Here is a 57,509-nt window from a genome sequence, read left to right as displayed (position 1 = left end):
TTGGAGGCGTTTCTGTTACACTAGGGGAGAGCAATTAAACAAACTCAATAGATTCAACGCATTAAATATATTGAGTGGTTGTTTGTTTATGATGCTTTCAACAGGCATGTTTTACTGATTTTGCAGAGCCAATTTCTCGACAATGTCTTCAGCCTTAAGGTGCGTATATCGGAATAGCATTCTCGGATCGCGGTGTCCGCTAATAAGCGCTACTTCGGGAACGGACAATCCCATCTCAAAGAAACGGGATACTGCCTCGTGTCGGAGATCGTGGAAGCGTAGGTCTTTTATTTCGGGGTAGGTCTTAGCCACCCGGCGCTTACAGCGCTCCCAGGACAACCTGAAGGCATTTGCGCTCGCTGGAAAGACCACGTCAGTCTGCTCAAACTCATCATCCCAACGATCTTGAAGTATCGCCACGGCTTCTGGTGTGAGAGGGATGCATCTTGAATGGCCTGTCTTTGTAACCGGGATGGTTAGTGTTGAAGCGTCCAGGTTTACGTCCTGCCATTTCACATTCAGGATTTCACCGCGTCTCATCCCTGTTTCAATGGCGATTAGGATACAGGGACGTAACCAATCCCTCCGGGTGTCTTCACAAGCCAAGAGTAGGCGTTCAAGTTCACCTTCCTGTAGTCGCCTGTCCCGAGCTTCCGGTTGTTTAGGTTTGCGGACCTTAACCAACGGGTTTTCAGGGATTGGGATATTCCATTCATTGATTGCCGTAGCGAAGATTGATCGCAGGATGCCCAGTTCCCGCACCACTGTAGCAGGGCGCACTTGCTTGAGGCGCTCATCGCGGTAACTGGCGAAAGTTTGAGGGGTGGTCTGCTTGAGGGATTTGTCGGCCCACTCATAGCGCAGGAAGACTTCCAGTCGCTTCTTCTCCGACGCCACACCCCGTTTATTAATGGTGACGTTATCCCTGTATCGCTTAATCAAGTCTGCGACGGTCAGTTGGTCTAGTGCTCGGATATCAGTTGGTAGGACAGCCTTGTCCATTTCGGCTTCAATTTGCCGCGCCCATATCTGTGCATCTGCTTTGGATATAAAGCTTTTGGTTTGGGAGGGGTGTCCGGTACGCCGAACCTGGACGTGCCACCTGTTGCTGCGTTTACGATAAGTCGCCATAGCCTGAAATCTCCTTCAAGTGTGCCGTATGTGTGCCAGCTTGACGTTTTGGAGATTTCATCAAATTTGCGCCTATGTAACCCATTGAAAACAATAGGAAAAATGGCGCACCCGGCGAGATTCGAACTCACGACCTCTGCCTTCGGAGGGCAGCGCTCTATCCAGCTGAGCTACGGGTGCTTGCGCCGTGCACATTACCCTCACCCCCCGCCCCGCGCAAGACGCGAATACGCAATTCAGAGGCTTGCCCCCCGCCAAAAAACGGTTAATGATATGAGGGGATTAGGCGTTTAGATGTGCTCAGGACCTCAACGCGGGGTTTTGCAGGGAAAAAAGGGCAAAAAAACATGCTCAAAGGCTTGTTGGATAAATTCCGCAAAGGCAATACGCTGGATTATGAAGAAGCCAAGGAATTGGCCTCCAGCAAGGATGTGAAGGTGCGCCAAGAAGTCGCCGAGCATCCTAAGGCACAGCCCGAAATCCTCTATTTCCTGGCGACCGACAAGGTCTCTACCGTACGCGCGGCCATCGCGCAAAACGATGCGACCCCACGCCAAGCGGACTTGCTGCTGACCAAGGACGACGATGACGATGTGCGCTCCGGGCTGGCGTCGAAAATCTCAAAACTTGCGCCGGGCCTGAGCGCCAACGAAGTCGACACCATCCGCCGATCCACCTATGAGGCGCTGGAAAACCTGGCACGTGACCAAGCCACGAAAGTGCGCCAAATCGTTGCCGATACCCTCAAAGACATGGGCGATGCACCGCCCGAAGTTATTCGCCATTTGGCCGAAGACAGCGAGCTGGTGGTGTGTGCCCCGGTGTTGGAAAACTCTCCGGTTCTGACGGAACGCGATCTCCGCCAGATTATTGATCTCAACCCCGCCGACGGTGCGATCAGCGCCATTTCCAAGCGGGCAAATCTCACCGACGAGGTCATGGAAGACATCTTTGCGTCCGGCGATACGGCGGCCGTGGCTGAATTGCTGGGCAACGGTACGGCGGCGATCAAAGAAGACCTGCTGGAGCGTATTTGCGATAAATCCAAATCCGTTCAGTCCTTGCAAGAACCGTTGGTACACCGCCCGACCTTGCCCAAAGGCGTGGCCTTGCGTTTGGCCGATTTTGTTGCCGATCATTTGATCAAGGCCCTGTTGAGCCGCAAAGATCTTGACGCTGAAACCGCCAAGGCCGTGCGTGAAGAAGTCTCTTGGCGGTTGGATCTTGCCGCCGAAGACGATGCCGCCAAAGCCGCAGAACCACCCTACGCCAAGGCCAAGCGTCTGTTCAAAGAAGGCAAACTGGAGCCCGCCATGGTCGAAAGTGCCCTTAAGGCGGGGCAGAAAGAATACGCCATTTCCGCGTTGGCCGTGTTGAGCGATCGCTCCCCCGGGGCCATCGAAAAAATCGCTACGTCCGAAAATGCCAAGGCCTTGGTTTCGCTGACGTGGAAAGCCGGGATGCAGCCCGATGACATCATCATCATGCAAAAACGTTTGGGCGGCTTAAAACCTGTGGGCACCCTCAAACCCCAAGGCGGGAAATTTCCGCTGACGGAAGATGAGATGGAATGGCTGCTGGAATTTTTCGGCGAGTAATCCGCTCATTTTTGTCGGCTCGGACTAGAAAATCCCAAAAGAGCTCTCTATATTAGTCCTATCTCATATAAAGTGGCCGGCGCAAAGCCTGCCCTCACAAGACGACGATAGGACAGAGAGGAAACATTATGGCATACGCTGATTTGGACCAAACCGAAAAAGGCTTTCTGGTCAATTTGGAAGACTGGAGCGAAGACGTGGCGAAGGAAATTGCCGTCACTGAAAACATTGCCGAGTTGAGCGATAAGCACTGGGATTTGATCAAATTCTTGCGTGATGAGTACATCAACAACAACGCCAGCCAACCCAACGAACGCAACATGGTCAAGGCCATGGCGAAAATCTGGGGTGCGAAGCCGTCGACGAAAGATCTATACGAGTTGTTCCCAATGCAACCGTCCAAACAAGCCACAAAAATTGCTGGATTGCCGGAAACCAAACGCAAAGGCGGCTACTGAGGCCCCTTTGTGCAATGACTTAAAAAACCCCCTCCGCCTGAACGGCGGAGGGTTTTTTGTCCATGCATATGTACGCCCGTTGGGCGTAGGGCGAACAACGGCATCAGCGCTGCTCTTCCAAATCGCGGATGACTTGGTCGATGTGCAGACGCAGATTGTAGACTTCGTCGGTATAGGACAAAGGCACGGCCAGTTCGCGCACTTCATTGCGCATGGTGTCGAGCTGTTCCATCATCTGGGTTTTTTCGATGATGCTTTCGGCGGCCAAGACTTCGCGTTCGATGCGGATCAGGTCTTTGTACCAGCGATAGATGCGCGAACGGATGCGCCAGCGATAGGCTGGCGGCAAGATTTTGCCCAGCGGGATCATCAGCGTGATCAAGGGGATGATCATGACCTTTAAACGGTCCACCAAAACGGCCGCCCAAAACGGCAAGTAACGTTCTAAAAACGACGGTCCGTTTTCGATATAGCGTTTGGCATCACTGCTTAAGGGAAAATCCAAGAAGTTGGTCGAGGGGAACGCGCCTGGTTCTTCAAAGATGCCACCATCGGTATGAATGGACGATGCCGTTTTGACCAATAAGGTCTGAAGTGCTGGATGTAGGTCTTTGTGCGCAGCCAAGGTCGCCGCCGGGGCCAGAAGCGTGACGTTTTGCGCGGGCACATTTTTAGCCAAATCAATCACACCTTCATAAAGGGTGAGCGCAGATAAATATCGGTGTTGGTGCACATAGGCGCTCGCGCGGGAAAAATCAATCAGGCGGAAGTTTTTGCGTTTGATCAGGTCTTGAATGACGCCGGACGTCGGTGAGGTGACAAAAAACGCCGCATCCACTTTGCCATCCTTCAGTGCGCCGACGGCTTCTTTCGAGCTTAAGTGGCGGATGCGTTTGTCTTCTGTATTAATGTTGTTGATCTCCAACAACTGGCGCACCACGGCCCAGGTGCCGCTGCCTTCAGCCCCGGCGGCAACGCGCAAATTTTTGAGATCGCTGAGGCGTTTAACCTTGTGCTTCTTGTTCACAAACAGCCACAGCGGCTCATAATACAGCGCGCCCAAAGACACCAAGTTGGGCGACGCTTCGGCGTCTCCCGTTCCGCCTTGCACAAACGCCACATCGGCTTTGCCGGAATTGAGCAGCTCAATATTTTCGATGGAGCCTGCGGTTTCCAAAACATTGAGTGTAATGCCCTGCGCAGCCAAGCTTTCGGCGTAGCGGTTGGCAAAAGCGTTGTAAGCCCCTGTTGGCCCACCGGACGCAATGGTGATGGTTTTCGGCGGTGCGGGCTCGACAAATTGATAAGCGAAAACAAAACCGGCCAACAAAATGACCAGAGATAAAAACCCGATGCGCAAACTGTCTTTGTTCATGTGCTGGCGTTCCCGGCGATTAAGAAGATGGCGGCGCGAATACTCTTTTACCTGTTAACCAACGTTCTGTGCACCCCTCAAGATCGCCATGTGCAACCAACAGTGCAGATGGCAGGTCAACCAGTTCATTATCGAGACCGATGTTGTCGCACCCCAAAGCCAGCCCAGTCATGGCGGCTTGATAGATCAAACCTTGGGGGGCATAACCGACGATTTTAGCCTCAAGGCCATCCACCTTTTTCGACTTGCACGCGGTGTGATCATAAGCGTTAAAGCCACGGCATGGGGATGGGCGTACGCTGTAGGCACTGCACGCGCTGTCTTGCAACAAAGGGCAAATGCGTCCTTCGGACGTGAGGTCGACAAATGTGTTTGAGCGGTGGTGGTCAAACAGATCGGTGAGCGCACGGGGGGTGTGGCCTTGTGTTAAAGTATAAGCCACGGCCAAGACTTCAACGGGCAGGGCTAAGACTTGTGGGGAGGTGCAGCAATACCAACAGCCCGCCTGGCAATCGATGGGTTTCGGCGGAGGGTCTTGGGCGATGATGGCGCCTAATATATCCGCGGCAAATCCGTAAATACCTTCACAGATCTGAGCAAGCTCTGCGGCGCTGCCGACGTCCTTTAGGGCCGTCTCAGAGACCTGAGCGACGTCCTTGATGAGCTTGCCCACATAGGGCGGATGATCGGCGGAAGGGGACATTTTGCAGCTGAACGGTTATGTGAAAACCGAAGTATATCATGCCCTGAGCCTAGGCGCGATCTTGGTCCGGTTGGCTGGTCAGCTGCACAAAGATGTCTTCCAGCTCCGGCTCTTTGGTGGTGAGCTCGGCGAACGTTAAGCCTGCGTCTTGAACGGCGGAGATGATGTCGGAGGTCTGGGTATGGCTGGGTTGATAGGTGAACTGCAATTCGCGCGGGCCGATCAGCTGTGCACCCAATGCGGCCAAGGGGTCGGGTATGTCGTCTAAATCGTCGGTCAGCATGACGTTGACGCACTTGCTGTCGAGCTTGCCCATCAAGTTTTTGGTCTCGTCACACGCAATCACTTGGCCGTGATTGATAATGGCGATGCGGTCGCACAGTTCTTCGGCTTCTTCCAAATAGTGGGTGGTGAGCAGCACCGTGGTGCCGTCTTCGTTCAAGCGGCGCACGTAGTCCCACAATTGACGGCGCAGCTCTACATCGACCCCGGCGGTGGGCTCGTCCAAGACCAGTACGGGCGGCGTGTGGACCAGGGCTTTGGCGACCAACAGGCGGCGGCGCATGCCCCCCGACAGGCGACGGGCATAGGCATCGGCCTTGTCCATGAGGCCCACGGCCTCTAAAATTTCTTCGGTGCGGCGTTGGGATTTGGGCACGCCGTAAAGGCCGGCCTGGACTTCCAACGCTTCGCGGGGTGAAAAGTAGGGATCGATGTTAAGCTCTTGGGGCACAATGCCGATGGAGCGTTTGGCCCGGCGTGGGGCATCGGTGATGTCATAGTCCCAGATTCGCACCGTTCCGGACGATTTGAGGACCAATCCGGCCAAGATATTGATCAGCGTCGACTTGCCCGCCCCGTTGGGGCCCAACAGGCCAAAGAACGAACCGCGCGGGATATCCAAGTCCAAGCCCTTTAAGGCGTGCATTTCAGTTTGCTTGCCGGAGGCTGCATAAGTCTTTGATAAACCGCGAATTTCAACGGCGTTGTCGGGCATATCGGTCACGCTGGCGGGCTCCTGGTGGCCGGACTTGAAAGGATTGAAGGAACGCAGTCGCGGCGCAAAATGAATTTTCTGAATGATCGAGAATGTAAGCTCTTTCAGCACACGCGCAAGCCACTTATATATTGTTGTACAGATTGGTTCATTTAAAGAGGACATCACCCATGACTGACGCGGCACCAACCATTGTGACCACCTCCACCGTTGCCTGCGACGGCGACAACGCTGTTGGCGGCCACCCGCGTGTGTATGTGAAAATCGATTCCGTCACCCACAAGGCGGAATGCCCCTACTGTTCCAAACAGTTCGAGCTGGATCCCAACGCCAAAGTCGAAGCCCACTAGGGCGAGACGGCGGGGATATGAAACACGTCTATTTGATCGACGGCTCGGGGTTCATTTTCCGCGCCTACTTTGCCATTAAGCACCACTTATCGCGCCCCGACGGGACGCCGACCAATGCGGTTTATGGCTTTACCACCATGTTGATGAAGTTGTTGGACGACAGCGACGCGGATCATATTGCCGTGGTGTTCGACCGCGCGCGCAAGACGTTTCGTTCAGACATTTACCCCGACTACAAAGCCCATCGCCCGCCACCGCCGGATGATTTGATTCCGCAGTTTGATCTGGTGCGTGACGCGACACGAGCACTGGGGCTAAAGCCCGTAGATATGGAAGGCTATGAGGCCGACGATCTGATCGCCACCTATGCCCGCCAAGCCCGTGAAGCTGGGGCCAAAGTCACCATTGTGTCCAGCGATAAGGATTTGATGCAGCTGGTGGGCGACGGCGTGCAAATGTTCGACGCCATGAAAAACCGCACCATCGGGCCTGACGAAGTGATGGAAAAGTTCGGCGTCGGGCCGGACCGGGTGATTGACGTGCAAGCGCTTGCTGGGGACAGTGCGGACAACGTGCCGGGCGTGGAAGGCATCGGACCCAAAACCGCTGCGCAGCTGGTCAACGAATACGGCGATTTGGAACGCGTGTTGGAAAACGCGCCCAACATCAAACAGACCAAACGGCGCGAACGCCTGATTGAACAGGCCGACAATGCGCGCGTCTCCAAACAACTGGTGACGTTGGAACGCAACGTTCCGGTGGAACTCGCCCTGTCTGAATTTGAAGTGCAAGAACCCGACGTCAAAACGTTGGTGACGTTCTTGAACGAACAAAACTTCACGTCCTTGGTGAAAAAAATCGACGCCCAAGGTGTGTCCATCGGCGACAACGGCAACGGTGCGGCGGAAAAAGCGGGTGCAGCCGAAGTCCCCCAAGTGGCTGAAACCGAATACACCTTGGTGCAAACCGAAGACGATCTGAAACCCTGGATCGCCCAAGCTCAAGATGCGGGCTTTGTCGCAGTCGATACGGAAACCACGTCCCTGGACGCTATGGCCGCCGAGCTGGTGGGTGTGTCGTTGTGCGTGACACCCGGCAAAGCTTGCTATATCCCGCTGTCCCACAAAGGGGCCCCGGCCCAAGGCGATCTTTTGGGCGGTGGCGGCGACGCAGACGTTCCCGAACAAATCCCTATGGCGCGTGCGTTGGAGCTTTTGAAGCCCATGCTGGAAGACCCAGGGGTGCTAAAGGTCGGGCAGAACCTCAAATACGACATGGTGATTTTGGCCAACTGCGGCATCGAGCTTAGCCCCGTGGACGACACCATGGTGATTTCGTACGTGCTGGAAGGCGGTCTGCACGGTCATGGCATGGACGAGCTGGCGCGCCTGCATTTGGGTGTTGAGACCATCAAGTTTAAAGACGTCGCAGGCACTGGAAAATCCCAAGTGACCTTCGATCATGTGGAGCTGGACAAAGCACGGGACTACGCGGCGGAAGACGCCGACATCACGTGCCGTTTGTACAAGATGCTCAAACCCCGCGTGGCGGGCGAGCAGATGGCGACAGTCTACGAGACCTTGGAACGCCCCCTGATCCCGGTGTTGGCCCAAATGGAAAGCTTTGGCATCAAGGCCGACGCGCAAGAGCTCAAACGACTGTCCGACGATTTCGACAAACGTCTGGGCGATTTGGAAATCGAAATCCACAAAATCGCGGATCAAGACTTCAACATCGGCTCACCCAAACAGTTGGGTGAAATCCTGTTTGATAAAATGGGGCTCGAAGGCGGCAAGAAGGGCAAGACCGGGGCTTATGCCACCGGCGCGGACGTGTTGGAAGGTTTGGCCGCCGAGGGCCACGAACTGCCTGCACGTGTTTTGGATTGGCGCCAACTCGCCAAACTCAAAAGCACCTACACCGATGCTTTGATCAAACAGATCAATCCCAAGACCGGGCGGGTGCACACGTCGTTCTCTATGGCCGCCACATCCACGGGACGGTTGGCGTCGTCGGACCCCAACTTGCAAAACATTCCCATCCGCACCGAAGAGGGCCGCAAAATCCGCAAAGCTTTTGTGGCGGAGCCGGGGCACAAATTGATCAGCGCCGACTATTCCCAAATCGAGCTACGCCTGTTGGCACACGTGGCCGACATCGGTGCGCTGAAAGACGCGTTTCACGCCGACCAAGACATTCACGCCATGACCGCGGCGGAAGTTTTCGGGGTGCCCATCGAAGGCATGGACCCCATGGTTCGGCGCAACGCCAAAGCCATCAACTTCGGCATCATCTATGGCATTTCTGCGTTCGGTCTGGCGCGTCAGTTGGACATCGGGCGCGGGGAAGCCAGCGACTACATCAAAGCGTATTTCACCAAGTTCCCCGGCATACGAACGTATATGGACGAAACCATCCAGTTCGCCAAAGACAACAACTTTGTCACCACGCTGTTTGGGCGCAAATGCCATGTGAACGGCATAAATGATAAAGGCATGCGGCGCGGCTTTGCGGAGCGCGCCGCCATCAACGCCCCCATCCAAGGCGGTGCAGCCGACATTATCAAACGCGCCATGGTGCGCGTGCCCGACGCCTTAAAGGCTGCGGATTTGAGCGCCAAAATGCTGTTGCAGGTGCACGACGAACTGATCTTCGAAGTGCCCGACGCAGAGGTCGACGCCACCCAAGCCTTGGTCAAAGAGGTCATGGAAAGTGCGGCAAGCCTGGACGTTCCGTTGGTGGTCGATGCGGGCGTGGGCGAGAACTGGGATGAGGCCCATTAAACCGGCAATTCATCCCATACTTTGAGATAGATGGCGCCGCTTGTGTATATGGCCTAATATACCGGATCGAATTGGGGAGGGGTTCCCAAAGGGAGAAATGGCGCTATGCCGCTAGACGTGCGCAAATTGATTTTTTCACAGCAAGAGCTCAAGTTGGCGTTTCATACGTACGCCAAAGAGCAAAATCTCAATGTGTCTGCTTCCCAAGTTGATAGCTTCAACATTCTTGATCCCGAAAATATGGCGGGCACCACGGATTCTTCGACCGGTTTTAAGGCTGTGTTGAACTATCAGTCAAAAGCCCCCAGCAACGTCTATCGCCTGAACCTCAACGAACAACAAATTTTAGAGGCCATGATCAACATGTGCCGCGGGCTCAACATTCCACTGCCGCGCAAAGGTCAAAAGTATTTGCAGCAACACAAAGGCTCTTTGGCGCTGACCATTGGTCTGAATGAAAAAGACATTCGCGAATATATGGCTGTGACCAATGACACGGCCCCTGCGGCTGCCCCTGCCCCCGCGCCTGAGTTGGCACAAGACGCCAAACCCGCTGCGAAGGTTGCGCGTCGGGACTGATCGCCGTCCACATTCACAAAACCGAATTCAGTGCGTCTCTTTCATGGATGCAGGAATGATCTTTGCGTCCATTCATCCAATGGAGAGGGCGCGTGAGCAGTTTAACCGACCAGTACCAAGTTTATGTCGATCAGTATCGCAGCCAAGCGAGCTTGATTTTGAAAGGCGTTCCCCCGTTTCGCGACACCCAGGCTGTTGATCAAGCACTTGCGAAACTCAAAGACGTTTTTCAAGAGATCGATGCTGAGATCGCAAAAATTAATGCGGCGAAAAAAGAGCTTTCGCAAAGCGAGCAAGCCGCAGTGAAATTGTTGGGTAAAAAACTCAACGCAACCATACAAGCGACGTCCGCCATTTTCCCCACGGTGGAACAACAAGACATCACCTATATCCAAAGCGCTAAAGTCGCCACGCTCGATCAGCCAAAGCTGAAAGCCTTGGCGGCGAAGCTCGCTGTGGTGGACCAAACGTTTTGCGGCAACATCGAAGGTTTGATGGCGGATGATGAACCGTCAGAGGATCAGCCGACGTGGGATATCCAACGTATGGATGCAGACGGCGAAAATGCGCCGAACGTTCCCGAAGACGATGACGATTCGATAGAATAGGAAAGAACCATGGCTCGTGCACCCCGTACGTCGGCAGCATCTTTTGCTTTGTTTAAGACGTGTGCTTGGAATCAACTGTCCAATCCGGCAAATGCTGGAGGGACTTTCCGGCATAAGGCCAAGACATTGTTATACGACAATTGTTACACGCCTTCGCTGGACCCGGCGTTGCCGCCAAAGGTCGCGTTGCAAAACAGGGCGCTGTATTTGCAAATGCAGGGGATATTCACTGCCGTTGGTGCGGGGCGTCAAATTCGGCGCCAGCGCAACGGTGCATGGCCTGTGTTGAACGCCGCGAACTTAGCGACAGAATACCAAGCCTGGGCCGATTGGGAATGGTGGGAGACCATCACTTGGCTCACATGTGGTCTGGTCGCCAATCCGCAACCGGCTGCGTTGTCGCACAATGCCCAACGGGCAATGGGTGCTTATCTGCATGTCTATGCAACGGGCGGGCGCGTTGAAAACAATAACTGGCGCATCGCCTTCAACATCTTGCCGCAAAACATTGCTGCCGCAGTCGCAGCCATGTGTCCGGTTCTGGACGGAAATGCTGACATCGGCCATTTCAAAGTGTCTGCCCCGGGCACGGTCGGCAAGCCAGATTCATTGATTGTTTATATGCGCAACAACCCGGCCACCTATGCAGGCATACGCGCCGCAATATTGGGCGCTGTTGGTGGTTTGGGAATGCAGGCGACCTTTGCACCCATGTGGGAAGAGTTCGCCTTGGGTCAAGGCGAAGGCGGTGAGCCGCCCCGCGTTGCTTGGAATGGAGGGGCCAATCGGTCCAGCATTAGTTTTGGCACATATCGTTGTATCTTAGCCGTGATGGCATTTGACACGGCATTGGCAAACGCTGGAGGTTTGGGCGGCCTGACCCAAGTCGCTTTTGATGGCCAAGTGGATCAGGTGTTCCAGAACTATGGCCTGGCGCCAGCGAACCCGCACGATCAACAGGCGCTGAACTTTGCCGCAGGGCAGGCGCTGAACGATGCGTTCATGACAGCGTATGCAGGTTATCGTGGGGTTGCGGGGAACACCTACACCAACGTTGGCGGGTTTTTGCAAGATCGTTAGCGTGTAGCTTGGTGATAAACGCGAACAGTCAACAGCACACCCAAAACACCTAAATGGATCAACGGCTCACGCAAGTCGGCCTTGACCATCCAGACGTAATGCAAGCATCCCAACACCGCGGCTGCGTAGACCAGCTTGTGGAGCTTTTTCCATGACCTTGCCCCCATGCGGCGGATGGCCCCGTTCCAAGACGTTGCGGCTAATGCCGTCAAGATCACGAACGCCACCATGCCGACCGTGATGAACTTGCGCTTCAAAATATCTTGCCAAATGTCACCCCAGGCAAAGAACTGATCAATGGCGACGTAGTTGGTGATGTGCAAAAACACGTACACAAATGACCACAGTCCCAACATGCGGCGCAGGCGCACGGGCCAGACCCAACCGAACAGAATTTTGAGCGGGGTTGCGGCCAAAACAACCAGCAACATACGCAATGCCCAGTCGCCCAAAAAGCGGTTGATGGCTTCAATGGGGTTGGCGCCAAGCCCGCCTGTGAACGCTTGCACAATCAGCCATACCAGCGGTGTCGCCATCAAAGCGAACACCAGCCACCAGGTGGTTCGGTAGGGGATGCGAAAAGCGGTTCGGGGCATGGTTGGGGTGTGGGTGCTCATCAGTAAAATTTCGCCAAGTCCATGCCAGTATAAAGGCTTGCCACCTCTTCGCCATAGCCGTTGAATTTGGCGGTGGGTTGCTTGAAGAAACTGCCGATGCGCCGTTCCTTGGCCTGGGACCAGCGTGGGTGTGAGACGTCCGGGTTCACGTTGGCATAAAAGCCGTATTCGTGCGGCGCAGACCGGTTCCACGACGTCGGCGGTTCGTCTTCGGTGAAGGTGATTTTCACGATGGATTTGATGCCCTTGAAGCCATACTTCCACGGCACGATCAGGCGAATCGGCGCGCCGTTTTGCGGCGGCATGATCTCGTCATACACCCCCGTCGCCATGAAGGTCAGCGGGTTCATGGCTTCGTCCAGGCGCAGGCCTTCCACATAGGGCCACTGCAACACGCGGCGATTTTGGCCGGGCATGCGTTTGGGGTCATACAGCGTTTCGAACGCCACATACTTGGCTCGCGAAGTGGGCTCTAAGCGCTTGATGATGTCGGCCAAGGGAACGCCCAGCCACGGCACCACCATGGACCAGGTTTCCACACAGCGGTGGCGATAGACGCGCTGTTCTGTCTTGTGCGGTTTGAGCAAGTCTTCCACATCATAGGTGCCGGGATTGGCGACTTCTCCGGCAATTTCAATGGTCCAGGGCTTGGTCTGGAAGTCCTTGGCGTTTTCCACCGGATCGCCCTTGCCGGTGCCGAATTCGTAGAAGTTGTTGTATTGAATAACGTCGTCAAACTTGGTCAGCTGTTCTTGGTCCAGCAGATACTTTTCATTGACCATATGGGGGAGCTTCTCACCGCGCACCCAGGCGGCGAAGGCTTCGGGGCCGATGAGAGACCCGGCGATGCCGCCCGTGATGGCGGCGGCGGTGCCCTTCATAAATTTGCGACGCTCTTTGTAAATACTTTGGGGCGTGGCGTCGGATTCTTTGAGGCTCCAGGACTTCGGGATTTTAATCAGCATGGGGCGGGCTCCGCAAAATTTTGAATAATTGTAATGTGGGCAGACTTTAAGGCGGTTTCATGGTCTTATTCGCCCTGAACGCAAGAAGGTTACACCCGCAGTATTGCGTATATGAACGTTAACGATTGGTGGTGTATAAGGATTTTATGCAAAGGCTCTATCACAATTGGCTGGACCCGCAGTGCCGCAAAGTGCGTGTGGTTTTGGGGGAGAAAAAGCAGGAATTCGACATGGAGGTCGAAAAAACCTGGGAACGCCGGGAAGCCTTTTTGCGTCTCAATCCCGCAGGCGAGGTGCCTGTTTTGGTGGAAACCAACGGCACGACCTTTTCCGGCGGCCAAGTGATCGCCGAATACCTCAACGAAGTTCATTCCGAACCGCCCCTGTTGGGCCTGAACCCCTTAGAGCGTGCCGAGATCCGGCGTCTGTGTGCCTGGTTCGACATCAAGTTTGAGCGCGAAGTGGGGCGAAATCTGGTCGGTGAAAAGGTGATGAAACGCTTTTTGGGCCTTGGCTCACCCGACAGCACGGCCATTCGTGCGGGCAAAATGAACATACAGCACCACTTGGCCTACGTCTCCTATCTGGTGGAACGCCGCACGTGGCTGGCGGGCGACATGTTTAGCTTAGCCGACATCACGGCGGGGGCGCATCTGTCGTGCGTCGATTATCTGGGCGATGTGCCGTGGGCGGATTTTCCGCTGGCCAAGGACTGGTACGCACGGATCAAATCACGCCCGAGTTTTCGCACGCTGTTACACGACCACATCCCGGGCGTGCCACCGCCCAAACATTACAGCGATTTGGATTTCTGAGCAAAGGCCCACCCGGATTCATATGTGGGGTAAGCCCCACACCCCGGGCGTGCCGCCGCCAAAGCATTACAGTGATTTGGATTTTTAAAACTGGGCTGCAAACCGCTCTAACAAGTCGCCAAAATCAACAACCTCATCGCCAATCTTCGCCTTCGCATCCCAATCGGGGTGGATGGCTTTGATTTTGCGCTCTTGGCGGATGCACACCAAGCCCGTGGTGGGATCGACGAAGCCGAACATTTTTTGCGTTTTCGGATCGTCCAGGACTTTGATGTAAAAGCCCTTATGGTTTTCGAACGCATGCCCCGCTTCTGGGATGGTTTGTCCCGGCTTCTGCTCGCCATAGGAAATGTCCAGGGTCGCAAAGCAATCGAACAGCATGTCTTCGGGATCGATGTAGATCAGCTCTAAGTTCTCACTGGGTCGCGGTGAGAGCGGGATCAGGTAGTGATGCACATACTCTTTGCCGATACGGTCCAGCTTCAGGCACACCATTTGGCCGTCTGGCGTGGTGCGAATCACCACAGCACCGCAGCCGATCTCATGGGCCTGACGCAGACCGGGCCCGTCGTCTCCCTCGGTTGGGTTCAAGGGGAAGTCCGGCGTTTCCAGGTGAGAATTCATGGTGAAGGCATCCTGCTTACTTGATTTTTTTCTAATATAAGGGTGCCGGGGTTGGATTTCCAGTTATTCGGCAGGTTTGTTGGGATCGATGCCGGAATTAAGCTTGTGCAGGTTGGTTTCCGCCGATTTTGCGGCGGGGCTTTTGGGGGCGAGATCCATGAGTTTTTGCCAATCCGTGCGTGCGGGGTCATGGCGGCCCAGCAGCCAATAGACGATGCCGCGTTCCAACAAGCCTTCGATTAAGTTGGGAGACAGCTCTAACGCTCGGTTCAAATCGGTCAAGGCGAGGTCGAGCTTGCCCATCTGCCGATACGCCGAGCCGCGCAGCACCAACGCATCGGGCTGGCCCGGTGCGGTGTTTAAAACGAAGGTCAAATCGGCCACGGCTTTGGTGTAGTTGCCTTGCAAGCCCAAGGCTTGCGCGCGCATGAAGTACGCCCCGGCCATTTTGGGGCTGAGACCGATGGCCGCATCAGCCGCGGATTCGGCGCGGGCGAAGTTTTGTGCACCAATCCAGGCCCGCGAACTTTGCACCAACAGCATGGCTTTAAAACTGCCGTCCGCGTTGACTTGGTCTGCGAGCTTTTCCAAACCCTGGGCCGCTTCGACAAAATGCCCAATGGCGATGAGCGCGGCCAAGGCGCAGTGGCGCGCCGGATGGCCGCCGCCCAAACCTTCCCAATGGGTGGCGGCGTCGAACGCGGCTTCGGGGTTTTGGGCGATTTGTTCCATGCACGTTTGGTAGCGTGTTTTGGCTTCCATTTTGGCGTCTTGGGCATGCGCGGCGGTGCTCAGCAAACCAAGGGCAAAAACAAACGGCAGGATCGGGGCTTGTGTGAAGCTTCTCATGACGGCTAAAGTCGTCCCACCACACAAAAAATGCAAGGCCGACTTTCGTATGAGCGCTGAAAATCCACATCTGTTTTGTTTTGGCTTGGGCTACAGCGCAAGCTGGCTGGCGCACGATTTGTTGCGTCAAGGCTGGCGCGTCAGCGGCACCCACCGAAATGGTGACAAAGCGCCCATGGATGGCGTGACCGCCTACACCTTTGACCGGGACCACCCCTTAGACGATTTCGACGCCGCGTTCGAAGGTGTGACGCATGTGTTGCTGTCCATCCCGCCCGATGGTGCGGGTGATGCGGTGGTGGATGTGCATGGCGACGATTTGCTGCGCCACGCCCAAACGCTGCAATGGGTGGGGTATCTGTCCACGGTCGGCGTTTACGGCGATACAGGGGGCAAGCCCGTGAACGAAACCTCGCGCCTGTTGCCCAGCCAAGAACGCTCCCGCTTTCGCGGTCTGGCGGAAACCCGCTGGCAGAACTGGGCCGTGCGCGCCAACATTCCGCTGCACGTGTTTCGCTTGGCAGGCATTTATGGTCCGGGCCGCAGTCCGCTGGACAAAGTGCGTGCGGGCAAAGCGCAACGCATCCGCCAGCCCGGCCACATGTTTTCGCGCATCCACGTGGCCGACATCGCCAAGGTGTTGAAGGCGTCCATCGCCCAGCCCAATCCGGGCGGGGTTTACAATGTCTGTGACGACGATCCGGCAGAGCCCAGCGACGTGATCAAGTACGCCTGCGAACTGTTGGGTGCAGACGTGCCGAAAGAGGTTCCCTACAAAAAGGCGGTTGAGACCATGTCGCCCATGGCCCAGACCTTTTGGGCAGACAATCGCTTGGTGCTGAATGATCGCATCAAAGATGAATTGGGTGTGAAGCTCGACTACCCCGATTACAAATCCGGCCTGCAAGCGGTGTTGGCGGTGGAGGGGGCTTAAGCTTCCGTGATGCCGAACTGTTCGTTCAAGCCCGGCACGGCTTCGCCTTTGATTTTGCTCGATTGGCCGCGAAAAAGCGCCACGGTCTGGCCTTTTTGATTGGTGACTTCCACGTCATAGACACCGCTGCGCCCGGCCTGATTGATCACGGTGCAGGTGGCCGTCAGTTCGTCCCCCAGATGTGCGGGGCGGGTGTAGTTGATGGAACACTGTTGCGCCACCGCCGCGCGGTTGTCACCATTGATGGCATAAGCCAGGATCGAGCCCGCAAACGCAAACATAAATCCGCCGTGACACGTGCCGTGAAAGTTCAACATGTCGTCACGAACGTTCATACGCGCCACCGCGTGTCCGGCTTTGGCCTCAACGATTTTAATCCCCATGGCCTGGGCGGCCTTGTCGCGGGGGTACATGCCGTCTGCGACAGCAGCGGCTAAGGCGTCCATATCAACGGCGTCAGTCATGACGGGGAGGCTCCAAAGTGGTGATTAATGCATGGTTGCTTGAGCATAAACGGCAAATGTATTTTTGCCAGCCCGCTTTGCATCATACATGGCCACATCCGCATTGCTGAGCATGGTTTCGGTGTCGGACCCGTGTTGAGGGAACAAGCTGATGCCAATGCTGACGCCCAATTTTTGTTCACCGACCGATAAGTCGAAGGGCTCGGACAAAATCGAGATCACTTTTTCGGCGACGAGGTGGGCGTCGTTTGGTGAGGTGAGTTCGGTCAGCATGATGATAAACTCGTCACCGCCCAATCGGGCGAGTTTATCGGATTCGCGCAAAACCCGGCGAATGCGTTTGGCCGTTTCGATCAAGACCACGTCCCCCATGTCATGGCCGAAGGTGTCGTTGATGGCTTTGAATTCGTCCAAGTCCAAGAACATGACCGCTAAGGGGGCCTGGCGACGCTTGGCGTCTTTGAGACATTCTTCCAAATGTTCGCTGAACCAGCGGCGGTTGGGCAAGCCTGTCAAGGCATCGTGGCGGGCCATGTAGTCCAGTTGGTCGTTGGCGTCTTGCAATTCGCGGGTGCGTTCATCCACCCGCAACTCCATCATATCGTACGCATCTTTGAGCTGTGCGGTGCGTTTTAATACTTGGCGGCGCAACACGACGTTGGCAAAAAGAACTAAACCAGCCCCCAAGACGGTGACAGCCAGGGCCCACCATACCCAACCCGGCACCATGTCCGGCGCACCCGTTCCATACCAACGGTTCAAGGAGCGGAAATAAAGCGAATTGTTGTCTGTTTTTAATGTCGCCATCTGGCGGTCCAGACCAGCGAGGATATGGTGGTTTTGGCCTTCCAAGGTGGCGTAGCGGATTTCTTTGGCACAGCACACGATGGGGCTGCGATGGACTGTATAGCCGCTTTCCAAGCGGTTCCCGCTGGAGCGCGACGTGATGCCCGCATCCACCCGCCCTTCGGAAACATAGCGCAAGACTTCTTCGTAAGAAGAGACCTCAACCATGTCGATGCGCACATCGAAGCTGTTGAGCAACTCTTGGAAGGACAGGGTGTAGATATCGTCTTTGAGGCCCGCGACCCGCTTGCCTTGCAGCCCAAGCACGGAATCGATTTTGTTTTTGCCGACGTAGACCTGACCCCAGTTGGCAAAAACATTTTCGCGGGTGAAATCGTATTTCAGATCGCGCGGCGCATTATAAGCGATGCCCGCAATGAGATCGAGCTCTCCCGCTTCCAGCTGGCCCAAAAGCTCCGACCATGTTCCCGGAACATATTGGAGGGTCCAGCCTTCCTCTTTGGCGGTGTGTTCCAGAACGTCTATGTAAAAGCCGCGCACCACGCCGTCGGTGTCGAGAAAGATACCGGGACGGTTTTGATAGACGGCAACGCGTACGGTATCTTGGGCGCTGGCAGCTGTGGCCTGAAGCAGGCCGCAGACCACCGCAAACAAAAAAGCAAAACGCTGAAGTGCTGAAATTGGGGGGCTCATAACCATAAGTCACACATTATCAGCAACCAGTATCGTGATCAAAGGGTCTGTGCGCTACTGTCCATAAGGATTATAGTGTGCCATATCACGCGCATAAAAAGGATCTCCCATGTCACAAATGACGTCTCATTATCTGACCTGTCAGGGCTATGATATTCACTTTACCGAGTGGGGAGAGGTGGGCGCAGCCCCCATCGTCATGTGGCATGGACTGGCGCGCAACGGGCGGGATTTCGACCCATGCGCCGAACACTTCGCCGATCGTTTTCGCGTGATCTGCCCCGACACCTTGGGCCGGGGGTGGAGCCAATGGGCCAACGATGATTTGGACTATGGCTTGGACAAGTACGCCGCCATTGCCGTTGAGCTGGTGGATCAGTTGGGTCTCGACAAACTGCGCTGGGTCGGCACCTCCATGGGCGGCGCGTTGGGCATCAAGTTGGCGGCCGGCGCGCTTAAGGGGCGCATCACACACTTGGTTCTCAACGACTTCGGCCCGGAACCGGCGGCGGCCTCGGTGGATCGCATCGTCGAATACGTCGGCAATCCGGCGTCGTTTGACACCCTTGAAGAATATGAGAAATACCTACGCACCATCTATGCACCTTACGGTTTTCAAACGGACGCTGAGTGGCGACGCATGGCGGAGACCTCAGCCCGGCGCAAGGACGACGGCAAGATCACGGTGCACTACGATCCGCGCATGATCCAACAGCTGATCAACTACCCCACCGACTATTTGATGTGGGAAGACTATGACCAAGTGGACGTGCCAACAGTGTTGTTGCGCGGTGCCAACTCGGACCTGATTACACCTGAATTGGCCCAAGCCATGACCACACGCGGTCCCAAAGCCGAAATCCACGAAATCCCCGGCTGCGGTCACGCACCTGCGCTGAACGTTCCCGAACAGCTAGACATCATCGACGAATTCCTAAGCCGCGCTTGAGTCTGGAAGGATTTTATCCAGGACAAAATCGCGCAACCAAGCCAGCTCATCTTCCTTCATACCTTTGGCAATCGAAATGGTTTTTGTTCGACCAACAAGATTGAGATGATTCGTAAAGCTAGAGTCTCTATTGATGAAATCAAGTTCCATGAGGTCATCAAAGTGAATGGAGCGTTTATGATATGGCCCCAAAATGGGGAGGTATTTGTAGAATTTTAGTTCTCTTTCTCCGGGGCATATTTGTAAGTAACTGAAAGAAAAATCGAAGAACATTAATGCGAGACTTATAAAGTAGAGGGTCTGAATTATTGTGCCATTCGTTTCAGATGATAACTCAAGAACTGCTGCTACGATGATCGTAGCTAATGATATAAACATGAACATGTACAACGAAGCTAAAAACATATGGATAAATATGACATGAAGTGGGCGCCTCATTCTTATCCGTGTACCATGACTATCGTTCTTGATTGAGATAATAAAGGGTTTCGGTGCGTTGATGCGTGGTAGCTTGAGACGGACACGATCAAAACGGTGCCGAAGAGGTTTCTCAAATTCAGTTGTTCTGAGTTCCTCATCTCCATAACTTGAAATACGTAAGGCAGGGCGGCTCAGTTGAAGAGAATACCGTTGCCAAGTGCTTCGGGGTACATGTTCTTGTTTGGAGGTAAACAACCGTATTGATAGGTCTTTGTCCTCGTCCCACAGTACAATATCGTATTCTGTCGTTTGGTTCCCCTCATGATTTGGAACTGTGACCAGAGCCACATGGCCAAAGTCGACTAGAGACAGATTGTAGTTATATGTGGGTGAAAAAGGTCGAGTGTAGGTGATTCTGACCTCTCCGGCAGTAGGGTCAATTATTACTTTTGCCTTTGGTCCCGTGGATATTTTATGATTGAGCAAAGCGTAAAATATCCATATCCCAACACAGCCTACAAGAATGGGAAGAATGAAGTCTGAAAATACTACGGCAATAATCACGATTAGACTCGGGATCAATACGATGAGATATTTAAGGTCTACCGAATTTTTGTAATAAAGCGAATAGGGGTACTGCTCCATGTTGGCCTTTACTAAACGGCCATTTCTCAGGATTTCCGACACATCTTTGTTTATCGCTTCGTGCATGCCCGGAGCTTAGCACGCGGCAATCATCGATTGCATGGAAAAATGGGCACTCCTATGTGCATGCCAAAGGCCTCAAGCCGCGCTTGAGGCCTTTTCGTCTGTGTCGTCTTCGTTGGAATTCGCCAACACTTCGACCATGTCTTGTTTGCAGATGGTGCCTTGGTATTCGCCGTCTTCGTCCAAGACCGGAACCGGATAGTCGGATTCCAGGGCGGCGGGTAGGGCGTCTTGCAAGGCCGTGTCGGGTTGAAGCGTCGGGCCTTCTTCGCAGACTTCGTGAAGGGGCGGGTTGGGCTCCGGCGTTTCACAGACTTCTTCCAACGTGTCTTGCGTAACCACGCCCTGGTATTCGTCGTCGTGGAAGACATAGCCGTAGTCTTCGTCCCAGCCGCGCATCTTTTTCAGGGCCTCGTCTATGTTGGCTGTGGTCAAACGGCATTGCGGCGGCTTCATCAAGACGTCCACCGACAACACCCGCGCCCGGTTCACGTCGCGCACGAACGCTTCGACATAGTCGTCGGCCGGGTTGAGCAAGATTTCTTCCGGACGGCCCACTTGGCTCAGTACACCGTCTTTCAAAATGGCAATGCGATCGCCCAAACGCAGGGCCTCGTCCAAATCGTGGGTGATGAAGACAATGGTTTTGCGCAGCTTGTCTTGCAGTTCCATCAGTTGGTCTTGCATGCCGGAGCGAATGAGTGGGTCCAGCGCAGAAAACGCTTCGTCCATCAGCAGGACTTCCGGATCGGTGCACAATGCGCGGGCCAAGCCGACGCGCTGTTGTTGACCGCCGGAGAGTTGCGAAGGGTATTGGTCTTCGTAACCTTCAAGGCCAACGGTGTTGAGCCACTCGCGCGCTTTGGCGTTGCGTTCGTCTTTGGGGATATTTTGCACTTGCAGGCCGAACGCGACGTTGTCGATGACGGAGCGGTGCGGCAGCAAACCAAAACGTTGGAACACCATGGACATCTTGTGACGGCGGAAGTTTTCCAGCTCGGTCTGGCCTAGGTCCATCACGTCAATGCCGTCCACCAAGATCGCGCCCTGGGTGGGGTCGATCAGGCGGTTGAAGTGGCGGATCAGGGTCGATTTGCCAGAGCCCGACAGACCCATGATGACAAAGATCTCACCCTTTTTGATGTCGAGGTTGATGTCTTTGAGACCCAAGGTGTGCCCGGTTTCGGCCAACAGTTCGTCTTTGCCCATGCCGTCCAAGACTTTGGGCATGACGGCCTGGGGGTCGGAGCCAAAAACTTTGTAGAGATTTTCGACTTTAATGAGGGTGTCTTCGTTACTCACTGTGCATACCCTCCAGGTGTTTTTGGCTGCGTTTGGCGTAAGCTTGGGACACGCGGTCGAACATGATGGCGATGGCAACGATGGCCAAGCCGTTCAGCAGTCCCAGCGTGAAGTATTGGTTGGTGATGGATTTCAGCACCGGTTGGCCCAAACCTTTGACACCGATCATGGACGCGATGACGACCATGGCCAACGCCATCATGATGGTTTGGTTGATGCCCGCCATGATGTTGGGCATGGCCAGCGGCAACTGAACGTTCCACAAACGCTGGGTCTTGTTTGCGCCGAACGCGGTGGCGGCTTCCAAGACTTCGCGGTCCACCAAACGAATGCCCAAGTTGGTTAGACGAATGACAGGCGGAATGGCGTAAATCACAACGGCGATGATGCCCGGAACCTTACCGATGCCCAAAAGCATTACGACCGGGATTAAGTACACAAACGCGGGCATGGTCTGCATGATGTCGAGAACCGGGGTCACAACACTTTGCACCCGATCCGATCGGGCCATGGCGATCCCCACCGGGATGCCGATGGCGATGGACAGCATGGTTGCCACGGTGATGATGGACAATGTGCGCATGGTGTCGGCCCACATGCCGAAATAACCGATCAACAGGAATGAAACCAACACAATGGTCGTGAGTTTCCAAGACCGGCTGGCCGCATACGTCAGGCCCACCAATACGGCGATGACCACGATCCAAGGCGCGCCCAGCAATAGTTTTTCAAACCAAACGAGGAAATAGAGCAGGGGTTCAAAGAACGCTTCGATGAGATCGCCGTAAGACCGCGAAAACTCGCGATATCCGCCATCCATTGCTTTGCGTAAAGCGACCAAGTCGGCCCGGTCCATTGCCGGGAACTTGGTCAGCCATGAGGAGTCCGCCATGTGTCCATCCCTCCGGAGTGAAGATTATGCATACAAAACGCCCCTGATGTCGGACCATTGGTCATACATCGGGGGCGGTTGTGGTTACATGCTTGCCAGGGCTTTTTTGACCTTGGCCGCTGTGTCAGCCGGAACCCACTTCATCCATACATCCGGATGGGTGGTGAGGAAGTGAACCGCTGCCGTTTCGCCTTCGGCTTGGTTGTCTTCCACCCAGGCCAACAAACCGTTCATCAACGCGTTGGTATAGGAGCGTTTGGCCAAGTAAGCCGCACCGTCCGGAACGCGGTCGACGAAGCTTTGCACGACCAAGGTTTTCACCGGAGACGGGGGATACATAGACGGCTTGGGATCTTCGCAGACCTCTTGGGTGAGGCATTTGTCGAAGTGATCCTTGTCGGTCACACCGAAGTCCACTTTGACCATTTTGTATTTACCCAAAACGGCCGTCGGCGCCCAATAGTAGCCAAACCAGGCTTGTTCACGTTCATAGGCTTTGGCGATGGAGCCTGCCAATGCTGCACCAGAACCGGGATCAACCAGATCAAAGCCAGAACCTTTGAGGTTGAGTGCTTCATACAAGTGGCCGTTGGTCACTTGGCAACCCCAACCCGCCGGGCAGGTCATGAACGCGGACATATCCGGGTCTTCGGGGTGTTTGAACATCTTGGCGTTTTTCTTCACACCTTCGATGGTGGCCAAAGACGGGTCTTTTGCGACCAAATACTCGGGAACCCAGAAACCCTCTTCGCCGCCGTCGGACAGGGCGTCACCCAAAACGTTCAAACGTTTGTCGGCAATGCCTTTGGCCAAGGCTTCTTTGAAGTTGTTGGTCCAAAATTCAGGCGCGATATCCGGTTCGCCCTTTTCGACCATGGAGGTGCCGGTCGGCATGGTGTCGCCCGGAATAATTTCGGTATCACAGCCGTAACCGTGTTTCAAAATAAAGGAATCAACGTGCGCCATCAGGGTCGCAGACGCCCAGTTCATGTCGGAAATGGATACTTTGCCGCAGGATGCTTGTGCTTGTGCAGCCGTCATCACGCCGGCAACCAGCACGGCGGTGGACAGAAGTCGTTTCATGAGGAACTCCCCTAAATTATTGGTGGCGCTGAGAAACAGCGCCGAGACCGAGCGTTCGGTCGGCGAAATCCTGGGAAACCGCGCATCGACGTGAACTCTTCAGAGCCCAGTGTTCGGCGATCGCAACGCAAACCAAGAAGGTCTGCAGCCCAGGGTACGCGGGAGTCCAACGCAAAATGGTCGATACAGCCAAATGGCCAAAACATCGAACTCCTCACGCGTATATGTAAAGCCTTGCATGATTCGGGAGGGGCTTCAACCGGGGGAGGCTGAAAACTTGGGATTATGCGCGGTTTTTTAGGGCATCTACGCGGTTTGCACTAGCTGCAATGCGCCAGGGTGCACAAGGGTGCACAAGGGAAAGAAACGGTGGCAAGACGCGCGGGCCTACCACCGTTTCCCCGTGGCCGATCTAGACTTTCGAGCCGCTTAAGGGGCAGCCGAACAAGGGACCGACCACACAAATGTTGAACAGGCCCGTGGCCATCGGGGCCGCGCCCGCCCCGGCCTTGGGAGGGGACTGTGGTGTGTTGGTGACGTCCTGGGCGACATTTATGCCGGGCGTCTCCCAAGAACGAATCCCAGATGTTGGATTTGTCGATTCTGTCGCCACCCAAAAGAATTTGCACGATTATCTGGGACAGCCGCTTCTGATTAATTTTTGGGGAACCTGGTGCCCACCGTGCGTCAAAGAGATTCCCTCGCTGGATCGCTTGGTTTCCAAATTGGAAGCTAAGGGCGTTCATGTGCTGGCTCCAGCCTGGGAAAAACGCGGAGGCCTTGACGACGTGCGGGCGTTCCTCACAAAGCACCGCGTGAATAATCTCAAAGCCCAAATTGATGCAGATGGGCAGATGGCCAAAGCCTTTTCCGTTCACCGCTTTCCGTCCACCGTTTTGGTGGATGCCCAGGGACGGCGGCGGGGGACCTTTGTCGGCGGGGTGAATTGGGATGAGCCACGCGTTCTGGACACGGTGCTGAGCAGTCTGAAATAAATCGAGACGCTGCGGGGGCGTACGCCTACGGCTATGGGGCGCCGGGGGGCTAAAGACCTTCGGTATTTTTCTTTCTTCTGAAGCGAACTCACCATATAGTCCAGTTCTCTTGAATAGCCTTTAGTAATGTCTTCAAATCGTGACGAAACAATCCAACCCAGATGACGTGTCCACAATCCGTGGGGAAATCAGTGGCGATGGCCGATTGACCTTCGGCGAGCGTTTGGCCTATTTGCGTCGAAATGCTTGGCGAAATTTGCGCGCGAAACGCAGCTCGTTGCGCGCCGTTTTTTATCGTCCAGAGGGTGTCTCTCAGATAACGACACCGTCTTCGCCATCGCGGGCGCAAACCATGGCGTTTTTGGAACACCGCTTGAAGGACATGGTGCCTGAAAAGGGCGCGCGGATTTTGGATATCGGCTGTGGCAGTGGCTTCATGAGCGACGTGTTCGCTGAGTGTGGTCTCACGGGTGATTATACGGGCATTGATATTCAAGACCGTGTCCGTGAAACCTTCGCACATCCGGAAGCTTTTGACAGAACGTTCATCGAAGCGGACGCCCACACGTTTGAGACGGACCAGTCGTTCGACCTGTTGTTTTCATTTTCGGCCCTGGAACACATACCCGACGATGGCAAACTTTTGCAACATCTCGATGGGATGTTGAAAGAGACAGGCGCGCACTTGCATATCGTTCCGGCGGGCTGGGGGCTTCCCGTGTACTTGTGGCACGGGTTTCGCCAGTACACGTTAGGCGACATCGAAGACCGGTTTGGCCGTGAAAACGTAAACGTCTATGCCCTGGGCGGGGTGTTTAGCTTTTTGCTGCACTTCATCTTCATCACAGTGTTTGAGATGATTTTGCGCGTCCCTGTGCGCAAATGGTTTCGCAGCCTTTATCTGGTGTTATTGCGCTTTAGTTTACGCGCCGACCGATTTGTCCCTGTGGCGCCTGTGGCGTACGTGGTTCACAAGACCAAGTCCTAGGCCAGGCGGCGCAAGACGGCACGCAAGCCCAGCACCACAAACAACATCCCAGATAGGACGGATATAAAAAACGTCAGGGGTCTCAGCCAAGGGGCGCTGTCAATGGGGCGATGGCCGAAGTATTGCTTGGGTTGGAACAAGAACCGATAGAGCTTCCAAGCGTATTGCTCTATCCCCTGGCCCTGCATTTGATACAGTCCGTCTTTGCTGCCGATGTAAATCAGGTAGTTGTCCTCGTGGAAGAATTCACGAACGCCGGCGGATACGGTTCCAAACGGTTTGGCGGAATAACGGCCCTCATCAAGATGGGCTGCTCTCAAGCCCTCGGTCGTGTCCGATGTCGAGGCGAGATAAAGCTCTGCCGCATTCAAGACCCGCCCGACGGGATTTTGCACATACGCCATGTTGTTGGTCGGATCGACATAGGCCCAGCGGGCTTGTTCCGCGATATAGCTTTCGGAAAACGCATGCGAACCCATGTCCACGAGACCTTGGGCGCTGCCGGTGATGAGATTGCGCGTTGGGATGCCGACCAAGTTTGCAAGATAGCCGTATCCTAGTGAGAATTGGCGACAGAAATTCCCTGTCCGCCCGTCGTGCTTTTGCGAAATCACAGACCAAGGCGTCATGGAATTGAGTTCCGGCGGGGGCGCGCCGCTGACCATATTTTTTCGAACGAGAGCAACCAAAAAACGGATTTTGTCGAGTGTCGGCGCATCGAAATCAAAACCTGCGCCCTGCAGCATGTCGAGGGCCTGGTCCGCTTCGGCATCTGAAAAGGCGGCGACATCTGGCACCCACCGGTTCATTGCCGGTGGGGTGCCCATCAAGATCGGAACGTTCGATTGGGTGATTTGATATTGATCGACACTAACTTGTTGGATGCTGAATCCGCCGCTGCTGGCCTTTCCAAAATAAACGCTCAATGCAATGGCATCAATGTCAGGTGAAGAAATCGTGCAGTCAAAAGGTTCAAGGGCATAATCATGTTTGCCTTCGCGCACCGGAACGCTGAGGGTGGAGGCCGTCATCTCCAGGGCACGCTTGCCGTCGCGCAGCTGCCACTTTGAACACGCCCCGGGATTTCTCAGCGTAACGTTGAGGTGTGCGGGTTTGTCGCCCGGTGAGAGCCCTTCGATGGCCAATGTGTCTTGGGAAATGGGGTAAAGCCCGCCCAAGGCGGCTTGTTCGATCTCGGTCTTGGCATAGAGCTCTGTGCGGAACACGTAGAGTGACAAAAAGGCCAGACCCGATACGCAGGTGATGATGAAGAGGGCACGGAGCACGTGAAAGCCTTTGGATATCTCTGCCAAACGTGCGGAGTATATCGGTTAAGGGCCTTCAACGTCCACGACATTATCCGCCCAACAACAACCCCGGTAGGTAAAGCACAATGGACGGGAACGCGATTAGGCCTGCTATGGTCAAGGCGTCGGCGATGAAAAACGGTGATGCGCCGCGAAACACATCTTGGACCGAAATATCGGAGCGCACACCCGCCACAACAAAACAGTTGAGCCCAATGGGTGGTGTGATCAGACACAGCTCCGCCATCTTCACCACAATGATGCCAAACCAAATGGCGCAACCCGTCGCGGTCATGCCGAACGCGCTGTCGGCCACGGTTACATCTGGCCCGCCATTGAGCGCAATGACGGCGGGGAACACCACGGGAAGCGTCAGCAACAACATGCCGATGGCGTCCATGAACATGCCCAGCACCGCATATGCCATTAAGATGAACAACAGCGTTAGCATGGGACTTTGGTCCAGTCCGCCGACCCATTCGGAAAAGGCACCGGGCAAATCGGCAAAGCCCAAAAAGCGCACATAGATTAGCACGCCCCAGATGATGGTGAAGATCATCACCGACAGCTTCGCCGTTTCCAGCAATGCGTCTTTCAATTGCTTCCAGCGCATGCCGTGGATCAATGCCATAATGAACACCACGAACGCGCCCAATGCGCCGCCTTCGGTGGGCGTGCCAAACGCATCGCCGCCAAAGGGGTTGTAGATAAAGACAATGATGATGAAGACCACAAACACGATGGGCAACGCACCGGGGAGGGATTTAAATTTCTCCAGCCACGTAAAGCCGCCCACCGGAGGTCCTAAGTTTTTAAAGATCATCGCCATGCCGACCACCAGGCCGCCATAAATCACGGCGGAAAACGCGCCCGGTAAAAAACCGGCGAGCAGCAACGCACCCACGTCTTGTTCGACGATGATGGCATAGATCACCAAGATGGCAGACGGCGGGATCAAGGACGCAAGCGTGCCTGCCGAAGCCACAACACCTGCAGCAAAGCGTCGGTCATACCCGGCCTTGAGCATTTCGGGAATGGCAATGCGTGCAAACACGGCCGACGTGGCGATGGAGGCACCGGACACGGCGGCAAAGCCAGCGGTGGCGAACACGGTGGACACACCCAGCCCACCCGGCAACCAACCCAGCCAGCGCTTGGCCGCTTCAAATAGGTTTTTGGTCAGCCCAGCGTGGTAGGCCAAGTACCCGATCAGGATAAACGTAGGAATCAGAGATAAGGCCTGGGACGAGACCTTGGAGTGCGGGACTTGCCCGGCTGTTTTAACGGCAACCGTCAGCGCCCAAATAAAGCGATCCGGGTTATAGCCTGCTTTGGCCCAAAAGATCCAAATCAAGCCGACAAGACCTGCAAAGGCTGCTGCAAATGCAACGCGCACACCACCGATGACAAGCACCAACAAAAGTGCCGATACGATCAAACCGATATCAAGAGGGCTCATATCAACGGTCCCCATTTTCAGCACTGGACACGGCAGCGGCTTCGTTGGCGGCGACGGTGGCAGCGTCTTCGATCAAGGGAACGGCGATGGGGGTGGATGTGCCGGATAGAATGGCGCGCCCATAGCCCAGAAGTTGTACGGCCAAACGCAAACTCAACACACCGAACGAAACTGGAACCAGTAACTTCGCAGGCCACAAGGGCAGGCGAATATCCAGGCTGGAATCGCGGCTCCATAAAGGTGCTGCTAAATCGAATGAGCGGTCAAAGTGCGACCAACTGCCCCAGGTGAGCAACACCATCAAAAGCAACATGACAAAAACAGACAGGAATTCCATCACCCATAAGGGCCGACCGGTTAGACGACCGATGACCATGTCCATGCGGATGTGCCCGCCTAAGCGTTGGCAGTAGGCAATGCCGACAAAGGCGATCAACGGCATGGCTTGTTCAATCCAGTCCACATAACCCGCCAATGGGCTGTTGAACAGGTTGCGTCCGCCGACGCTGATCACGGCCAAGATCATCAGGGAAAAAATCGTCCAGCCGCCCAGCAGGGCCAATAGGCTTTCGACTTTAAACAGTTGACGATCGACGCGGCTGAGCCAGCTGGCATCTTCAAGAACGGATGACGTTCCAGCCATGATGAAATCCTCCCCAAACCCATGAGGCCACCTTCCCAGGGTGGCCTCATAAGTTCTGACTTATTTTGCGATGGTTTTGACAACCAACTCGTAAAGTTCTTTGGCGGGCAAGCCGCGTTTGGTGTTGTCCGCAATCCACGCTTCGGCAGCCGGACCGGCAACAGCGTTGCGGAATGCGGCCAAAGCGTCGGCATCATACGTCACACGCTGAATGCCTTTTTCATCCAACAGCGGGCCCCACTTGGACATGGTTTTGGAATTGTAGTGGGACACGTAGTGCGCCAATGCTTCATCGACCGAGCCTAAAAGCGCACCACGTTCTTTATCGCTGAGCATGTTGAGCGCGTCGGTGTTGACCACGACCGGGCAGTTCACCGTGCCGGGGTTTAAGTTGGTGGTCCACCACTTGGCGTTTTCCACCGTGCCGAACGCCATGTGGGCGTGCGGGGCGAAGGCTGCTGCCTTGATCACGCCGCTGTCCATGGATTGGCGGACCTCGGTCGCAGACATGGACGTCGGCACAGCACCGACGGCTTTGAGCGCACGACCGATGCCGCCTGTGGCGCGCACGGTCAGACCTGCGTATGCGTTCAGAACTTTGGGGGCATCGCCGACACCGACGATGTTGTATTGCGGCAGCGGAGACGGCATCAGCAGTGTCGCATTCCAGCGCGCCAAATCGGCTTGAACGGCCGGATGGCTGTAAACGGCTTGGGAAACTTTAACTTCTTGTTCCAAAGAAGAAACACCCAAGAACGGCAGTTCCAAGACCGTGATGGACGGGTTTTTGTCGGCGTGATAGCCCGCGCAGAATTGTGCCATTTCAAATGCGCCGATGGAAATGCCGTCCAGATTTTCTTTGTTCTTGGACAAACCGCCATAGGAAATGTTGAGCGTGAACTCACCGTTGGTCTTGGCGTTGACCAGCTCGGCAATTTTTTCGACGTGCTCGGTAAACGCACGGCGTTTGCCCCACAGCGACACATTCCATTCCGTTGCTATGGCTTCTGCGCCAAAGGTCATGACCAGCGCTGAAATAATCCCTGCTTTCAAAAACTTAGGTGACATTGATACCTCCCGTGTATGACTTTTTATAGAACACCTTACAAAACCATATAGGAAGCCGGACGGCGAAAGGTATGAAGGAAATTGCCAAGGGGGTGGAAAAAGGCTGCAAAAATCCGCAGGATTAAATGAGCTCTTCCTTATTGAGGCCCAATTTCACGATCTTATCGTTCAATGTGCGCCGCCCGATGCCGAGCGCTTCGGCCACGGCGTCCATGCGGCCTTTGTGGGTTTGAATAGCTTTGGCGATGAGCTGGCGTTCAAACCCGGCCACGGCTTCGCGCAGGGTTTCGGGCACATCGTCGGGGGCGGCGTCGGTGTCGAGGGCTTGAGCGACCGAACCCTGCCCACGGCGCGCAGTCAAAACGCGACGCTCGGCGACGTTTCTCAATTCACGCACATTGCCGGGCCAGTCGTGGGACAGCAGTGTCGCCACGTCTTCGGCAGAGGTTTGCGGCGCGCTGATTTCGTACAAGTCAGCGTACTGAGAAATGAAGTGCGCATAGAGCAGCGTCACGTCGTCACGGCGTTCGCGCAACGGTGGGATGGTCAGCATGACGGTGTTGAGGCGGTGATAGAGGTCCTCGCGAAATCGGCCTTCGCTGACCGCTGTGCGCATGTCTTCGTTGGTGGCGGACAGCACCCGCACATTGGCGTGAATCGGTTCGGTGGCCCCCAATGGGAAGTATTCGCGCGTTTCAATGACGCGCAAAAGTTTGGCCTGAACTTCTAGGGGGAAACTGGCGACTTCATCCAAAAACAAGGACCCGCCGTCGGCCCGGGCCAGCGCGCCCATGTCGCCTTTGGACACGCCAAACAGCATCTCTTCGAAGTGTTCAAAGGGAACGGTTGCACAATCAATGGCGATGAAGGGCGCGGCTGTGCGGGGGCTAAGATCGTGCAGCGCCTGCGCCACCAAACCTTTCCCGGTTCCGGTTTCACCCAAAACCATCACCGAAGCGTCCGTCTCGCTCAAATCCATGACTTCGGCGCGCAGCTCTGTGATTTGTTGCGCGTCACCCAATAATATCCGGTCCAATCCCGACAAATCCGCTAGGCGTTGTTTCAACAAACCGGAACTCACCTGGAGGCGGTACTTTTCGCCAGCATGTTTGAGCACGGTGAGCAAACGGCGCGGATCGAACGGTTTTTCCAAGAACGTATAGGCCCCCAGCCGCATGGCATCCACAGCCATGGGAATATCACCGTGGGCTGAGATCAGAACCACGGGCGGGCTGTTCATGTCCGACAAGCTTTTGAGCACATCCATGCCGCTCATTCCCGACATGCGCACATCGCACAAAATGACGTCTGGATTAAATGCAGATATGGCGTCGTGGACATCCTCACCGCGCTCGCGGTCTAGAACCTGCCACTTGGCTTTGGTTAACAGATGCACCAACGAGTCGCGCATTTCCGCATCGTCATCGACGATGAGCGCGCGCAGGCCGTCGCCTTGGGATGCGTTCATGACGAGCTCCCGTTTTTGTGCAGCGGCAGTTTGACGCTGAACTCAGCACCGCCACCGGGCACGTTCGCGGCTAAGAGTTCGCCATCGTGCTCTTTGATAATTTCCGCTGAAATCGCCAAACCAAGTCCCATGCCTTCTCCGCTTGCTTTGGTGGTGTGGAAAGGCTCTTGCAAATGTTCAATGGACTTATCGCCCAGCCCTGCACCACTATCGGCCACGCTGAGGATAGCAAAACTGTCTTGGATATAAAGCCGTACGTTTAACTCTCGCGTGGAACAGGTCTTCAGCGCGGCTATGGCGTTTTTCAAGAGATTGACGATCACTTGTTCCAAACGGAAGCGATTGGCGAAGACCTTAATTGCAGGGTCCTCAACGGTCGTGTTGGTTTTGATCTTCGCCATTTGCAGATCCATGGAGACCAAATCAAACGCACTGGTCCAAGCGTCCACCAAATTTATCGGCGCGAAGGCATCTTCACGGGGTTGGGCAAAAAAGCGCAGCTGTTGAAAAATGTTTTCCATGCGCACGACAATGGCGCTTAAGCGCTGCAGCAGGTCTTTGTCCCCCACATCGTCATCATCCAATTCCGCCGCCGTCAAATAGTTGCGCATGGCCGAGATGGGTTGGCCCAGCTCATGGGTGACCGAAGCCGCCAGTTGGCCCAAGGCCGCCAACTTACTCGCGCGCGCCAGCTCGGCTTGGGCTTCTTCCAGCTCAATGTTGGTTTGATGAAGTTTCCGCCGCGCGGCTTGGGACGCCTGTAGGGCATCGCGGATTCGCACGGAACGGATGAAAAACGCCACCACCAACAGCAAAGAAATCACGATGGCGGCTGTGATGACCGTGAACCATGCCCGTTCTTGAACGCGTCCCACATCGCCCAGCAAATGCAGCGTCCAATCCAATCGACCCACCGCTACGGCATTATGCAGATACGTCTGCCCATCCAAGCTCACCGTGCCCGGGCCCAGCTCTCGCCAAGGCAGCGGTGCGAGCTTTTCTTTGCCGAACTGGCGTTCCAAACGAATGTCTTGCATGCGCGCTTGGGTGATGGGGTTTAATGTGCCGTATAACCACTTGGGTTCGGAAGACAGAACAACAACACCGTCTTTATTCGACACCAAAGCGCGCTCTTCCCCGCGCGTCCAAGATTGGGTAAGGGGTGCAAAGTTAACTTTCAAGGCAATCACCCCGGTGACGTTGGCGCGCGGGCCCAAGACCGGCTCGGCAATGAAATAACCGGGTTTCGACGTGGTTGAGCCAATGGCGAAAAACTCGCCACGCTTTTGCGACAAGGCTGCTTTGAAGTAAGGACGGAAACCGTAGTTTTGGCCTAAGAAGGTCACCTCTTGATCAAAGTTCGACGCGGCAATGGTCTTGCCGGCCGGGTCCATCAAATAGATGGCTTCCAGACCGGCACTGTTGGAAAAGTCCTGAAGCCGGGCATTGAGCGCGTCCAGATCGGAGCCGTCAGCCCCCAAGATCACATAAGGATCGCGGGCCAAAACATGCGGGAGGTGTTGAAACTGTTCCAACGCCCCCACAAGCGATGTGCGGTAGAGCGACGTGCGGTTGTCGACACGTTGAAGTTCAAGTTCGTGGAAATAGGCCAGGGCAAAGTGGAACAGCGCATAAAAAAAGCCAAATGCAGCCATGAAGGATGACGCCGCTAATAATCCGCGACGGTTTCGCGGGCTCAATCTCGCTGCAAAATGCTCTTTAGCTGCCATCCCTTAGCATTACAGCAAATCCAACTGCCATTCCATATCGCTTTCGGTCAGCGGGTAACCGCCTGTTGCGGCAGGCTGGATGCGTTTGCCGGGCGGTATTTTTGCGCCTTCCCTTTGCAGCGCCAAAGCAACGTCCATGTCGAACCCGCTTTTCCACGTAATCGCGAGAACGGTTTTGGCGCTTTGCAAGGTGAACATTTTTTTCACCACGTCAGGCGGCAACTCGCTCAACAAAGACAGGGCATAAACCACAAACGGCAAATCGCCGGAATTGAGCGCATCCACAACAGCATCCGCGTCCAAGGCGTTGGCTTCGTGCAGGCGCTGGACCTTTTGTTGGATCTTTTTGATTTCCGTGTCGTCTTGATCCAGCTTTTCTTCGGCAATGCGCCCTTGCACGGCTTCGGACAGTTCTTCTTGCAGTTCCGCTTCCAAGTCGTTGCGTTCGGAAAGCTGTTGAAGAAGTGATGAGCTCAAGAAGTTCGAGATCTTTTTGATGGTGTCGACACTCAAGCTCGGGCGGTGGATCAAGGGGGCGTGCCAAGACGTAACGTCTGCGGACATGCGCGAAATATCTTCGAACGAGGCTTCGGAGATGTTCGACGTTTTGTTGGCCAACAGTGCGCCCACACCTTGTTCGTCACCCGTGTCGACAATGGCGCCGGACACGTCTTCGCCCAGATCTTTGCGGCGCGCGACAGCGCTCAACGCACCGGAATTCATGCCGCTGGTGATCAACCCGATCAGATCGTCATCGTCCAACAGGGGGGAGAATTCCAACACGGGTGCTGCGACGATGTCATCCACGTCATTGGCGAGCATAGAGATAATGGGTTTGGGAACGTTGTCCAGTGTGCGAACTTCATCGGCAACGATCTTGCGCACATCGGTGATGGTGTCTTGGGCCAAGATGTTGAGCACCTCAAACACCATATCGGCGGCTTTGTCTTGCAGGTCCGGCTCGAGGTCGGGCAGCAACTTGCCGATTTTTTGGGCTAAGCCGACACGCACTTCGGTGCTTTGGTCCTTGGCCAGGATTTTATCGGCCTGCAGGGGGGTTGCCGCGTTGTTGGCTACAGTGCGACGCACTTCGGGTGACTTGTCTGTGGCGAAGTAATACAGAAGCTCTGGTTGCAGGTCGCCGCATTCGGCGAGCTTTGAGCGGGCTTCGGCGTCACCGTGTTCGGCGATGTCGCGGGCTTCTTCGTAGGACGGCGCTTTGGGTGCGCCTGCGGCTTGGTCTTTATTGCCGCCAAACAGCCATTTCAGCATTTATACAGTCCAATAATTTTGTGTTTGTATGGCCTGATCTTACCAGTCAATTTTTTCAATGCCATCGAAATTCAGCTCGCTGCCATCATCAAATCGGATGGTGCCTGCGGAATCTTCTGACAGAGAGATGTAATTATCAGCCTGTTCTTCGATGGACCCGCTTTTCAACGTCAATTCCCAATCTCCGGTTATCGGCGTGCTGCCGTCATGGTTTTCCAGGTGGATGTTATCCAACCAGCCACTGCCGCCCTTGACGGTGTCGGTGCCGCCGCCTTCACCGAAGATGAAGGTGTCGTCACCGTTTTGACCGTAGAGAATATCGTTCCCCGCATCGCCGCGGATGACGTCGTTGCCGTCGCCGCCGTACAAGCGGTCGTTGCCGTCGCCGCCGCGAATGACGTCGTTGCCGTCCATGCCATACAAGCGGTCGTTGCCAGCACCGCCCTTGATCACATCGTCGGCCCCAGAGCCATAGACCGTGTCGTTGCCGACGCCCGCGTCAATTTCAGAGATGTTGTTGAGTTGCGTGGTGCGGAAATCCATGGAGTTGTTGGCGGACGTCCCATGGATGGCACTGGCCGTGTCGCCACCGTCAACGGTTTCCACATTGCGAATGCCGCGCAGCGTGATGTCGCCGTCGTCTTCGGCTGACAAGGTGTCGTTGCCGGAACCGCCATCGACATAGTTTGCGCCGTCACCGACCACGATGGTGTCGTCACCGGCTTGGCCGTAGAGACTGTCGTTGCCCTCACCGCCGACGAGTTGATCATCACCCGCGCCGCCATAGAGACGATCGTTTCCGGTACCGCCTTTGATGGTGTCATTCCCATCAGCGCCGTAAACAGTGTCGTTGCCTGCGCCTGCGTCAATCTCGGAGATGTTGGTCATGGTCGAGCCACGAAAATCCAACGAGTTGTTGGCGTTGGTGCCGTGGATAGCGCTTGCGCTGTCGCCACCGTCAACAGTTTCAACATTGCGGATGCCACGCAGGGTCATGTCGCCATCGTCTGCGGCCACAACGGTGTCGGAGCCCGCGCCGCCATCGACATAGTCTTGGCCATCGCCGACCACGAAGGTGTCGTCGCCGTCCATGCCATAGAGCGTGTCGTTGCCCGCACCACCGATAATCTTGTCGTCGTCGCTGGATCCGTAAATCCGGTCATGTCCCGCGCCGCCGTCAATCTCAGAAATGTTATTCAACGTCGTGTTGCGGAAATCCAACGTGTTGTTGGAGCTGTTGCCGTGGATGGCACTCGCCGTGTCGCCGCCGTCAACGGTTTCGACGTTCTTGATGCCGCGCAGCGTAATATCGCCGTCGTCTTCAGCCGACAGGGTGTCGTTGCCGGAACCGCCGTCGACATAGTTTGCGCCGTCGCCAACCACAATGGTGTCGTCACCAGCTTGACCATAGAGCGAATCGTTGCCTTCGCCACCGACGATGCGATCATCGCCTGCGCCACCATAAAGTCCGTCGTTGCCTGTGCCGCCCTTGATGGTGTCATCGCCGTCTGAGCCGTAAACCCGGTCATTGCCAGCACCGGCATCGATTTCGGAGATGTTGGTCATGTTAGCACCGCGGAAATCCAACGTGTTGTTGGATCCCGTGCCGCGAATAGCACTTTCGCTGTCGCCGCCATCCACGGTTTCGATGTTTTTGATGCCGCTGAGGGTGATATCCCCGTCGTCTCCAGCCTTTAAGGTATCGTTACCTGTGCCGCCGTCGACATAATCTGTGCCGTCGCCGACGACGAAGGTGTCGTCGCCGTCCATGCCATAGAGCGAATCATTGCCCTCACCGCCGACTATAGTGTCGTCGCCACTGGAGCCATAAATTCGGTCGTTGCCCGCACCGCCGTCGATTTCGGAGATGTTGTTCATTTGGGTGTTGCGGAAATCGAGCGTGTTATTGGCCGAGGTGCCGCGCACGGCACTTTCGGTTTCGCCGCCGTCAACGGTTTCAACGTTCTTGATGCCACGCAGGGTGATGTCGCCATCGTCGCCTGCGACGACCGTGTCGTTGCCCGTGCCGCCGTCAACGTAGTCAGAACCGTCGCCGACCACCAACGTGTCATCACCATCATCGCCGTAGAGCGAATCGTTGCCTTCCCCGCCGACGATGCGGTCGTTGCCGTCGGAACCGTAAATCCGGTCATGTCCCGCGCCGCCGTCGATTTCGGAAATGTTGTTCAATTCGGTGTTGCGGAAATCCAGCGTGTTGTTGGAGGCGGTGCCGCGCACGGCACTTTCGGTTTCGCCGCCATCAATGGTTTCGATGGATTGCTTTTGCGACAAGCTGCTCAGGGTGATGTCGCCGTCGTCTGCCGCTTTTACGGTGTCGTTCCCTGCGCCGCCATGAACATAATCCGTGCCTTCGACAATCAACGTGTCGTCACCGTTGCCGCCATACAGCTGGTCGTTGCCGGCACCGCCGGTTAGGGTGTCGTTGCCATCTTCGCCATACAAACGGTCAGCGCCTTCGCCGCCGTTGACTTGGTCACTTCCCGTACCGCCGTAGACGCGGTCATTGCCTGTGCCGCCGGAAACAATGTCGTCCCCGTCATTGCCGTATACCCGGTCATGGCCGGATCCACCATCGACTTTGTCGGACCCGCCGCCGCCGGAAACCGTGTCGTTACCGGCCCCTGCGGAAATGCTTTCGTTTTCTTCCGAGCCCGTGATGCGTTCGGAACGATGGGTACCGGCGTCAACTTCGACATAGTCAATCACGTCATCGACGCGCACATGCAGGTCGGCGGTTTGTGACGCCGTTGCGCCGCCGTCTCGTTCGGTGCTGGTGGCGACGATTGTGAGATCAAAATCGTCGTGGGAATCTTGCGGTGGCGTGACGGTCAAACCTTGCAATTGGTCGGGGCTTAAGGTCCATGAGCCATCGCCGTTATCGGTACCGGCGGACAGTTGGGCGCCGGTGGGCACACCGGAAATGGTGACGGAAAGGCTTTCCGAACCATCCAAATCTGTGAGTTTGGCTTGAACATCCAAAGCAATAGCCGTGTCTTCTAGGCCTTGGGTGTCCAAAACAGACAGTTCCGGGCTGGACGCGATGGTGTCGGTCGGGCCGGATTCTGTTTGTTGGGTGTCTTGCTGTTCGGTTTCTTCGCGTTGGCGCAAACGGATGCGCTCGCGCACATTGAGGCCTTCGGGCCTGTCTTCGTTATTGAGTTGCGGGCGTTCGCCAAATTCTGGGCCCTCGCCGTCCAAGCGATTGGGTGGGAGATCGTCAAGCGTTTCGCTTTCGCTATCGTCACCGCCAGCAACGTTGACGGTTTCATCCGTCTCAGACGCGTTTCGGGTGTTGTCCGGTTCAACGGTAATGGAAACGGAAAAGCCATCCGCGTTGTCTTCATCGACTTTGATGGCGACGCGATTGAGCTCTGTGGCTTTGAGCGTGACGGAGCCGTCGGCGTTGCGCACGCCAAAGGGCAGGGGGCCGTCGCCGACACCGTGCAAGGTCACTTGCTGGTGGCCGGGATCCGTTAAAAACTGGCCAAGTTGCAGAGGCACGACAACAATGCCGCCCTGTTCGCCCGCCTGTTCCACCATTTGCGGTGTAATGGTGAGGTCCAACTCGCGGGTGTCTATGGTTTCTGACTGTTCGACGCGGGTGCGGTGGCCTTCGTCGCGTTCGATCAGAGGACGTTCATCGTGGCTGCCCATATGAAGGTTGGGCGTTGTGATGTCCACCTCATCGGCCGTTTCGACAGGTGCGTTTAATACGATGATTTCTTCATCGCTGCCCGGCAGTTCAGCTCGATCGAGATCAAAGAGCTCGATGGAAACGTCGGGGGCAGTCCCGTGATCTGCAGGAGGAGTCATTTTGACCTCTCTATCTCATAACTGGCGCCCACCAGTCATATTAAATGTAGCCTTCTTGCTCGATTTGGCAATGTTTTGGACCAAAACACTAAAATTCGTCCAATCCATTGTCCATAGTCGTGCAAAGAGGGCTTGAGTTCTGGTTCATTTGCCTCTCTAATCCGTCCATCACATGTTTCTTTCATCCGAAGCCAGCGGTTGATTACATGAAATACCGGCAGGGGCAGCTGTCTATTTCGCAAAGGATAACAAACGAAGCTGAAAGAAGCCTGACATGTCGTCGATTTCTTCCGACACCAATGCTGCACCTGCGAAGCGCGCCTCGTTTTTGAGATCTTTGTTCCGGGTCTCCTTAGGGCGCTATGACGTTTTATTGGCTTCGTTGGCGATCAACATATTCTCTTTGGCCCTGCCGTTGGTGATCTTGCAGGTCTACGACAAAATCGTTCCCAATTCTGCTTATAATACATTCGCTTATCTGGTTGCAGGTTTGGCCGCCGCGATCATTTTGGATGCGGTTTTGCGCGGGCTTCGCACGCACATCACCAGTTGGGAAGGTGCGCGGTTCGAACACGCCATTTCACAACGTGCCGCCGACCGTTTGTTGAACAGCCGCTTGGACGCCTATGAAAGCGAGCCCGCGGGAACGCACATGGACCGTATGACATCGGTTGAAGCCTTGCGCGATTTTCATTCGGGCCAAGGCTTGGTGTCTTTTTCCGATCTGCCGTTTGTGATTTTGTTTTTGGGCATTATTGGTGCCATCAATATCAACCTTGTTTTGGCCCCCCTGGCGGTGGTTTTGCTGGCCTTCGGCGCGGCGATTTGGCTAAGCCGCAAGTTGGACCAAGCCATCAAGCACCGCGCGGATTTGGATGAGCAACGCTATTCGTTCATTTTCCAGGTGCTCAACGGCATTCACACGGTCAAGGGCTTAGGTCTTGAAGCGCAGCTGCATCGTCAGTACCAAAGCTTGCTTGCCCCGCTTTCGACAGCCGTTGAACAGTACGCCTACCTTTCATCCCTTGGCCGTTCTTTGGGGCCTGCGTTTTCCAATCTTTCCATGGCGGCGGTGGCCACATTTGGCAGCCTGATGGTGTTGGACGGAACGCTGTCCAGCGGTGCTTTGATCGCGTCAACGCTGTTGGCGGGGCGTGCCGTGCAGCCTTTGATCCGGATCATTGGCGTTTGGATGCAATCGCAAAACTTGAAGTTGGCGGAGGAACGTCTGGATACGTTGATGAACTATCCGCTGGAACCGCTGCCCCGTGGGGAACAACCGGCAGAGGTCGACTGGTCGCAACCGATCCGCTTTGACGAGGTTACGGTGCACCGGGGCAATCCGGATTTCCCGGTGCTTAAAAACTTCTCGTTGGAGATCCCGGCGGGCTCCGTCGTGGCGCTGACCGGACCCATGGGTGGGGGCAAGTCCGTTGTCTTGGATGCTTTGGCCGGATTGGCTCATGTGGACGAAGGTGAGTTGTTGTTTGGCGAACACAGTGCCGCGCACATCGACTTTCAAAAGTTACGAAATGACATCGCCTATGCCCGCCAAGATGTCGTGATGTATGACGGGACCATCAGCGACAACCTTTCGGGCTTTCAAAAACGAAAACATCTGCCAGAGGCGCTCACCGTGGCGCACAAGCTGGGTCTCGATGAAGAAATTGCACGCATGCCCGATGGGCTCGACACCAACATCGGCAGTAGTGCTACGGTCGGATTGCCGGGCAGTATTCAACAAGAAATTTCACTGTGCCGGGCGTTGTCCAAACCTGTGAAGCTGTTGCTGTTCGACGAAGCAAACTCGGTCTTTGATTTTGAAGCCGATAAACGTTTGCGCCGCATGCTGATTGAAATGAAGGGGAAAGTGACCCTGGTGTTGATTACATCGCGCCCATCTTTGATTGCGTTGGCCGATCAGGTTTTGACCATCGACCGAGGACGGATTACCGAATACCGTCAAAATCAAAGTGAGCCTGAAACGGTGACAAAATTGCAGGCTCCGGGCGGGGAGGGTGGCGCATGAGCAATCTTTCCTACCATCAGATGAAGATATCGGATCTGCCGGAAAATTGGCTGCGCGCCATGCACAATCGCTATGGCAGTGAAAAGGCGCTGGACCCGGTGGCGGCGTGTTTGGCCGTATTGCTGGATGCCCTGCATTGGGAAGGCAGCGCGCGTCAGTTGGTCGAGGCTGGTCCTTATCAAAACCGGCCCCTCGACAGTGAAGATATGCGCAACACACTCGCGCGCTTGGGCTTTAAAACCATCTTGGTGAATGAAAAGCGAGATGATTTACATAATCGCTTATGTCCTTGTCTGCTGGTCCAAAGTGATGGTGTCCCGGCAATTGTGTTAGAACACACCGATAAAGGATTTGTCGTCTTTGATGGCAGGAAACCGACACGCAACACCACGTTTAAAAACCTTCATGGCGGTGATCTGTATTTGGTTCAAGCCGTCGAAAAGGAAAGCCAGGCGGTGCAACAAACCCCGGTGACGTGGTTGAGCTCTATGATTGGCCGCTTTAAGGGGCTGTTCAGCACCACTTTGTTGATTTCGTTTTTTATCAACATTTTGTCGTTGATTGTGCCGTTGTCCATTATGGCGATCTACGACCAAGTCATTGGCAAAGATTCACCTGAAATGCTGCGCTTTATCGTTTTCGGTGTTTTGGGTGCCGTGGTGTTTGAAATCTTCATGCGGGCTTGGCGTGCAAAAGTTCAGGCTCGTGTGGGGGCGCGGATCGATTATATCGTCAGCTCCAAAGTTTTTGATCAAGTCCTACACTTGCCACCGCTTTTTACAGAGCGTGCATCCGTGGGCGGGCAAGTCACCCGCATTCGTGAGTTTGAAACGTTTCGCGATTTGCTCAGTGGCCCCTTGGCGACTTTGGCTTTGGATTTGCCGTTCGCTCTGATCTTCATCATCGCCATTGCGATCATTGCCGGTCCCTTGGTTTTGATTCCGGTGGTTTTGGGCCTGTTGTATTTGGTGTTGAGCTTCATCATCTTGCCGAAATTGCAAAACCAAATTAGGCGTGCCGGCGAACAACGTTCAAAACGCCATGCCTTCTTGGTGGAGCTGATGTGGTCCATGCGTTCTGTCAAACAAATGGGCGCGGAAAGTATTTGGGGGGATCGCTTCCGCACCATGTCGGCGGATGCCGCGTGGGCGAACTTAGAGGTCAACCGCCTCAATTCCGTTTCCCAGGATATGGCGCAGTTGTTGATGATTGTCGCAGGCGCGGCAACTTTGGTCTTTGGTGTGTTGAGCGCCATGGACGGTGGCATAAGCATGGGTGCTTTGATCGCCACCATGATGTTGGTTTGGCGTGTGCTTTCGCCCATTCAAACGCTGTTTGGTCTGGGCAACCGCATTCACCAGACACGCCAGAGCCTTGGGCAGTTCCTCTCGATTTTGGAATACGATCGCGAAAGCCAAAACGACAACGATCAACTGAGCGCTTTGAAGTTCAACGGCCAGGTGAACTTTGATCGCGTCAGCATGCGCTATACCGCAAACGCCAATCCGGCGCTTTTGGGGTTGAGCTTTACGGTCAAACCCGGCGAGCTGATCGGCATCGCAGGCGACAGCGGTTCGGGCAAATCGACCATCGCCAAATTGATGGTGGGGATGTACGAACCCCAGGGCGGCACGGTGAGCCTGGACGGCATCGACATTCGCCAAGTCAAACCCATCACCTTGCGCCAAACACTCTCTTACGTTCCGCAATACAACCACGCCTTTCCGGGCACCATTTTGGATAATGTGCGTTTGGCCGACCCAACCGCGTCCATTCAAGAAGTTAAGGAAGCGTGCCGCAAAGCAGGCGTCTTGGCGAAAATCGAAGCTTTGCCGCACGGTTTGGACACGGCGTTCAAAGACGGTTTGGAAGCCCACGTGCCCCAGGGCTTCTTGCGTCAGTTGGCGTTGGCGCGCGGGTTCTTGCGCGACGCACCTGTTTTGATCTTGGACGAACCCGCCAGCGGCTTGGACGAAAAAGACGAAAGTGCGTTCTTGAAAACTTTGGCAGAACTGCGCGGGCACCAAACCATCATCATGATTACCCAACGTCCCAGTCATATGCGTCTATGTGACAAACTGTTGACCATGGATCATGGGCAAATGGAACTGTTCGGGGCAACCGAAGCTGTGTTGGCGGAACGCGATAAAATGCGCGCTTCTGTGAAGACCGCCCAAGAAAAAACGTGAAGTGAGATCTGAGACATGACACACCCATCCCAACGCGTACACCCCGCTCATGAACGCTACCTGTCGCGCGAAGACGTCTTGGAAGAAGTCGGCAGCTCCAAACCCGCCCTGGCGGCGATCTTGTTGATTGTTGCGCTGTTGGTGGGCTCTGTGGTTTGGGCCAATTATATGGTCATCACCACCACCGCCAAGGCCGAAGGCCAAGTCGTCACCAGTGGTAACGACCGTGTGGTGCAACACTTGGAAGGCGGCATCGTTTCCGAAATCCTGGTCAAGGACGGTGACGTGGTCGAAGAGGGCCAAGTGATGATGCGCTTCGACCAAACCCTGCGCACGGCCGACTTGGATCAAATTTTGTCGCGCGAAGCCGCGCTCAAGGTTAAAGAGACACGCTTGCGCGCGCAGATTGACGGCGCAACACCTGAGTTTAGTGAGCTGAACGCGTCCCACCCCGCACTTGTGGCCGAAGCCATTGATACCTTGAAGTCCACGCAAGAGCGTATCGTTGGCCAAAAGGCGGTGATTGAAAGCCGCATCGAACAGCGCCAACAATCCGCCGACAACTATGCCAATCAAGTCAAAAGCCTGAGCGATCAGGTGGAATTGATGCGCGAAACCGTGAAGGTGCGCGAAGACCTGTTCAAAGACGGCTTGGAATCGCGCGTCGAAATGAACAAGGTTAAACTTGAATTCTCACGCATTGAAAGTGCTTACAACGACGCCGTCGCCGCACGCGGACAGGCACTCAGCAGTGTGCAAGAGGCTCAAAACCAGTTGAAAGAGCTCGATGCCAAAGAACGCGACACCGCGATGGAGGACCTGACGTCGGTGATTTCCGAATTGGGTGAAGTGTCGGAAAACCTCAAACGTTTGAGAGACCGGGTGGAGCGTTTGGAAATCGTTTCCCCCGTCAACGGCATTGTCAACGGATTGCAGGTCAACACACCGGGCGCAGTTGTCGAACCAGCTGCGGTGATCATGACGATTGTTCCCATTGAAGAAGGGATTATCGTTGAAGCCCGCACAGAACCGTCCGATATCGGCTACATTGCCGTTGATCAAGACGCTAAGGTGACGGTTAGCGGTTTTGACGCACGTCGCCATGGTTCCGTCACGGGTAAGGTGGAACACATTTCGGCGTCTTCGTTCTTAGATCAAACCGGTTCGGCGTATTTTAAAACGCGAATTGCGTTGGATCAGGCGACCATCACGTCCGACACCACCCAGTACGCCATTGTGCCGGGGATGACGGTTCAGGTTCAGATCATCACAGATCAACAAACGTTGCTGCAGTATCTGACGGGGCCGATCTATTCTTCACTGTCGGGAACGTTCTCAGAACGATAGGTGCTTTGAGAACGCGCCCGACCTGTTTGGCAGGTCTACGGTAGCAACACGCTCGACAGGTCAATAAAAGTTATCTGCGTTCGCCAGCATTTCTGACCAATCATCATGTTGTGATTGGAGATCTGGATCTGTGTTGTCTTGGCGTGGTTGAGACACCTCATGTGCGTTGTCTTGGGGGTACGAGGCTGTTGTTTTGGTGGTTTCGGACATGACGATTTCCTTTTGATTGGTGGGTCTGTCCTGATGTGTTACGTACACCACATTGGATTGGATCATGACGTGTAAAAAAAACGGAACAAGGGTGATCCAAAGGCAAACCGGGGCCGTAATAAGGATACAACTCACCCCGGTGGAAATGACGCATCACCCGTGCAGTCCCTCCCCCCCTGAACTGTTCGCGCACTTTTGCCGGGGTTGAGTTGCTCGGCGCAGGAGCCATCCGCCTCAATCCGGTGGTACCAAGGCGTAAGAGTCTATCGCCTCAATCCATAGGCACTTCAAAACCTCTCCCCCCAGAAGCCCCCGTTTTTCGGGGGCTTCTCAATTTTTGATCCAAAGCCTGATTTCAGACGTACAAAAGGCATGACTTGATCAAAGAGGTTCAGCACATGCGCACTTGGATTGCCGCCTTAATATTGATGTTGCTGCCCTTCAGCGCCTGGGCTGAAATTGATCCCGTGCGGCTCTATGGCGACACCATCCGTTTTGATGTTGTGCGCAATGGCGAAGTTGTTGGGCAACATGAAACGCGGTTCTCCAAGGTGGACGGAAAGCTCAAGGTAACGTCCAACATGACTTTGGAAATCTTCGTGTTGGTTTTTCCCGTTTATGCGTTCAACTACGCATCAGTCGAAACTTGGTCCAACAATCGGCTTCGAAAACTCGATGTTCGCGTTTTGGATGGCAGCGACACAGTTGAAGTCAGCGCCATCGCCAAAAACGACGCACTGCTGATCATGGGGCCCAACGGCGAAGACGTTGTACGCACTCCGATCCTGTCGACCAATCATTGGAACGCAGAAGTCCTGAGGCACGACAAGGTCCTCAATACGCTGACGGGGCGCGTCAATATGGTAAGCATTCAGCGCGGCGCTCAAGAAACTTTGCCCTTACCCAATGGCTCCGTCAAAGCTGTGCGCTATGACTATAATGGTGACTTAACAGACACGTCTGTGTGGTACGACCAAAAAGGTCGCTGGGTCAAACTTCAGTTTAAAGCGCGTGATGGTTCGACCATTCACTACCTCTGCCGGACCTGTGAGGCGGAGGGATGAAGCGCATTTGGATCACCGGCGGCGGAAGCGGGATTGGCAAGGCCTTGGCCTGGATATATGCCGATGACGGCTGGGACGTGTTTATCAGTGGCCGAAATCCGAACAAGCTCAAGACGGCTGCAGATTATGCGCCCAATATTCATCCACACCCCTGCGACATCACGGACCCCGATGGCGTTGCTGCGTGTATATCGGCCATTGGCGATTTGGATGTCGCCGTGCTCAATGCCGGGGACTACAGGCCGGGGCCGACGTCTGAGACAACGTTAGACGATTTTCGACAAACCATGGAGGTGAATTACTTTGGCACCCTCAATTGTATTCAAGCCGTTCTGCCGACACTAAAAGCCAACGCCGGACAGTTGGCGGTGGTGGCCTCCGTGGCGGGATATATTGGCCTGCCCAATGCATCTGGGTATGGGCCCAGCAAAGCGGCCTTGATTTCCCTGTGTGAAAGCCTACGTGCAGAACTGCAAGACAGTGCTGTTACGGTGCATCTCATCAATCCCGGGTTCGTCAAAACCGAGCTCACCGACAAAAATGACTTTGAGATGCCCAACATGATTTCCCCCTTTGACGCAGCACTGAACATGCGCCGCGGTTTGGAAACGGATCGTTTTGAGATTGCCTTCCCCGCACCGTTTGTGCGCCGTATGAAGTTGCTTAAAGCCTTGCCCTATTGGGCGTATTTTAAACTGATGAAAAAAGTGGCTGGTATATGAAAACTGAAAACGCGAAGGCCTACGTTCATTTGTTCGAAAACCTATCCCCGCAAACCATCGCGGCTATGCCTGGGTTTGTCAGTTTGAATGTGCGTTTCAAAGATCCGTTTAACGACTTCACCGGAATCTACAAGCTGCGCAAGCTCTTGCAAAAGACGCTCTCCGACATCAAAAACCCCAGTTTCATTGTGACCCATCAAGCTTGGGATGGGGACGTGTTGTTTTTGCGCTGGACGTTTCAAGGTCATGTCCGCGCGTTGGGGCATTGGCCAATCACGGGCATGAGCGAAATTCATTTTGATGAAGAAGGTCAGGTGTGTGAGCACGTCGATCATTGGGATGGGGCGGAGCAATTCTATGAACGCTTGCCGCTGATCGGCGGTGCGTTGGGGCTGATCAAGCGTCGTTTGCAGCTTTAAGGAAAAACAAGGTCACTTCACCGATCTCAAAACCCCATTTGCTGACACGGGCCCGATTGATCATCACGCCGCCGTCTTGTAAGAACATCCAATCGTTGAAATGAACGGTGTAAGAGCTCTCGCCGACTTTAAGTTTGAGGTCGTAGCGCCAGTTCAGCGCATTGCCCGCAGCCTGTCCATGGGCAAGCCCGATCACATCGTCGGCCCGGCCTTCGTACTGATTGTCCCCGGTTTGCAAAATGTGCCAGACGCGCCGGTCTGTTTCACCATCCGCGTAGACAAAGTGCTCATCCAAGATGATTTGATCACCGTTGACTTCGCCTTGAATGTCCACACGGAACTGTCGGCGCACGGTGCCAAAGCGGTCTTCGAACAGACCCCAAGCTTGGGTTTGGCCTTGGAAATAATCGAACAGGTCAAACTTTGGCGTGGCTTGGCTAAAGTCTTGGGGTTTCATGTTTGTACATCCTATTAAGGCCCCCGTGAGTGCGATCGCAAGGATCCAGCTGCTCAGACGCGGTTTCATGATCTACGCTCCAATGCCCGCCGAATAGCGGCGTGACGCCGCTGGGTGATGGGGAAGCGCCACATCATCAAAACGGCTATTGTCTTTAATACGATGGGAATAACGGCGTAGATCACAACAAGGGCTGTAATCGCTGTATCCGAAGCGACTGCGCTGTCCTCACTAAGGCCGAAATATGCCAGAGCGGGAAAAGCGGTGCCGACCGCGAGACCAAGTGCCAACTTGGTCGCCATGCTCCAATACGAAAACAGGGTCGCTGTGCGTTCTTGGCGAAAACGCAGGCGATCCCAATCCGCACAATCGGCTTGTATGGCTGGGGGCAGGGCCAAGTCGCTACCTAGGGTCAGGCCTGTTAACGCACAGATGACCCCAAAGCCCACCACATCGCCTGAACCTAAGAACGGCACCCAAGCGAACGCGAGACACGCCGTGGCCATGGACACACACCACACTGTGTGCTTGCCTAGTCGCCGTGCCAACCACACCCAGCCTTGGATGCCCAACACGGCAAACAGGAAGTAGACGAACAGCAATGCTGCTTTGTCCTGTTCGCCAGCTTCGATCACATAGGTCAAAAACAAAGGTAACGTCACCGCAGGCAAGCCGTTGGCAAAGCCGTTGATGAACCACGCGCTCAAAACCCGCCAAAAGACGGTATTGCCTTTGGGAAAGCTCAAGGCCTGGGTTTGCGGGGCAGGCGCAACGCGACCTTCGGGAACAAATTTCAGCGCAATCACAAAAACAAGCACGCCCAGTCCAACCGTGGCCCAGGCGATCAGGGGAAAGCGATCCAATTCGGGAACGTCGGCCAACAGAACACCGGCGGCGCCTGCGCCCAAGATGCCCAACAGGCCAAAGCCTTCGCGCAGGCCGTTGAGCTTTGCACGCTCACCATAGTCGCTGTCCAATTCAACCGCCCAAGTCACATAGGGGATTTGCACAGCCGTCCAAGCCAAGTAGAGCAACGCACCCCATACAATCAAGTAGACAGCCGTTGTGTCCGCGCCCGGCGAAAACACCATGATCAGGGCAGGCGCGCCAACCAGCCCGCCTAAGGCCATCGGCAGCTTGCGTTTCGCAAAACGTCGGGGGATATGGTCCGACAGCCAGCCCAGTAGGGGGTCGCTGAGCACATCCAAAATGCGCAGGCCCAAAAACACGCCACCCACCGTGGCCAACCCTAACCCGACCGTGTCGGCGTAGAACGTCGGCAACAAGACAAAGACGGGAATGGTCGGCAGCGCCAACACAAAGGCCGGTAGCGCATAGAGGGTCTTATGCAGGTTTGACGATTTTAAACAGGCCGACATCGACGCTCTCCGCCTTAAAGCCTGCTTCGCAATAGGACAGATAGTATTCCCACATGCGTTTGAAGGCGGTGTCATAGCCCATGGGCTCAATCTCGCTCCAGGTGTGTTGGAACTGCTTTTGCCAGGCGGCACAGGTGCGTGCATAAGACTTGCCAAAGAAACGCGTGTCTTGCAGCGTCAAGCCGTTGCGCTTCACAGCGTCTTCCAGAGCGCTGGGGCTTGGCAAAAAACCACCGGGGAAGATGTAGCGTTGGATGAAGTCGGTACCTTTGCGATAGGTTTCAAACCGGTCTTCTTCAATGGTGATGATTTGCAGCACAGCTGTGCCGCCGGGTTTCAGGCGGTCTTGGACGGTTTGAAAGTACGTGTCCCAGTTTTCCTCACCCACCGCTTCGAACATTTCGATGGAAACAATTTTGTCATATTGTCCGGAACTGTCGCGGTAGTCCGTATAGGACGCGCTGGCAAGTTGGTCAATACCCGCGGCCTGATAACGACTTTGCGCGTAACGCAATTGCTCGCGCGACAAGGTCAACCCGTGAATGAAACACCCATAATCACGCGCGGCCAATTCAGAAAAACCACCCCAGCCGCAACCAATTTCTAGAACCTCGTCTTTCATTTGCAAGTCGAGCATCTCGGCGATGGCTTGATATTTGGTGTGCTGGGCTTGGCGCAGGGTTTCTGCCCCCGTCTCATATAACGCAGAAGAATACGTCATGCTTTTGTCCAGCCATTTGGCATAGAAGTCATTCCCCAGGTCATAGTGATACGCAATGTTGCGCTTCGATCCGGATTTGGAATTGCGGTTCAAAAGATGACGCACCCGGTGCAAAGCCCGCGAAACCCAATGCCCAGCGGTATCGGCTGCGACGTCCTTTTCGTTGGCAAGGGCAAAATCGAACAGAGCCGTTAGGTCGGGACTATCCCATTCCCCATCGATATAGCTTTGTGCAAATGCCACTTCGCCATTGAGCAACAGTTTGGATATCGGGCGATAAGATTTCAATTCTAAGGTGGCGCGCGGCCCGCCGCTTTGCGCCTGTCCCAAATGCACTTGACCACCACGGGGCAACACAATGGTCAGCTGACCGTTCTGCAATCCGGAAAACTTTTTCACCATCTGTTTGACCCAACGGTTAGACGGTGCAACGTGACGGTTGGGTGCACAAATATCGATAGGATTGTTGCTCATGTTTCAGATTCCATACTTTTGGATTGTACGTGCGTTATCGGGGACAGGGGCGGTGCGGGGCGGTCAAACAACTTCAAGCCCTTGCGCCAGAGTTTGAGAGCTTCCCAGTGAATACCCGCCATGACTTTCAACGTCATGAAGGGATACTTCAAAACCAGCGTAGCCAGAGCCCGATCACTCACGTCGAGGGCCTGGCCTGTGAAGGATGCTTTCAGCATCACACCATCTGCGTCGCATTGATCGATCAAAACGGTGATGTTGTCGCTGGGTTGAGAAAGACGAAAGCGGTATTCTCCGCTCATATCCATGAAGGGTGAGACGTAAAACTCTTTACAGCACGATTGGCGAACGGTTTTCGAACCGTCGTCTTCAACCTCAATCAAATAGGTGTGACGCTCACCGAACGTGTTGCTGACCTCATAGAGCATGACTTTTAATTGCTCTTGGGCGTCATAGCAGTAATACACACTCAGCGGATTGAATGCGTACCCGAACAGGCGCGGATAGCACAGCATGGTGACGCGGCCACGGTCTAGGTCAATACCCGCAGCTTTCAAGGTCGCATGGACATAGTCTATGAGAGGCCGGTTCTGACCGGGGCCGTAGTCTTTGTCCCAAAAGGACAGCAGAGAAAAGCGATTGTAGCCAAACATCCAGTGTGCGCGGTCGAGTTCTTCCAGCTCGTCTAAATCCACCAGTATGGAAAACACGCGATACGACAGGCGGTGCTTGCGCGGACGGTATCTTTGATGAAACACCCGGCCTTCATAGAGCCTTGAGCGAAACGCTTTCATCACGCTGCATCCTGGACTTGTTGAATCAACTGTGGCCAGTTGACGGGCAAATTGATGCGCCCACTTTCATTGTCGACCGACCAGGGACGACGCACGCCACCCAAGGCTTCGCCAACAGCCAGGCCAGATTGTAACGCGTCTTCGTGAAAGCCATGCCCGAAGTAGCTGCCGCAAAACCACAAGCGCCGTTGGCCTTGAATGTTCCACAGCATCCGTTGTGCCGCGACGGCTTTGCGGTCGAACATGGGATGGTGGTACAGGAAGCTGCGTTGGATCGTGCCTTCAGCAGGCATGTGCGTGGGGTTGAGTGTGACAAAATAATCCGTGTCGGTGTCCAAGTTTTGTAGACGGTTCATCCAATAGGTCACGCACACGCTGTCTTCCCCATTTTGGCTTTCGCTTAAATAATTCCAGCTTGACCAGGCCTTTTTGTTCTTCGGCATCAAACTGGCATCGTTGTGCAAAATGGCCTTGTTGGGTTGATAGGAAAACGCTTCCAGAAGTTTGCGCTCGGCGGGGTCGCTATCTTCCAGCATCTGCAAGCTCTGGTCCGCATGTGACGCCATCACAACATGATCGAAGTGATGCACGATGCCATTGCGGACTTCAACAGTCGCACCCGAAGCATTCGAAGTCACTTTGCTCACCGCTGCGTTGGTGACGATTTTGTCTGCATATCCTTGTGTGAGCTTTTTCACGTACGCTTGACTGCCGCCCACCACAGAGCGCCATTGTGGGCGGTCGGACACTTGCAGCAGTCCGTGGTTGTCACAAAACCGCAAAAAGGCATTGAGAGGGTAGTCCAACATGGTATCGACCGGGGTCGACCAAATCGCCGCGCCCATGGGTAACAGATGATCGCGTTGGAAAGCTTGGGAGTAGCCGTTCATGTCTAGATATTGTCCCAACGTCACGCTGTCGTCGGGATCGTCAACAATGGCATCCGGGGCATCGCGATAGAAACGCAAAACATCTTTCACCATTGCCCAAAACCGTGGGCGCAAGAGATTGCGTTTTTGGGCGAATAAGCCTGCCCAATCTCCGCCAGAATATTCAAACGCGCCTTGGTCAACCGACACACCAAATGACATGTCTGTTTCATGGGTTGCGACACCCAAATGATCGAACAGGGCGATTAAGTTTGGATAATTCGCAACGTTGTAGACGATAAATCCGGTGTCTACACCCAGGCCGTTCACATCCACCGTGTTGGTATGTCCGCCAATCCGGTCATCCTTTTCAAATACGGTGACGTCATGGTTTTGCGACAACAACCAAGCCGCAGACATTCCAGCGATACCGGTGCCGACGACAGCGATCTTCAAACGATGGGGTGAGTGTTGGTCAGGCATGTTGTTTCTCCGTCTTTGCACTCCGTACGCTTGAAATAGAGATTTGGATCACACGCGCTGAAAACAATTGAAATCGGCCCTTAGGTCCTCATGTCTATAAAAACTTCGAACGGCAAGTGATCCAACATGCTGCTGTATGCGTAATGGATACATAGCCGCCCTGATGTATGGACTTTTGGAAAAAATGTCACAAAAACAGGCCTATACGGATCCGGCGGCGACGCCACTAACCAGCGCAGAACTCACCGCGCTTTTGGTTCGTGTGGCGGACCATCAGGACAAAGCCGCGTTTGGCGACTTGTTCACGCATTTTGCACCGCGTGTGAAATCTTATGTACTGAAGTTGGGATGCAGCGACACCATGGCTGAAGATCTGGCACAACAAACCTTGATTCAAGTTTGGCGTAAAGCAAAGCTGTTCGACGCAAGCAAAGCCGCAGCCAGCACCTGGATATTCCGAATTGCCCGGAACTTGCGCATTGATGTTTTGCGCAAAGACACGCATTACCACTATGATGACTATGACTTCTCCACCATGGCCGACGACAGCGACAGCGCCGAAGAGCACGTGTCGCGCGACCAAACGGGCGACATGATGCGCAAAGCCTTGAGCCGTTTGCCGCAAGACCAATCCGAAGTCATTCACCTTTCTTTTTATGATGGATTGAGCCACGGCGAGATCGCGACAAAACTGGACCTCCCCCTTGGAACTGTGAAGTCGCGTATGCGCTTGGCCTTCACAAAGCTGCGCGAAACGATTGACGTCGCGAACCGTGTTTTGGAAGGGGGGAAAGCATGAGCGTTCATCATCACCTCTCTGACGCGACGTTGATGTCGTACAGTGCGGGCAATCTGCCTCAAAGCATGACGTTGGTGATTGCCTCACATTTGGCCGTGTGCCCCAAGTGTCGCGAGAAGCTCTTCGTCTTGGAAGCCATCGGCGGTGCCGAGCTGGAACAAAGTCCGGTACAATCTCTGGCCCCCAACGCTTTGGACCGGGTCTTGGGCCAGCTGGGTGAACAAGAAGATCGTCCTCATCCAGCAACGCTTCCAGAACGGTCCTCTTCCAATATCCCTCAACCCTTGCAGGCTTACGTGCCGAAACGATTGTCCGACATTGCCTGGAAATCTATGGCGCCGGGCATTAAGACCTATGCGTTGGCGGGGATGCAGCCCCGGTCGGGTACGTTGTGCCTTCTCAAAATCGCACCTGGCGTTACCATCCCAGAGCACACCCATGACGGCATGGAGCTGACGATGGTTCTGCAAGGCTCTTTTAGCGATGAGATCGGGCGCTTTACCTCAGGCGACATTGCGGACCTGGACGATGAAACCCATCATCAACCCATTGCCGACACGGATGAAGACTGCATCTGTCTGGTTGCAACCGAAGCACCTCTGCGCTTCAACAAATTGATGCCGCGTTTGGTTCAGTATTTTACCGGCATGTGATCTGAAGCCTTGTCAGTGGCGTACACAGGGACAATCAGGAGGTTTGCAATGCTCAGAAAATTTCTTATGGCCGTTTCCGTCATGGTCCCTGTCACGGCACATGCGGCAGGTCAAAATGCTCATGATTTCAAGTTCACAGATATTGATGAAAATCCATTGCCCCTGTCCACCTTTGCCGGTAAGGCCGTCATGGTGATCAATACCGCATCCAAGTGCGGGTTCACGCATCAGTATGAAGAGATCCAAGCCCTTTGGGATCGTTATCGTGACAAAGGGCTTGTGGTTTTGGGCGTGCCGTCGAACGACTTCGGTGCGCAAGAGCCCGGAACTGCAGAGCAGATCAAACAGTTCTGCGCCGTTAACTTCAACGTCGACTTTCCGCTGACAAAAAAAACCAAAGTCCGCGGCGATCGTCCCCACCCATTTTATGCCTGGGCAGCGAGCGAGCTCGGTGCATTGGCCAAGCCACGCTGGAACTTTCACAAATATCTCATCGCACCCGACGGAGATTTGGTCGATTGGTTTTCCACCCCGACGTCCCCGACATCGGATAAGGTCATCAAAGCCGTCGAACGACACCTGCCGAAAGGTTGACGCATATTTTAGAAGCTCTGCGAACTTCCGTGAAAGGGGGCGCGAAAGGGGGAATGAAGGTGAACTTTAAGATCTGGACTCGGACTCGCAGAAAACGGGCGATTCTTATCAGCCTTTAGCCCATACCTGTCATTTGTCTGGCTTTAAATTCTTGCATAAGATGAGCAATTAAATGAAGCTTTGAACAAGCGAAAAACCAACCAAATATTGGGGGCAATGCGATGAGTTTGGCAGAAGGAATTGCATGGGGCGATCTAATGGGGATTGTTGGTGTTATCCTCTACATCGGCTCCTATTTTGCTTTGCAAGCCGGAATAATCAAAGGTCAAGGATACCTGTACGCAACTTTAAACACCGTTGCCGCGTCCTGTGTTCTGTTGAGCCTCGTAAACAATTTCAATCTTTCTTCGGCAATTATTCAAGTCACATACATTGCGATTAGCGTATTCGGTATAATCAGGTTTTATATTCTTACACACCGGATCAAATTCAATTTTGAAGAACTGGCCTTTATAGGTGTCGCTTCCCCCAACCTGGACAAGCTTTATTCGCGTAAATTGCTGGATGTGGGAACGTGGAAGACAGTTCCACCCGACACTGCCCTGACAATAGAAGGGCAAACTCCACCATCCCTATTTTATATTTTTGAAGGATATGCGGAGGTAACCGTTTGCGGAAAATCAGTTGCGCACCTTGAAGGCAACTCCCTGGTTGGGGAAATGTCTTGCCTGACAGGCATGCCTGCTTCTGCAACTGTGATCGCGACCAAGCCAACGCGTATATTTGAACTCAATCTTGGTGACCTCGAAAAGTTTCTTGTCCGAAACCCGACTGTCCGCCATGAACTTGAGAGTCGCTTTGCCAAACAAATTAGCACAAAACTCGTTCGTGCCAACGCGGCCTTAATGGAACAAGTGTAACGGGCCATAATGTCCGCTTTTCGAATTGACACAGCTAAATGTCAGCTGTTCACACTAATTCAGAACTTAGATTTAAAGGTCAAATTTGGCTGTTTTTGACCCTAAGCAGACCTACACACTCAGCCTTTTATCTCTTCCGTCAATTGAAGCCAATGCATCAAGAGCAAGCTTGATTTCCCTTTTTTTGCCCTTGGTGTGCCCTTCGATTTTTTTGTCCTCGTAGATGATGTGTTCAAAAAGCCAGTTCATCAGGAACTTGTGAAAGCTCTGGATTAAGCTGAGGTCCTTTGTTTCCATCCACTCGTCAGCGAGTTTACTCAACTTATCTGCTATGGACGTATGAATTGTGCGGTGTTCTTCTAGACTGGGGTAAGAGCAAACTTCCATAATGGTTTCTTCACGCCGGAAGTGATAGTGGGTGTAATCGATAAGGTGTTCGACAATTTCATCAATTTCATCACCGACAAGTTTTTGGCTGCCCAACTTATTTAATAACATGATTAAAAATTTATGGTCGTCATCAATGGCTTCAACACCCACGACCATCGCTTCATTCCATATGAGGACGTCCTCGTTTGTGGCCAAGGGTAGCTCAATCCAAAACGTTGTGCCTTTACCAACGACACTATCAAAACCAATTCGACCCGCCATATGTTCCAATATGGATTTGGTAATGGTTAAACCGATCCCAGTTCCCTCCCTCGCAATGGTTGGGTCTGCACCAATGCGATGAAACATTCGAAAAACCTTGTCTTGGTCTTCTTCAGCAATGCCGATACCCGTATCAGAGATAGTTATGCGAAGATATCCATCATCCACTTCTTGGGCATCAATGGTTACAGTACCGCCATCTTGGTTGTACTTAATCGCGTTGGACAACAAGTTAAACAAGACCTGTTTAAATCGTGTTGGATCTGTGCGTAAGCTCGTCTCGATTTTGCCTTCTGTGTTATTCACAATGCAGATGCCTTTATCGATACTTAGGGGCTCTGCTAACGCGGCGCTCTGGGAAACCACATCCTGAACATCGACGTCATCTATGAATATGGTCAGCTGATGGGCTTCAATTTTAGCAAGCTCAAGCACCTCATCCACAAGCCCCAATAGGTGGTTTCCGCCGGTGATGATGTGGCCAATGTATTCGCTTTGGGTGCCAGACAATGGCTTTTGAGGGTCATATTGCAACATCTGAGAAAAACCCAAAATGGCATTCAAAGGTGTGCGCAGCTCATGGCTCATTGAGGCCAAAAATTCAGATTTCGCTTGATTGGCCCGTTCCGCCGCATCTTTGGTTTGCACCAGCTCTTCTTCTGTTTTGCGTCGCTCGGTCACATCTCGGGCAACGGCGAATAGGTTCCCCCCAACTGCAGTCGATGACCAATCCAACCAACGATACTCACCGTTTTTACAAAGGTAGCGATTTTGAAAATCAAGAATGGGGAGCCCGTTTTCAACGTGTTGTTTGAAAATCGCGTTTGTTTTTTTTACATCATCTGGATGGACAAATTCGATGAACGGCTTGGCGACGATCTCCTCAGAAGACCAACCAAGGATGTTTGTCCATTGATCATTTAGCGTTTTAAAATACCCATCCCTGCCCGCAATACACATCATATCTTGTGATAATGCAAAGAATTGATTTCGTTCCAATTGCATTTGTTTTTCGTGGGCTTTATTTGCCAAAATGACGGCGGTCATATTCGCCATATTCATGACGTAAGGTATGTATGGACTAAATTTATCAACCTCAAAGGTCTCGACCTCAAACACACCGTAGTCGAGATTGCCATGCTTGCAAGGTATGCGCTTTACGCAATCATGGGCTAAAGGTGAGGTTGAGCTCAAGTGATGGCGAACACTCTTAACACTTGGGAAATCCTGCAATCCTCTGCAAACGAATTCGAACAACTGCTCGCTTTGATCCATTAATGCAGCCATATTTTGGATCAAGAGCAGCTGTGCTAAAAATCGAGGTTCAAGATCAGTGTATGAGTTCACAAGCTATCTCAAATGCTCGCCAGAAACTCTTCTGGCTCTACAAAAAATGGATTTCGAACAACTGTTCCACGGACGATCATCAAAGGATGAACCTTCAAGACATCCATAATGGTTTTTCCATCAAACTCAGACGCATTATACTGGCAAACTGACGTTACTGGATGAGTTCTGAGAAGTTGACTGACCCGGGCCTCATATTCAAAAAGCCGATTGCCCCCGGCTACGGTATGGATTTTTGGGTCCATTTCACCGATGACCCGGGCTCTCTTCCCATCAGCTTTGGAACTTTCGTAAAACTCAGTGAGAAGCTTAAGCATGCGGTCAGGATTGAACTCATCACCTTCAAAATAAACGTCTTGAGCACCAGACATAAGCAGGTTGCCGTGTTCCTGTGCTGAAGAACAACAGCAATTGTGTTCAGCAAAAAAAGTCGAAACTTTTTCTTGCCCAGTTTTATCAGTGAAACAAGCCGTGCGTTCCTGACCCTTCACGCCAGAGAGGATATATTTGAGTATGGCTTCTTCTCTTTCCTCATCATCAGCGTAAACTTGGCAGATGTGTGTTCCCTCAGGAAAGATTTCGTCGGTAAATCCGAGATTTACTTCACTTTGAGCGCTCTGCATCACCATCTCCCTCTACTGTGAAATTACCCGTTTTATTGTAGCACACATGCGTGAATAGGATAAGGCGCCCCTTGATTAGGTTAAGGTGTTTAGAAACAGCTGCTATTGGGATGGACCGGCTGCTCCCGACAGCCAGTAGGTTATACTGTAAGTGATTGACCTGCAAAGAAAGGAGCCATCCCATGCCAAGGAAACCAAAGACAGATATCACCGTTGT

Annotated in this window: 53 protein-coding genes and 1 tRNA gene; 22 read left to right on the top strand and 32 right to left on the bottom strand. The window is 54.2% G+C overall.

Annotated elements, in window-relative coordinates; genetic code table 11:
- Positions 1–111 precede the first annotated feature (111 nt).
- Together V5T82_RS14535 and V5T82_RS14530 are read right to left on the bottom strand one after the other, a co-directional pair.
- The gene (locus tag V5T82_RS14535) at positions 112–1,131 is read right to left on the bottom strand and encodes a tyrosine-type recombinase/integrase (protein ID WP_332896383.1); all 1,020 of its coding nucleotides are present in this window, start codon (positions 1,129–1,131) and stop codon (positions 112–114) included.
- Between the two features lie 103 nt (positions 1,132–1,234).
- A tRNA-Arg gene (locus V5T82_RS14530) sits at positions 1,235–1,311 on the bottom strand.
- Between the two features lie 167 nt (positions 1,312–1,478).
- On the opposite strand from V5T82_RS14530, the gene V5T82_RS14525 reads away from it, so the two are divergent.
- Both V5T82_RS14525 and V5T82_RS14520 read left to right on the top strand, forming a co-directional pair.
- Positions 1,479–2,729, top strand: a complete 1,251-nt coding sequence (locus tag V5T82_RS14525; protein ID WP_332896382.1) for a DUF2336 domain-containing protein — start codon at positions 1,479–1,481, stop codon at positions 2,727–2,729.
- A 128-nt stretch (positions 2,730–2,857) separates the two neighbouring features.
- A complete protein-coding gene (locus V5T82_RS14520; RefSeq protein WP_332896381.1) occupies positions 2,858–3,187 on the top strand; it encodes a TusE/DsrC/DsvC family sulfur relay protein in 330 nt (109 codons plus the stop codon).
- A gap of 103 nt (positions 3,188–3,290) precedes the next feature.
- Here V5T82_RS14520 and V5T82_RS14515 read toward each other — a convergent pair whose 3' ends face one another.
- Genes V5T82_RS14515 through V5T82_RS14505 form a run of 3 tightly spaced genes read right to left on the bottom strand, consistent with a single transcriptional unit; the run spans position 3,291 to position 6,262 of the window.
- Positions 3,291–4,562, bottom strand: coding sequence for a TAXI family TRAP transporter solute-binding subunit (locus V5T82_RS14515; protein WP_332896380.1), 1,272 nt, complete (start codon positions 4,560–4,562; stop codon positions 3,291–3,293).
- Positions 4,563–4,581: 19 nt separating this feature from the next.
- Complete coding sequence (locus tag V5T82_RS14510; RefSeq protein WP_332896379.1) at positions 4,582–5,265, bottom strand: YkgJ family cysteine cluster protein; 684 nt, start codon at positions 5,263–5,265, stop codon at positions 4,582–4,584.
- Between the two features lie 49 nt (positions 5,266–5,314).
- The gene (locus tag V5T82_RS14505; RefSeq protein ID WP_332896433.1) at positions 5,315–6,262 is read right to left on the bottom strand and encodes an ABC transporter ATP-binding protein; all 948 of its coding nucleotides are present in this window, start codon (positions 6,260–6,262) and stop codon (positions 5,315–5,317) included.
- 170 nt (positions 6,263–6,432) lie between these two features.
- Between V5T82_RS14505 and V5T82_RS14500 the strand changes: the two genes are divergently transcribed.
- The 5 genes from V5T82_RS14500 to V5T82_RS14480 all read left to right on the top strand — a co-directional run bounded on the left by V5T82_RS14500 (position 6,433) and on the right by V5T82_RS14480 (position 11,662).
- Positions 6,433–6,612 (top strand): zinc-finger domain-containing protein, encoded by a 180-nt coding sequence (locus V5T82_RS14500; RefSeq protein ID WP_332896378.1) that lies wholly within the window; start codon positions 6,433–6,435, stop codon positions 6,610–6,612.
- A gap of 17 nt (positions 6,613–6,629) precedes the next feature.
- Positions 6,630–9,395: a DNA polymerase I gene (gene polA, locus V5T82_RS14495; protein ID WP_332896377.1), complete on the top strand. Its 2,766-nt coding sequence runs from the start codon at positions 6,630–6,632 to the stop codon at positions 9,393–9,395.
- 105 nt (positions 9,396–9,500) lie between these two features.
- Complete coding sequence (locus V5T82_RS14490) at positions 9,501–9,974, top strand: hypothetical protein (protein WP_332896376.1); 474 nt, start codon at positions 9,501–9,503, stop codon at positions 9,972–9,974.
- Between the two features lie 92 nt (positions 9,975–10,066).
- Positions 10,067–10,582, top strand: coding sequence for a hypothetical protein (locus tag V5T82_RS14485; RefSeq protein ID WP_332896375.1), 516 nt, complete (start codon positions 10,067–10,069; stop codon positions 10,580–10,582).
- Positions 10,583–10,591: 9 nt separating this feature from the next.
- A complete protein-coding gene (locus V5T82_RS14480; RefSeq protein WP_332896374.1) occupies positions 10,592–11,662 on the top strand; it encodes a hypothetical protein in 1,071 nt (356 codons plus the stop codon).
- Here the strand turns inward: V5T82_RS14480 and msrQ are convergent.
- Positions 11,659–12,258, bottom strand: a complete 600-nt coding sequence (msrQ, locus tag V5T82_RS14475; protein WP_442917787.1) for a protein-methionine-sulfoxide reductase heme-binding subunit MsrQ — start codon at positions 12,256–12,258, stop codon at positions 11,659–11,661. The genes V5T82_RS14480 and msrQ overlap by 4 nt on opposite strands.
- Before the next feature lie 20 nt (positions 12,259–12,278).
- Positions 12,279–13,244, bottom strand: a complete 966-nt coding sequence (msrP, locus tag V5T82_RS14470; RefSeq protein ID WP_332896372.1) for a protein-methionine-sulfoxide reductase catalytic subunit MsrP — start codon at positions 13,242–13,244, stop codon at positions 12,279–12,281.
- Positions 13,245–13,390: 146 nt separating this feature from the next.
- On the opposite strand from msrP, the gene V5T82_RS14465 reads away from it, so the two are divergent.
- Complete coding sequence (locus V5T82_RS14465; RefSeq protein WP_332896371.1) at positions 13,391–14,059, top strand: glutathione S-transferase family protein; 669 nt, start codon at positions 13,391–13,393, stop codon at positions 14,057–14,059.
- 84 nt (positions 14,060–14,143) lie between these two features.
- Here V5T82_RS14465 and V5T82_RS14460 read toward each other — a convergent pair whose 3' ends face one another.
- Positions 14,144–14,683 carry a hypothetical protein gene (locus V5T82_RS14460; protein ID WP_332896370.1) on the bottom strand — a complete coding sequence of 180 codons (540 nt, stop codon included), beginning with the start codon at positions 14,681–14,683 and terminating at the stop codon, positions 14,144–14,146.
- A 63-nt stretch (positions 14,684–14,746) separates the two neighbouring features.
- Complete coding sequence (locus V5T82_RS14455) at positions 14,747–15,532, bottom strand: tetratricopeptide repeat protein (protein ID WP_332896369.1); 786 nt, start codon at positions 15,530–15,532, stop codon at positions 14,747–14,749.
- On the opposite strand from V5T82_RS14455, the gene V5T82_RS14450 reads away from it, so the two are divergent.
- Positions 15,531–16,466, top strand: a complete 936-nt coding sequence (locus V5T82_RS14450; protein ID WP_332896368.1) for an SDR family oxidoreductase — start codon at positions 15,531–15,533, stop codon at positions 16,464–16,466. The two genes, V5T82_RS14455 and V5T82_RS14450, sit on opposite strands and share 2 nt — an antisense overlap.
- Here V5T82_RS14450 and paaI read toward each other — a convergent pair.
- Both paaI and V5T82_RS14440 read right to left on the bottom strand, forming a co-directional pair.
- The gene (paaI, locus tag V5T82_RS14445; RefSeq protein ID WP_332896367.1) at positions 16,463–16,930 is read right to left on the bottom strand and encodes a hydroxyphenylacetyl-CoA thioesterase PaaI; all 468 of its coding nucleotides are present in this window, start codon (positions 16,928–16,930) and stop codon (positions 16,463–16,465) included. The two genes, V5T82_RS14450 and paaI, sit on opposite strands and share 4 nt — an antisense overlap.
- A gap of 24 nt (positions 16,931–16,954) precedes the next feature.
- Entirely contained in the window at positions 16,955–18,430 is a 1,476-nt protein-coding gene (locus tag V5T82_RS14440; RefSeq protein WP_332896366.1) for a diguanylate cyclase domain-containing protein, read from the bottom strand.
- 109 nt (positions 18,431–18,539) lie between these two features.
- On the opposite strand from V5T82_RS14440, the gene V5T82_RS14435 reads away from it, so the two are divergent.
- A complete protein-coding gene (locus tag V5T82_RS14435) occupies positions 18,540–19,379 on the top strand; it encodes an alpha/beta fold hydrolase (protein WP_332896365.1) in 840 nt (279 codons plus the stop codon).
- Here the strand turns inward: V5T82_RS14435 and V5T82_RS14430 are convergent.
- From V5T82_RS14430 to V5T82_RS14415, 4 genes are all read right to left on the bottom strand, one after another.
- Positions 19,365–20,510, bottom strand: coding sequence for a hypothetical protein (locus V5T82_RS14430; RefSeq protein WP_332896364.1), 1,146 nt, complete (start codon positions 20,508–20,510; stop codon positions 19,365–19,367). The genes V5T82_RS14435 and V5T82_RS14430 overlap by 15 nt on opposite strands.
- A 72-nt stretch (positions 20,511–20,582) precedes the next feature.
- Positions 20,583–21,809 (bottom strand): quaternary amine ABC transporter ATP-binding protein, encoded by a 1,227-nt coding sequence (locus V5T82_RS14425; protein ID WP_332896363.1) that lies wholly within the window; start codon positions 21,807–21,809, stop codon positions 20,583–20,585.
- Positions 21,802–22,701, bottom strand: a complete 900-nt coding sequence (locus tag V5T82_RS14420; RefSeq protein WP_332896362.1) for an ABC transporter permease — start codon at positions 22,699–22,701, stop codon at positions 21,802–21,804. Before V5T82_RS14420 ends, V5T82_RS14425 begins: the two co-directional genes overlap by 8 nt.
- A gap of 84 nt (positions 22,702–22,785) precedes the next feature.
- Positions 22,786–23,784 carry an ABC transporter substrate-binding protein gene (locus V5T82_RS14415; RefSeq protein ID WP_332896361.1) on the bottom strand — a complete coding sequence of 333 codons (999 nt, stop codon included), beginning with the start codon at positions 23,782–23,784 and terminating at the stop codon, positions 22,786–22,788.
- 464 nt (positions 23,785–24,248) lie between these two features.
- On the opposite strand from V5T82_RS14415, the gene V5T82_RS14410 reads away from it, so the two are divergent.
- Positions 24,249–24,779, top strand: a complete 531-nt coding sequence (locus V5T82_RS14410) for a TlpA family protein disulfide reductase (protein WP_332896360.1) — start codon at positions 24,249–24,251, stop codon at positions 24,777–24,779.
- Positions 24,780–24,918: 139 nt separating this feature from the next.
- A complete protein-coding gene (locus tag V5T82_RS14405; RefSeq protein WP_332896359.1) occupies positions 24,919–25,767 on the top strand; it encodes a class I SAM-dependent methyltransferase in 849 nt (282 codons plus the stop codon).
- Here the strand turns inward: V5T82_RS14405 and V5T82_RS14400 are convergent.
- The 8 genes from V5T82_RS14400 to V5T82_RS14365 all read right to left on the bottom strand — a co-directional run bounded on the left by V5T82_RS14400 (position 25,764) and on the right by V5T82_RS14365 (position 38,548).
- Positions 25,764–27,053, bottom strand: a complete 1,290-nt coding sequence (locus tag V5T82_RS14400) for a hypothetical protein (protein ID WP_332896358.1) — start codon at positions 27,051–27,053, stop codon at positions 25,764–25,766. The genes V5T82_RS14405 and V5T82_RS14400 overlap by 4 nt on opposite strands.
- 70 nt (positions 27,054–27,123) lie before the next feature.
- Positions 27,124–28,533 (bottom strand): TRAP transporter large permease, encoded by a 1,410-nt coding sequence (locus V5T82_RS14395; RefSeq protein WP_332896357.1) that lies wholly within the window; start codon positions 28,531–28,533, stop codon positions 27,124–27,126.
- 1 nt (position 28,534) lies between these two features.
- Positions 28,535–29,176, bottom strand: a complete 642-nt coding sequence (locus V5T82_RS14390; RefSeq protein WP_332896356.1) for a TRAP transporter small permease subunit — start codon at positions 29,174–29,176, stop codon at positions 28,535–28,537.
- A gap of 60 nt (positions 29,177–29,236) precedes the next feature.
- Positions 29,237–30,244 (bottom strand): type 2 periplasmic-binding domain-containing protein, encoded by a 1,008-nt coding sequence (locus V5T82_RS14385; protein ID WP_332896355.1) that lies wholly within the window; start codon positions 30,242–30,244, stop codon positions 29,237–29,239.
- A 121-nt stretch (positions 30,245–30,365) separates the two neighbouring features.
- The gene (locus V5T82_RS14380) at positions 30,366–31,712 is read right to left on the bottom strand and encodes a sigma-54-dependent transcriptional regulator (protein WP_332896354.1); all 1,347 of its coding nucleotides are present in this window, start codon (positions 31,710–31,712) and stop codon (positions 30,366–30,368) included.
- On the bottom strand, positions 31,709–33,367 hold the full coding sequence (locus V5T82_RS14375; protein WP_332896353.1) for a sensor histidine kinase: 1,659 nt from the start codon (positions 33,365–33,367) through the stop codon (positions 31,709–31,711). The genes V5T82_RS14380 and V5T82_RS14375 overlap by 4 nt, the downstream gene beginning before the upstream one ends.
- An 84-nt stretch (positions 33,368–33,451) precedes the next feature.
- A complete protein-coding gene (locus V5T82_RS14370; RefSeq protein ID WP_332896352.1) occupies positions 33,452–34,714 on the bottom strand; it encodes a DUF2336 domain-containing protein in 1,263 nt (420 codons plus the stop codon).
- Positions 34,715–34,753: 39 nt separating this feature from the next.
- Positions 34,754–38,548 carry a hypothetical protein gene (locus V5T82_RS14365; RefSeq protein ID WP_332896351.1) on the bottom strand — a complete coding sequence of 1,265 codons (3,795 nt, stop codon included), beginning with the start codon at positions 38,546–38,548 and terminating at the stop codon, positions 34,754–34,756.
- Between the two features lie 274 nt (positions 38,549–38,822).
- Here V5T82_RS14365 and V5T82_RS14360 point away from each other — a divergent pair, with 274 nt between their 5' ends.
- From V5T82_RS14360 to V5T82_RS14350, 3 genes are read left to right on the top strand one after another with little or no spacing between them, the layout of a single operon-like run.
- Positions 38,823–40,577: a peptidase domain-containing ABC transporter gene (locus tag V5T82_RS14360; RefSeq protein ID WP_332896350.1), complete on the top strand. Its 1,755-nt coding sequence runs from the start codon at positions 38,823–38,825 to the stop codon at positions 40,575–40,577.
- Complete coding sequence (locus V5T82_RS14355) at positions 40,574–42,766, top strand: peptidase domain-containing ABC transporter (RefSeq protein ID WP_332896349.1); 2,193 nt, start codon at positions 40,574–40,576, stop codon at positions 42,764–42,766. Before V5T82_RS14360 ends, V5T82_RS14355 begins: the two co-directional genes overlap by 4 nt.
- Before the next feature lie 15 nt (positions 42,767–42,781).
- Complete coding sequence (locus V5T82_RS14350; RefSeq protein ID WP_332896348.1) at positions 42,782–44,113, top strand: HlyD family type I secretion periplasmic adaptor subunit; 1,332 nt, start codon at positions 42,782–42,784, stop codon at positions 44,111–44,113.
- A gap of 60 nt (positions 44,114–44,173) precedes the next feature.
- On the opposite strand, the gene V5T82_RS14345 is transcribed toward V5T82_RS14350, so the two are convergent.
- Positions 44,174–44,323, bottom strand: a complete 150-nt coding sequence (locus V5T82_RS14345) for a hypothetical protein (protein ID WP_332896347.1) — start codon at positions 44,321–44,323, stop codon at positions 44,174–44,176.
- A gap of 398 nt (positions 44,324–44,721) precedes the next feature.
- On the opposite strand from V5T82_RS14345, the gene V5T82_RS14340 reads away from it, so the two are divergent.
- From V5T82_RS14340 to V5T82_RS14330, 3 genes are read left to right on the top strand one after another with little or no spacing between them, the layout of a single operon-like run.
- Entirely contained in the window at positions 44,722–45,387 is a 666-nt protein-coding gene (locus V5T82_RS14340) for a DUF6134 family protein (protein ID WP_332896346.1), read from the top strand.
- Positions 45,384–46,109 carry an SDR family NAD(P)-dependent oxidoreductase gene (locus V5T82_RS14335; protein WP_332896345.1) on the top strand — a complete coding sequence of 242 codons (726 nt, stop codon included), beginning with the start codon at positions 45,384–45,386 and terminating at the stop codon, positions 46,107–46,109. Before V5T82_RS14340 ends, V5T82_RS14335 begins: the two co-directional genes overlap by 4 nt.
- Positions 46,106–46,528 (top strand): nuclear transport factor 2 family protein, encoded by a 423-nt coding sequence (locus V5T82_RS14330; RefSeq protein WP_332896344.1) that lies wholly within the window; start codon positions 46,106–46,108, stop codon positions 46,526–46,528. The genes V5T82_RS14335 and V5T82_RS14330 overlap by 4 nt, the downstream gene beginning before the upstream one ends.
- On the opposite strand, the gene V5T82_RS14325 is transcribed toward V5T82_RS14330, so the two are convergent.
- From V5T82_RS14325 to V5T82_RS14305, 5 genes are all read right to left on the bottom strand, one after another.
- Positions 46,506–46,985 (bottom strand): DUF3833 domain-containing protein, encoded by a 480-nt coding sequence (locus V5T82_RS14325; protein WP_332896343.1) that lies wholly within the window; start codon positions 46,983–46,985, stop codon positions 46,506–46,508. The two genes, V5T82_RS14330 and V5T82_RS14325, sit on opposite strands and share 23 nt — an antisense overlap.
- Before the next feature lie 65 nt (positions 46,986–47,050).
- A complete protein-coding gene (locus V5T82_RS14320) occupies positions 47,051–48,364 on the bottom strand; it encodes an MFS transporter (RefSeq protein ID WP_332896342.1) in 1,314 nt (437 codons plus the stop codon).
- Positions 48,330–49,559 (bottom strand): class I SAM-dependent methyltransferase, encoded by a 1,230-nt coding sequence (locus tag V5T82_RS14315; protein WP_332896341.1) that lies wholly within the window; start codon positions 49,557–49,559, stop codon positions 48,330–48,332. Before V5T82_RS14315 ends, V5T82_RS14320 begins: the two co-directional genes overlap by 35 nt.
- Positions 49,556–50,353, bottom strand: a complete 798-nt coding sequence (locus V5T82_RS14310) for a DUF1365 domain-containing protein (RefSeq protein WP_332896340.1) — start codon at positions 50,351–50,353, stop codon at positions 49,556–49,558. The genes V5T82_RS14315 and V5T82_RS14310 overlap by 4 nt, the downstream gene beginning before the upstream one ends.
- Positions 50,353–51,705, bottom strand: coding sequence for an NAD(P)/FAD-dependent oxidoreductase (locus V5T82_RS14305; protein ID WP_332896339.1), 1,353 nt, complete (start codon positions 51,703–51,705; stop codon positions 50,353–50,355). The genes V5T82_RS14310 and V5T82_RS14305 overlap by 1 nt, the downstream gene beginning before the upstream one ends.
- A gap of 184 nt (positions 51,706–51,889) precedes the next feature.
- Here V5T82_RS14305 and V5T82_RS14300 point away from each other — a divergent pair, with 184 nt between their 5' ends.
- The 4 genes from V5T82_RS14300 (at position 51,890) to V5T82_RS14285 (ending at position 54,671) form a co-directional block, all read left to right on the top strand.
- Entirely contained in the window at positions 51,890–52,504 is a 615-nt protein-coding gene (locus V5T82_RS14300) for a sigma-70 family RNA polymerase sigma factor (RefSeq protein WP_332896338.1), read from the top strand.
- Positions 52,501–53,157 carry a ChrR family anti-sigma-E factor gene (locus V5T82_RS14295; RefSeq protein ID WP_332896337.1) on the top strand — a complete coding sequence of 219 codons (657 nt, stop codon included), beginning with the start codon at positions 52,501–52,503 and terminating at the stop codon, positions 53,155–53,157. The genes V5T82_RS14300 and V5T82_RS14295 overlap by 4 nt, the downstream gene beginning before the upstream one ends.
- A 48-nt stretch (positions 53,158–53,205) precedes the next feature.
- Positions 53,206–53,751: a glutathione peroxidase gene (locus V5T82_RS14290; RefSeq protein WP_332896336.1), complete on the top strand. Its 546-nt coding sequence runs from the start codon at positions 53,206–53,208 to the stop codon at positions 53,749–53,751.
- Between the two features lie 221 nt (positions 53,752–53,972).
- Positions 53,973–54,671, top strand: coding sequence for a Crp/Fnr family transcriptional regulator (locus V5T82_RS14285; RefSeq protein ID WP_332896335.1), 699 nt, complete (start codon positions 53,973–53,975; stop codon positions 54,669–54,671).
- 111 nt (positions 54,672–54,782) lie between these two features.
- Here the strand turns inward: V5T82_RS14285 and V5T82_RS14280 are convergent, their stop codons facing one another.
- From V5T82_RS14280 to V5T82_RS14270, 3 genes are all read right to left on the bottom strand, one after another.
- Positions 54,783–56,609 (bottom strand): bacteriohemerythrin, encoded by a 1,827-nt coding sequence (locus V5T82_RS14280; RefSeq protein ID WP_332896334.1) that lies wholly within the window; start codon positions 56,607–56,609, stop codon positions 54,783–54,785.
- A gap of 68 nt (positions 56,610–56,677) precedes the next feature.
- On the bottom strand, positions 56,678–57,292 hold the full coding sequence (locus V5T82_RS14275; RefSeq protein ID WP_332896333.1) for an MEDS domain-containing protein: 615 nt from the start codon (positions 57,290–57,292) through the stop codon (positions 56,678–56,680).
- The coding region (locus V5T82_RS14270) for a hypothetical protein (protein WP_332896332.1) at positions 57,273–57,509 on the bottom strand (237 nt) is incomplete at its 5' end. The genes V5T82_RS14270 and V5T82_RS14275, both read right to left, overlap by 20 nt.

Origin of the sequence: Magnetovibrio sp. PR-2 (assembly GCF_036689815.1) — a bacterium.
In the GTDB taxonomy this organism is placed as follows: Bacteria; Pseudomonadota; Alphaproteobacteria; order Rhodospirillales; family Magnetovibrionaceae; genus Magnetovibrio.
The sequence above is the reverse complement of the archived record's forward strand: the minus strand, read 5'-3'. Positions and strand labels throughout refer to the sequence as shown.

Coding starts and splice junctions, on each gene's coding strand:
- V5T82_RS14325 (WP_332896343.1), bottom strand. CDS start 46,985: ATGAAACCCCAAGACTTTAGCCAAGCCACGCCAAAGTTTGACCTGTTC.
- V5T82_RS14505 (WP_332896433.1), bottom strand. CDS start 6,262: ATGCCCGACAACGCCGTTGAAATTCGCGGTTTATCAAAGACTTATGCA.
- V5T82_RS14435 (WP_332896365.1), top strand. CDS start 18,540: ATGTCACAAATGACGTCTCATTATCTGACCTGTCAGGGCTATGATATT.
- V5T82_RS14500 (WP_332896378.1), top strand. CDS start 6,433: ATGACTGACGCGGCACCAACCATTGTGACCACCTCCACCGTTGCCTGC.
- V5T82_RS14275 (WP_332896333.1), bottom strand. CDS start 57,292: ATGCAGAGCGCTCAAAGTGAAGTAAATCTCGGATTTACCGACGAAATC.
- V5T82_RS14300 (WP_332896338.1), top strand. CDS start 51,890: ATGTCACAAAAACAGGCCTATACGGATCCGGCGGCGACGCCACTAACC.
- V5T82_RS14365 (WP_332896351.1), bottom strand. CDS start 38,548: ATGACTCCTCCTGCAGATCACGGGACTGCCCCCGACGTTTCCATCGAG.
- V5T82_RS14330 (WP_332896344.1), top strand. CDS start 46,106: ATGAAAACTGAAAACGCGAAGGCCTACGTTCATTTGTTCGAAAACCTA.
- msrP (WP_332896372.1), bottom strand. CDS start 13,244: ATGCTGATTAAAATCCCGAAGTCCTGGAGCCTCAAAGAATCCGACGCC.
- V5T82_RS14490 (WP_332896376.1), top strand. CDS start 9,501: ATGCCGCTAGACGTGCGCAAATTGATTTTTTCACAGCAAGAGCTCAAG.
- V5T82_RS14535 (WP_332896383.1), bottom strand. CDS start 1,131: ATGGCGACTTATCGTAAACGCAGCAACAGGTGGCACGTCCAGGTTCGG.
- V5T82_RS14305 (WP_332896339.1), bottom strand. CDS start 51,705: ATGCCTGACCAACACTCACCCCATCGTTTGAAGATCGCTGTCGTCGGC.
- V5T82_RS14465 (WP_332896371.1), top strand. CDS start 13,391: ATGCAAAGGCTCTATCACAATTGGCTGGACCCGCAGTGCCGCAAAGTG.
- V5T82_RS14515 (WP_332896380.1), bottom strand. CDS start 4,562: ATGAACAAAGACAGTTTGCGCATCGGGTTTTTATCTCTGGTCATTTTG.
- V5T82_RS14385 (WP_332896355.1), bottom strand. CDS start 30,244: ATGTCACCTAAGTTTTTGAAAGCAGGGATTATTTCAGCGCTGGTCATG.
- V5T82_RS14280 (WP_332896334.1), bottom strand. CDS start 56,609: ATGGCTGCATTAATGGATCAAAGCGAGCAGTTGTTCGAATTCGTTTGC.
- V5T82_RS14415 (WP_332896361.1), bottom strand. CDS start 23,784: ATGAAACGACTTCTGTCCACCGCCGTGCTGGTTGCCGGCGTGATGACG.
- V5T82_RS14360 (WP_332896350.1), top strand. CDS start 38,823: ATGTCGTCGATTTCTTCCGACACCAATGCTGCACCTGCGAAGCGCGCC.
- V5T82_RS14310 (WP_332896340.1), bottom strand. CDS start 50,353: ATGAAAGCGTTTCGCTCAAGGCTCTATGAAGGCCGGGTGTTTCATCAA.
- paaI (WP_332896367.1), bottom strand. CDS start 16,930: ATGACTGACGCCGTTGATATGGACGCCTTAGCCGCTGCTGTCGCAGAC.
- V5T82_RS14480 (WP_332896374.1), top strand. CDS start 10,592: ATGGCTCGTGCACCCCGTACGTCGGCAGCATCTTTTGCTTTGTTTAAG.
- V5T82_RS14340 (WP_332896346.1), top strand. CDS start 44,722: ATGCGCACTTGGATTGCCGCCTTAATATTGATGTTGCTGCCCTTCAGC.
- V5T82_RS14350 (WP_332896348.1), top strand. CDS start 42,782: ATGACACACCCATCCCAACGCGTACACCCCGCTCATGAACGCTACCTG.
- V5T82_RS14390 (WP_332896356.1), bottom strand. CDS start 29,176: ATGGCTGGAACGTCATCCGTTCTTGAAGATGCCAGCTGGCTCAGCCGC.
- V5T82_RS14525 (WP_332896382.1), top strand. CDS start 1,479: ATGCTCAAAGGCTTGTTGGATAAATTCCGCAAAGGCAATACGCTGGAT.
- V5T82_RS14440 (WP_332896366.1), bottom strand. CDS start 18,430: ATGAGCCCCCCAATTTCAGCACTTCAGCGTTTTGCTTTTTTGTTTGCG.
- V5T82_RS14345 (WP_332896347.1), bottom strand. CDS start 44,323: ATGTCCGAAACCACCAAAACAACAGCCTCGTACCCCCAAGACAACGCA.
- V5T82_RS14430 (WP_332896364.1), bottom strand. CDS start 20,510: ATGCACGAAGCGATAAACAAAGATGTGTCGGAAATCCTGAGAAATGGC.
- V5T82_RS14295 (WP_332896337.1), top strand. CDS start 52,501: ATGAGCGTTCATCATCACCTCTCTGACGCGACGTTGATGTCGTACAGT.
- V5T82_RS14320 (WP_332896342.1), bottom strand. CDS start 48,364: ATGTCGGCCTGTTTAAAATCGTCAAACCTGCATAAGACCCTCTATGCG.
- V5T82_RS14315 (WP_332896341.1), bottom strand. CDS start 49,559: ATGAGCAACAATCCTATCGATATTTGTGCACCCAACCGTCACGTTGCA.
- V5T82_RS14420 (WP_332896362.1), bottom strand. CDS start 22,701: ATGGCGGACTCCTCATGGCTGACCAAGTTCCCGGCAATGGACCGGGCC.
- msrQ (WP_442917787.1), bottom strand. CDS start 12,258: ATGCCCCGAACCGCTTTTCGCATCCCCTACCGAACCACCTGGTGGCTG.
- V5T82_RS14290 (WP_332896336.1), top strand. CDS start 53,206: ATGCTCAGAAAATTTCTTATGGCCGTTTCCGTCATGGTCCCTGTCACG.
- V5T82_RS14520 (WP_332896381.1), top strand. CDS start 2,858: ATGGCATACGCTGATTTGGACCAAACCGAAAAAGGCTTTCTGGTCAAT.
- V5T82_RS14370 (WP_332896352.1), bottom strand. CDS start 34,714: ATGCTGAAATGGCTGTTTGGCGGCAATAAAGACCAAGCCGCAGGCGCA.
- V5T82_RS14395 (WP_332896357.1), bottom strand. CDS start 28,533: ATGAGCCCTCTTGATATCGGTTTGATCGTATCGGCACTTTTGTTGGTG.
- V5T82_RS14355 (WP_332896349.1), top strand. CDS start 40,574: ATGAGCAATCTTTCCTACCATCAGATGAAGATATCGGATCTGCCGGAA.
- V5T82_RS14450 (WP_332896368.1), top strand. CDS start 15,531: ATGACGGCTAAAGTCGTCCCACCACACAAAAAATGCAAGGCCGACTTT.
- polA (WP_332896377.1), top strand. CDS start 6,630: ATGAAACACGTCTATTTGATCGACGGCTCGGGGTTCATTTTCCGCGCC.
- V5T82_RS14455 (WP_332896369.1), bottom strand. CDS start 15,532: ATGAGAAGCTTCACACAAGCCCCGATCCTGCCGTTTGTTTTTGCCCTT.
- V5T82_RS14410 (WP_332896360.1), top strand. CDS start 24,249: ATGTTGAACAGGCCCGTGGCCATCGGGGCCGCGCCCGCCCCGGCCTTG.
- V5T82_RS14510 (WP_332896379.1), bottom strand. CDS start 5,265: ATGTCCCCTTCCGCCGATCATCCGCCCTATGTGGGCAAGCTCATCAAG.
- V5T82_RS14335 (WP_332896345.1), top strand. CDS start 45,384: ATGAAGCGCATTTGGATCACCGGCGGCGGAAGCGGGATTGGCAAGGCC.
- V5T82_RS14380 (WP_332896354.1), bottom strand. CDS start 31,712: ATGAACGCATCCCAAGGCGACGGCCTGCGCGCGCTCATCGTCGATGAC.
- V5T82_RS14375 (WP_332896353.1), bottom strand. CDS start 33,367: ATGGCTGCATTTGGCTTTTTTTATGCGCTGTTCCACTTTGCCCTGGCC.
- V5T82_RS14285 (WP_332896335.1), top strand. CDS start 53,973: ATGAGTTTGGCAGAAGGAATTGCATGGGGCGATCTAATGGGGATTGTT.
- V5T82_RS14460 (WP_332896370.1), bottom strand. CDS start 14,683: ATGAATTCTCACCTGGAAACGCCGGACTTCCCCTTGAACCCAACCGAG.